The following is a 57,671-nucleotide window of genomic DNA, read 5'->3' as shown; positions in this document are numbered from 1 at the left end:
TAACTGAATGATTTTATTGAAAATGGCGGAGAGAGGGGGATTTGAACCCCCGGTAGAGTTGCCCCTACTCCAGTTTTCGAGACTGGTCCGTTCAGCCGCTCCGGCATCTCTCCGTAAAAACGGCCACCATGATGCCCTGTTTTATGGCATGTTAACAAGCCTAAACCGACGCCTTTGAGTTCAAGTGATGACTTAGCGAGCAACACCATGATGAAGTGGCAATGGAAATCCTCCCCCCATGACAGTGAATCCAACTGGCAGCCTGCGCTGTCAATACCTCTGTTTGCTCCATTAACGGTCGCAGACCAGCAACGGCTTACTGTACTGGCTCAACAGTTTCTGCGCCAGAAGCGGCTCATTCCACTGCAAGATCTGAAACTTACCGAGTTAATGGCACAACGAATTGCGTTGCTATTTAGCTTACCGATACTGGAATTCGGTATTGAGTGGCTCGATGGGTTTCATGATGTGCTGATTTATCCAGCGCCATTCGTGGTCGAGGACGAATGGATCGATGAATTCGGTTTAGTACACAGCGGCCCTGTTACGCAATCAGGACAGCACTGGGATCAAGGGCCAGTCGTGCTCAACTGGTTGGAAATCCAGGATTCATTTGATTTATCAGGGTTCAATTTAGTGATTCACGAAGTGGCGCATACACTTGATAAACGAGGAAATGAGCGTCCCTCCGGCGTGCCGGCTATGCCATTACGTGACGTGGCAAACTGGGAACGAGCGCTCCATGCAGCAATGGCGGAACTGCTTGAGGAAATTGAGCTGGTTGGCGAAGAGGCCACCAGTATGGATGCTTATGCAGTAACCAGCCCGGCAGAGTGTTTTGCGGTACTCTCCGAGTATTTCTTTAGTGCTCCTGAGTTACTGGCCGAGCGCTTTCCTGTGGTATACCAAAATTTTTGTAGATTCTATCGCCAGAAACCGCTGGAACGGTTACAGGATTGGCAGCACAGGCAAACGGCAAAGTCAGTGAAGTGAATAGCTGAAAAATGCGGCCATACGCCTGTTTTTGTATATAAGGCAAGCAATCGGGATGAAATAACCATATTCCCCGTTGACACCTAACAACACCGCAGATAATATTCGCCCCGTTCCAACAATTCCTCTGTAGTTCAGTCGGTAGAACGGCGGACTGTTAATCCGTATGTCACTGGTTCGAGTCCAGTCAGAGGAGCCAATTTAAAGAAAGCAGACGTTCACCGACGTCTGCTTTTTTGCTTTTAATCAATTGGTTATCCCCTTCTTTAGCTTCACCCTCGTTCACCAAAAAACGCTACTGCCCACCACTTTTGTTGGTAGAATCGTTGGTATCTCTGGTTCGATTTTGCTTATACCAACAACTCAAGGGGGCAAATCATGTCACTAACTGATTCCAAAGTAAAAAATGCCAAATCTCTTGAGAAGGAATATAAGCTTACTGATAGCTTTGGTATGCACCTGTTAGTGCATCCTAATGGATCTAAATACTGGCGCTTGTCTTATCGTTTCGAAAAGAAGCAAAGATTACTCGCTTTAGGCGTCTACCCGGCTGTTTCACTGGCGAATGCCAGACAACGACGCGATGATGCCAAAAAGCTGTTAGCGGCGGGAATTGATCCGAGCGCTAAAAAACAGGCTGACAACAAAATCGTTCAGGAAAAGCGTAACAACACTTGCGCTTTCAAAACGGTAGCCAGAAACTGGTTTGCCACCAAAACCACATGGTCGGAAGATTATCAGCGTTCTGTCTGGACCCGTCTTGAAACCTACCTGTTCCCTGATATTGGCAACAGAGATATTGCTGAACTGGATACAGGCGATCTGCTGGTTCCCATCAAAAAGATAGAGAAGCTGGGTTATCTGGAAATCGCTATGCGGGTGAAGCAATATGCCACTGCCATTATGCGTTATGCCGTCCAGCAAAAGATGATCCGCTTTAACCCTGCCTATGATTTGGAAGGCGCGGTTCAGAAACCACAGACAGAGCACCGCCCCGCTATCGAGCTGGAAGAGATACCTGCCCTACTGGAACGCATTGAAGGCTATCAGGGACGTAGCAGGCTGACCCTGCTGGCGATAAAACTCACTCTGCTGATATTTATTCGCTCCAGTGAACTCCGCTTTGCCCGATGGTCAGAGATCGATTTTAACAGTGCCTTATGGGTTATCCCTGAACAGCGTGAAACGATTGCAGGGATCAAACATTCAGGCCGTGGGGCTAAAATGCGCAGAAAGCACTATGTTCCCCTATGCGAACAAGCAGTGGCAATTTTAGAAGAGCTTAAAGACCTCACCTATGACGTTAACGGCGATGACGGCTTTATCCTGACGGGCTGTTATGATGCGATGAAGCCGATGAGTGAGAACACCATCAACAAGGCGCTACGAAAAATGGGCTATGACACCAAAACCGATCTGTGCGGTCACGGCTTTCGAACGCTGTCGTGTAGTGCGTTAATAGAATCATGATCCTACCCACGTAATGTGGACACAGCCCTAAGCGAGGTTTTCGTTTTCAAACTGTTCCGGGCTGAGACCGCCACAGGCACTGTGACGACGCCAGCGATTGTCATCACACTCGATATAATTAAATACCGTCGTCCGCATAATTTCACGGTCGGTAAAGCGCTCTCCGTGGATGCATTCCACTTTCAGTGAATGAAAGAAGCTTTCTGCGCACGCATTATCGTAGCAACAACCTGTTGCGCTCATGCTGCCGCGCAGGCTGTGCCGCTTCAGCAATGCCTGATAATCCGCTGAACAGTACTGCCCGCCGCGATCCGTGTGAACGATAACGTTTTTCGGGCGTTTACGCCGCCAGAGTGCCATCTGTAACGCATCGCAGACCAGTTTCGCCGTCATTCGTGAGGACATCGACCAGCCAATAACGGCACGAGACCACAGGTCGAGCACCAGATACAACCCGCCTTCATCTGTACGTAAGTAAGTGATGTCACCCGCCCATTTCTGGTTCGGGCCACTGGCGATAAAGTCCTGCTTCAGCAGGTTTTCCGATACCGGCAGACCCTGTTCACGGTAGCTGACCGGGCTGAATTTACAGCTGGCTTTCGCCCATAATCCCTGACGACGCAGGCTGGCAGCGATGGTTTTGATGTTGTACTCCGGCAACTCATCAGCGATGCTGAACTCGGCCTGATGCTTTTCGATGAAGACAACCTTCATTTCAGGCGCTTCGCGAAGTATTTCGCGGCCTTTTGGAGAATGGCCAGTTCTTCATCCCGTTCAGCCAGTTGCCGCTTAAGGCGGGCGATTTCAACAGACATTTCCTGCTCACGTTCGTAAGAAGAATGGGCATTCTTTAGCTTGCTGCGCCAGGCATAGAGCTGTGATTCATACAGGCTGAGTTCACGAGCAGCAGCAGCGACGCCAATACGCTCTGCCAGTTTCAGGGCCTCATTGCGGAATTCAGGTGTGTACTATTTACGGGCTGTTTTGCTGGTTGATGCTGGTTTTGTCATGAGTAATCACCTCTTACTTGAGAGTTTACTCACTTAGTTGCGTGTCCACTAATGGTGGGTAGGATCAAACACCCCATCAAAGGCTACGGGAGCAGATTATCAATCAGACTTTCGAGAGCAATCACGGCAGAGAAAATTTTGATTTCGTAGTCGTTTATACTATACTGCAATTTGTCATATTTTTTAAGCATGTAGAATGTTTTGCTTTTAGTCACGTTTTTTTTATTAACTGAAAGCGAGAGATGATGTGCTGACACCCTATTCATGGTTCATGTATAAGGTCAAAGCTTAGTATTCATCCCAATATATTAAAAGCCTTAAAATAATTAGCTTATTAGGTATTTTCTCTACAAAATATTCCACATTATTAACTATTTCCCAAAAAATTTAAATTAAACATTTTCAATTCAACTACATATCTCACTTACGTTCTCACAATAGGTAGATTAATCATGAATACGACAAAGAAAATAAACTCAACTTTTCATCTTGAAACCATAGATTATGATGATTTTATTCACCCATCCCCATTAGTGAAAGTACAATTATCAGTTGGCGATTCAGCATCTAATGGCATAACAATCAACACATATGGCCAAGGTCAATGCTCAGGCGTAACCTACACAGTCCCTCCTCACGCTGTAATTGATGTAGATTTCGAAATAAAACTGCAATGCATAACACCGGCTGGTATACAAACGATGAACGAATTGATTAAAAGTCTCTTGGATGCATCAAAACGACACGAATACGAAGAGAATTCTAAGAAAACCGCTAGCGGTGGAATTAGTTTCTTACCTTTCTTTGGATCAGCCAAAGCCTCATATGAAGAAACAAAACATACAATGGAAAAATGGGGTTTAACAGAAAAATCTCAAGATTTAATTGTCGAAAAAATGCTAGAACTCTCCAATCAACTGAATGTTTTAAAATATAAAGGGACTATTTTCAATAAGGATTACGACTACGCCGTCACTGGAAATATATTTGCCGTTGTAATGGATTGCACAATAAAGAAAGACGAGCAATCATCTCAGCAGAGATATATTGGCCCCACCATTCACATGTCTGGCGAAGGTGGCGAAGTACTTCCAACCACAGAAAAGCTATACTAACAAGCCAGTTAAAGTAAGCAGGAACGTTACAGCTATTTAAAGCTGGCCAATGTTAAACATCCATATCATATGGTCGGCATTTAATCCTACTATTAAAATAGAATATTCATTTTCTATACCGCTTTTCTTGAACAAGAACAAAGGATAGATATAATGGGAAAATCACATATTGTAAATATTGATATTACAAACATAAGCGGAAGAGACTTAAATTACTCAAGACACTGGTTTGATTCGGGCCGACTATCTGATAATTATGAATGGCCAAAATTAATTGCAAATGACACTGAAGCAATTATTCAATGCTGCGAAAAAGATTATTCACCAGTGGGTTGCTCGGGATATGTTGTTTACAAAGCAGAAAATGAAGAGATAACAATAGCCTTTTCAAATCCATCAGTCGGGAATAACAAAGTAGGTATCGGTAGCAATGGGGATAAAACGTGGGCCGATATGGGCGATCATGATTACAAAATTTTCTTTGCTAAAATATCAGATACATATTCGGCTATTGCCCAATGCACAGAATCCTCAACGAATAACGCAAAAATCATTCTGACCTCTTGTATTAACTTTCAAAAGACGAGTAAGTCTCATGCAGTTAATCTAACTATTCTCAACTACTCCGGCCTAGAGCTAACTTATTTTGATGATTGGTTTGATACAGGTGGAGTTGGCGATGGCCAGTGCTGGCCAAAAAGTATTCCAAACAGGCATATTGGAACGGTTCAATGCTATGAAAAAAATTATGCCGTAACCGGATGTTCCGGGTATGCCACATATAAAACAATCACAAAAAATATTGCCTTCTCATTCTCCAATCCTCTAGCTGGCGAGAATAAAATTGGGGTAGGTACGCTCGGCCCGATCATCTGGGACGCCATGACCGCGCATTATGACAATTTATTTCAAGTTTATATTTCAAATGATATAAAAGCATTTATATGTTGCACAAATTCATCGCCAAACTATGGCTTCGTATTTCTAAGCCGCAATTTGGAATCATGGATGAGTAATCTGTGCGATGAGAAATATTTATACGAATTATGCATCCCAGGTACACATGATAGTTGCGCACTTTACGCTCAAAACACATTCTCCAAATGTCAAAATTATGGGATTACCTCCCAGCTAAACCTAGGGGTCAGATTCCTTGATATTAGATGTGCCGTTAGCCCCACTGGCGAGCTACTTGTTTACCACGGGCCTATATATCAGCACATTTCTATGGATGAGGTACTTGATGAAGTGGCTCAATTTATCGAGAGGAACCCATCTGAAACAATCATAATGAGCCTAAAGGAAGAAGGTGATAAAAATCCAAATTTCTGCACCATTTTTTTAAATAGCTATTATATAAACAACAAATATTGCGAACTTTTCTACCAAGAAACAACAGTTCCTAAACTAAAAGACGCTCGAAAAAAAATTGTCCTCATTAGACGATTCGACTCAGGAACGAGGGAGTTAGGAATAAATGCGTACTCTGGCTGGAAAGACAATTCGGCATTTTTTTTAATTAATGGCGAATGCACGCTAGCCGTCCAAGACCTATACAATCCAACTGAATTAGAACAAAAAAAAGAAGCAATAAAAAAACTCCTTTCACATGATGAAAAATATAATAAAAACCTTATTATGAATTTTTCCAGCGGATATGAGGGAACTCCCACACCAAACGGACCGGAGAATTTTTCAAATAAAATCAATCCATGGTTGTATGATTTTTTACGAAAAAACGAGAATCAGTGGAAAGGAATTATTGCTATGGATTTCCCAATACTTAACAATGATTCAATATCAAACCACATTTCATCGCTAATATTGACAATTATAAATAACAATTGGAATTCTTCGCATGTCGAGTTGGTGGATCTTGATGCGATCAATTGAGAATTTGCCGACTACATAATTTACTAGTGGAGGGGCATACGCGCCAACATAAGATGCCTCTCCTTGTTCTATCGTGACTAAACTATTTCTATTTATGTAAACATAGTTGCAGCGGTTCGCAATCGAAACTCCCCGTGCTTGCAATCAGCGCCGGTTTTTACCAAGATTAATTGCGACTAATCAAACGCTCGTGCTCACATTAGCTATGAGCTGCACTCGCTTACACGATCAACCACCAATTGCTGTCCACTAAATAGCTTCGCAAAAAAATAGTAGATCACTTGAAGGGAACTCAGTCCGAGTTGAGCGAGTCTTTTCAATCGCCAAACATCACAAATCACCAACCGGACTGAGCGATGCCGATCATAGCAGCAATCCCTGATGAAGAACGACAACTGATGTGCAAAGAAGCCCAACAAACCCGCGATAAAAATTATTCCAGACGACTCTCATTGCCATGTTGATGTTGCATCGGGAATAACCGTCACCGAAGTTGCCAGACTGCTCTGTGCTGCGCGTTCATCCGTCGGAAGATGGATAAACGGGTTTACTTTGCAGGGTGTTGAAGGACTAAAGAGCCTCAGGCCCGGTCGTGCGCCTTGCTGGCCGGTCACCGATATCCAGCGAGTGCTTCCCTTGCTGGTTCAACGGTCGCCGAAGGATTTCGGCTGGCTGCGCTCCCGTTGGAGTACGGAGTTACTAACCCGTATCGTCAACCGGCTTTTTGACGTGACGCTTCACCGTTCCACCCTGCACCGATACCTCAAACAGGCCGGTATGGTCTGGCGCAGGGCCGCACCGACGCTGAAAATCAGGGACCCGTATTATGATGAAAAGCGGCTTGCCATCGAGCAGGCGCTGGCTCAGTGCTCAGCGGCTAATCCTGTGTTTTATCAGGATGAAGTCGATATCGACCTGAACCCGAAAATCGGTGCCGACTGGATGCCCAAAGGGCAGCAGAAGCGTATCGCCACGCCGGGACAGAACCAGAAACATTATCTGGCTGGCGCACTGCATTCGGGGACGGGCCGAGTCTCCTACGTTAGTGGCAACATCAAGAGTTCTGATTTATTTATCAAACTGTTAGAGGCATTACAACGCACATACCGGCGGGCGAAAACCATTACGTTGGTGGTTGATAACGACATCATCCATAAAAGCCACAAAGTGGAGCGCTGGCTGGCGGAGAACAGCAAGTTCCAGCTGTTGTTTCTGCCGACCTATTCGCCGTGGCTGAATCCGATAGAGCGGCTGTGGTTGTCGTTACACGAAACAATAACGCGGAACCATCAGTGCCGGTACCTGTGGCAGTCACTGAAACAGGTAACGCAATTTATGAATGCAGCTTCACCGTTTCCCGGCAATCAACCTGGCCTGGCTAAAGTGGAGCGGTAATATGAGAAGCTATTTAGGCTTCAATGAAAGATGGTCATTCTAGTTGTCTTGACGGACAAGACCTCCTAGCTTAGATTATTTATTAGCCAGTTACTGGCAAAGGCGATCCCAGTCAGAGGAACCAATTTAAAGAAACCAGATGTCTACTGACGTCTGGTTTTTTGCTTTTTGTCAATGGGTTATCCCCTTCTCCATGTCTACACACGTCTATTAAAAAACACTCGAAGCTACACCCCTTTGCGGGTAAAAATACGGGTAAAGCGGGTTCGATTGCGTTTTTCCCCGCAATCAGAGGGAACCGTCATGTCACCACCTCACCAGTGCGAGGGCGCAACGATTCCTCTTTCAAACAGCCGGGTTCATGCTGCTGGCCACGTTTGGTTTCCTCCGCATCGGGAGAATGTAGTGGCCATATTTGGGGTCAGTTTGGTGCGAGAATAAAATATCCGCGCAATCAGCCAGAAGGCCGCACCCGGCCTGGAAACACTTATTTTAGCTGAACAACGACCTTGCCTTTGGCGCGTCCCTGAGCAAGGTAGTCCAGCGCGTCCTTGGCCTGGTCGAACGGAAAGACCTTATCGATAACGGGATGAATCTGTTCAGACTGAAGTAAGCTGCCAATGTCCGATAATTGACGCCCATCGGGGCGCACAAACAGAAATGAGTAGGAAACGTCACGCTTACCCGCAAGACGCATGATTTTGCGGCTCATCAGGCCGAAGACGAATTTTAGCACGACATTCAGCCGACGAGAGCTGGCGAACGCCGCATCCAGCGGCCCAATCAGAGAAACAATTTTGCCTCCCGGTTTAAGGATGTTGATGGATTTTTTGAGCTCATCGCCCCTGAGAGTCCCCAGCACCACATCATACCCATGTAGCACGTTCTCGAACGCCTGCGTCTTATAGTCAATTACCTCATCGGCCCCCAGGCTGCTGACCCATTGCACATTCCCTGTGCTGGTCGTCGTTGCGACTCTGGCACCCAGGTGTTTTGCCAGTTGGATCGCGAACGTGCCGATACCGCCAGCCCCGGCGGGGATGAATACCTTTTGCCCTTTCCGAAGGTTTGCCCGCTCTTTTAGGGCTTGCCAGGAGGTCAGCCCGACCATCGGAATCGAGGCGGCTTGCACGAAGTTCAGATTGGTCGGTTTGGGGGCTGCAACATTCTCTGGCACGACGGCGAATTCAGCGAGTGAACCTAAGCCGAGATCGAACAGGCTGGCAAAAATAGCATCACCCGGTTTGAAACGGGTCACGCGGCTACCCACCTCTTTCACCACGCCGGCCACATCGCTGCCCATCGTGGCCGGGAGTGGGAACTTGAGGATAGGTTTGAACATGCCTGTTGGAATCATGTTATCGATAGGATTCAGCCCCACCGCGTAAACCTCAACGAGCAGTTCGTCAGGCTTTAGCGTGGGATGGGGAACCTCGGCGAAGCCAATCTCGGGCGATTTGCCATAGCGTTTGAATGTAAGTGCTTTCATGTGATTCGAATTCCTGTATTGATGAATTGATGTGGCGTAGCGAAGGCCCGAGAAAATCCCACCTGAATCTTCACGCTATTGCATCAGGCATTGACGTCCACGACGGTGCGCCCACGCACCTGCCCGTGAAGCATAGGCTCAACAAGGCCCACCACATCGCTCAAACCGATGACCTGCGTGGCCTGTGCCAGTTTATCCAGCTCCAGATCGGTCGCCAGACGCGCCCATGCCTGCAACCGTGCGTCCTGCGGCGCATTGACTGAGTCGATACCAGCCAGAGTGACGTTACGCAGAATAAACGGCAGCACGGAGCCTGGCAGGTCAACCCCCTGTGCGAGCCCGAACGCCGCCACCGCGCCGCGATAACGCGTTTGCGCCAGCACATTGGCGAGCGTGTGGCTCCCCACAGAGTCGATAGCACCGGCCCAGCGCTCTTTACCGATGGGTGCGCCAGGTTCAGACAGCGTGCGACGGTCGATGACCTCGGCTGCGCCCAATTCGCGTAAGTACCCGGCCTCTTCGAGACGCCCGGTATGAGGCCACAACCCGATAACCCAGTTTGGACAACAGGATGACGGCCACCGACCCCGCACCGCCACCGGCCCCCGTCACCAACACGTCCCCCTTGTCCGGCGTCACGCCCGCATGCTCCAGCGCAAGCACAGACAGCATTGCGGTGTATCCAGCGGTGCCGATCGCCATGGCATCACGCGTCGAAAAAACGTCGGGCAATTTAACCAGCCAGTCGCCCTTGACGCGCGCCTTCTGCGCCAGGCCGCCGTGATGGGTCTGGCTCAGGCCCCAACCGTTGGCGACAACGCGATCACCGACGTTGAACCCCGGGTGCGACGAGGACTCGACAACCCCGGAAAAATCAATGCCAGGAATCAATGGAAACTGACGGATTATCGGCGCTCGACCGCTGATGGCCATCGCATCCTTGTAGTTCACCGTTGAATAGTCGATAGCGACACTGACGTCACCCGGCATGAGGTCGGCTGCATCAAAATCGACGCGCGTTGTTGAAATTGTGTCGCCGGTTTTGGTGGTCAACAGCGCGTTGAACGTTATGCTCATTTTTACTCCGTGGTGATAAATTTTGTAGATAAGTCAGCATATTGAGGGGAACCGTGCGCTGGGTACTCAATTTCTCGTACAGGCAAAAAGCCCCTGCACTGCCCTCTACATCATGCCGGGCGCTGCGCTGCCACCGACTAGCGGTGTTCATCGCATGGCCATTGACTGGCAGGCGTTAGCCCAGACCAAATTGCTTGTGCAGCATCTTGTCGAAGAAAGCACGCGGAAGAAATCGCCGGGCAAAAGCGCCCTGACGCGCGACTTTTCCCGAGGGATAGCGTAGACGCGGCGTGTCATCGTTTGCCGCCAGTACGATGGTTTCAGCCACGCTATCGGCGCTATCCGCTACGGACATGGCGCTCTCGTAGGCGACCAGATATTTCTGGCGGCTCACATCATAGGCTGGCAGAGGCTTATCGCAGGGGGTGGTACTGGAGTCAAATAACGTCCGCGTAACGCCCGGTTGGATAACCGCGACGCGTACCCCAAACTCGCGCACTTCGTGGTCAAGAGATTCGGAATACCCTTCAATCGCATGTTTAGTCGCCGAGTAGTGCGCGTTATAAGGTGCCGGAATAATCCCCAGCCCCGACCCGACATTCAAGATGCGGCCACTGCCTTGCTTGCGCATAGTGGGTAAAACAGCATGGGTCACTCTGACGACGCCAAGCACGTTGGTGTCAAACAGCGCACGAACCTGTGCAATCGAGCTCTCCTCCGCTGCCGCCGGGCTAAGGCCGGAGCCAGCATTATTGACCAGCAGATCGATGCGCCCTTCCAGGCGCAGCAGTTCACCGACGGCGGCGGCGACAGAGTCATCATCCGTCACATCCATCGCCAGCAGAGGGAATGCGTACAACCCCGCCTGAGCCCCCCGTCTGCTCGTGCCGTAGACCCGATAACCGGCCGCGACAAGTTTGTCGGCAGTGGCTCTCCCGATACCCGATGAGGCCCCGGTAACGAGCGCTACGCGTCTCTCTCTTTTCATTCAATACTCCTGATTATTATTGCAAATGACTGCCCGACCTCTGGGTGGCGGAGTGTGCCGCGCGACGCAACAGACGTGTGAGGCAAGTCAATACGTGACTGTCGATACTTATCGGGCCCGATAGCGTTCAGCGGCATGCGCCTGCCGCAAGTCCGACAGCAAAGCTTGACGCGCCCCATCCAAAGCATCCCAGCGTTCAGCGACATGCAGCGGTGGTATGGTGATCAGCTCACGGCGATCGAAGCCCACCAGTGCGGCATCGACCAGCTCATCCACGTCCATCACTTCAGGCAGCGTATTGATATCAATACCGGCGCGCTCCCAGATTTCCGTGCGGGTCGCGGCGGGCAGCACGGCTTGTACATAAACGCCATGGGGTGAAAGTTCGAGATGCAAGCCTTGCGACAGAAAGAGCACGAAGGCTGTAGCACCAATACCACTGGACGCCCCGGTGATGAGGACTGTTGCAGGCTTGGTCATCATTGTCTTCCTTTGCATGAATGAGGTGAGAGGTGAGTTGGCGCGTTTAGCCACTGCACTCGCCGAAAAACGTTTTCTCGGTCGTGCCATTTCAGCTTTCGGCGTTGTCATTGGATTTAATCATGACAACCATAATCTAAACTGTCAATATTTTGATTACGATCGTAATCAATGTATAGTGGCGCTATTGCTTACGGCATGAACTCATAATGGAACGGAATGGAACGGATATGAAAGTCACCAAGGCGCAGGCGCAGGCAAACCGGGCACACATTGTTGAAACGGCATCGACGCTGTTTCGTGAACGCGGTTACGATGGGATTGGTGTTGCCGATCTCATGGCGGAGGCAGGTTTCACCCACGGCGGTTTCTACAAACATTTCCGCTCTAAGGCTGACTTGATGGTGGAATCGGCCGCGTGCGGCCTCGCTCAAACAGCGGAGCTGTCGGCTGACCTGGACATATCGGCGCTCGTGCAAAGTTATCTCTCGCGCGAGCATCGCGACGCGCGCTCAACAGGCTGCACGATAGCGGCGCTCAGTGGCGATGCCGCGCGCCAGCCGCAGGCCGTTCGGGCAACGTTTGCAGCCGGTATCGAAAGTGTACTGGCCGCACTCAGTCAAGCCAACCCCGCGCCTGACGCAACCGATGCTGACGCTGCCCGCTCCCGATACCTTGATATACTGGCGCACGCTATCGGCGCCATCGTCATGTCACGCGCCTGCCCAGACGACTCGCCGCTGGCCGATGAAATCCTGACGGTTTGCCGCAACAAGATCCTCGCGTCACTGAACACGACCGCCCCTGAGGATAGGTCAGCGAACGACCACCGCAGTTGATGGCGGTTACAGCCGTCGGCCTCTCTCTGACGGGCGTTTTTATCAACCGCGCACATGGACACCATTTTTGGCAAGACCGGTCTTCGCGTCTCTCCGGTCGCATTGGCTACGGGCACAATTGACCTGCGCAATCCCCGTCATCGCGACAGCGTTTGGACACCGTCTGGTTGGGGGGTGTGACTGGCCGACTGGCTGGAAGAGACGTTGAGCTTTCCCACCCATTCTAAACAAAAATCCAGATACGCGCGCACCAGGGCGGATGGATGTTTATGCCGGGCATAGACAAGGTGTAGCGGGAGGTTTTGCATCGTTATCCCGGGTAAAAGCCGTATCAGTTCACCACTTTCCAGCCAGGGTCTGGCCGAAAAATCCAGCACCTGTGCGACCCCCATACCACTTAGCGCATAATGAATTAACCCCTGTGAGTTATTGCTGGAAAACGCAGGCTCGTACTTGACCTTTACCGATCCCATTCCCCATTCAAAAGAACCATGATTGAGGCTTTCCCACGCGGCAATTGGCAGTTTTGCCATGTCTTCCAGTGTCTGCGGCGTACCGTAACGTGCTAATAATGCGGGACTTGCCACAAAAAGCGCTTCCACGGCCATGACAGGTTTAGCAATCACATTATCGGTATTTAAATTTCCCATTCTGAGCGCTACGTCGATGCCATCTTCGAACAAATCAACAACTCTCTCGCTAGAATGACAAAATACGGTGATGTCAGGGTAACGCTGTTGAAAGGCTATCAATACATCCCACCAGGGAGAGATAATTTCCGATCTTATGCGGGATTTTTAACCCAGGTACACAGTATTGAATAAATCGCTTGCGGGGCTCGCTGCCTGAAGGCTATTGCGTCCGTTAATGTCCGCCATTGGCCCTGAAAGACCTTCTGCATCGTGCCCCGAATAAGACGGCCACGATAAACCTCACCTTAAGATTGACGAATACGTTAGGAGTCACGGTATGAACATTGGCATCATCGGGGCTGGCGCTATTGGTGCCGAGCTTGCCCGCAAACTATCTAGCGCGGGCCACGTAGTCAGGCTTGCCAACTCCCGCGATCCCGCAAGTTTGGCTGAAAGTATTCAAGGCACCAATATATTGGCTGTCACCGCCACTGAAGCCGCGCAAGGTGCGCAGGTCGTTATCCTCTCACTCCCTTTCAATGTGAATCGCGAGGCCGCAAGGTTGCTGGAATCAGCCCCGGCTGACGCCATTATCATTGATACATCTAATTACTACCCTTTCAGGGATGGCGACATTAGCGACGTACGCAATGGCAAGCCGGAGACGGTCTGGGTGAGCGAACAAGTGGGTAAACCGGTCATCAAAGCCTGGAACGCATTGGGGAGCGCGACGCTCAAAGCAGCATCCCGTGAACCCGGCGCACCGGGCCGTCTGGCCATTCCGATAAGTGGCGATAATGTCACTGCAAAGCAGATTGTCGCTGAACTTGTGAATGATACGGGGTTTGACGTCGTGGATGCCGGGCCGCTTGCGGAATCATGGCGTCAGCAGCCGGGTACACCGGCCTATTGCACTGAGCTCGCTATTGATGAGCTAAAACGTGCCTTAGCAGCCGCCAATGCAGCCAGCGCGCCTAAAAATCGGGATGCGTTGATTCAGGCTGTTATGGCCGGGCACGTTGCGACCGACCGAGGCTCACTCGTTGCGGCAAATCGGAGCACAAACCACGGATAAAATAGATAATTTTATCCGCGTTCAATGCCATCAGTGCTCAGTGTCATCAGTGCTCAATGTCAATAGTGTTAAACATAGGCTGGCGGGGGTCAGGAGACCGAATTCTCTGCTGCCAGCCTGTGCGTACATGTAAACCACGATATGACGATGAAGTGAGGCGGCGTTGTGCAACGAAGCGCGCGAGGTCGTTCACACGGCTCTTCGTGTACCCGGTCGATTACGCATTTAAAGACGAGGAAAGACCTTTGCGCGTTTAACCACGCCATAGGCAAAACTGGTCTCAATCGCAGCAATACCACCAATTTTCTGTAGCTTGTCTCGTACAAAGCGTTCGTAGTCGCGAAAGCTGCCAACCAACACACGCAGCAAATAGTCTGCATCACCCGCCATGACATAACAGTCCATGATTTCGTCAATGAAGCCCACCGATTGCTCGAATGTGCGTACCGATGATTCTGAATGATGTTCCAAACGGATTCGCACCAACGCGGTGATTGGCAGCCCATAGGCTTCCTCATTTACAACGGCTGTATAGCCACTTATAACGCCAGCTTTCTCCAACAGCCTCACTCGCCGCAGGCACGGAGTCGGGGAAAGATTGATTTTCTGAGACAACTCTTGAATGGTTAGTCGCCCCTCTTGCTGTAAGAGTGCAATGATTTGTCGATCTGTCGAATCTATCTTATCCATTATTGGAGGATCCCACTAAATCAAAACTTAAAAATAGATGAAATAGCATCAATTCACCATCAAAAACTGCGTAGCATGTTTAAAACAAACACTGTTACCGGGATGGAGCCAGATGCACGTCGAGAATGTGAAAAATGAGAGAAATATTCAACGTGGCGAGGTGAAGCAAAATCGAACCAAAGGAATGGTTTTTGGCTATATTGCGATGGCCATTGCAGTAATCGCGTGGTCACTGTTTGCAATATCCATCCGAGCTATCGGTGCCTCCCCGCTATCAGTGGCTGATGTTGCGCTGTTTCGTTTTGGCGTCCCCACACTACTCCTGTTGCCCTGGCTCCCTGCGCGTTTGAGACAACTCTCTACCCTGCGCCCAATTGAAGTCATAGCCATACTTGTTGGCGGCGGCATTCCCTATTTTTTTATCGCGTCGGCGGGAGGGCATCTTACATCTGCCGCTCATGTGGCGGCGCTGATTGCGGGTACATCGCCACTCGCCGTCATTCTGCTGGCTTTCCTGGTTTTCCGGCATCGTGCGAGTAAACAACAATTGCGCGCCATTCTGCTTATCCTGGCTGGCGTTGCATGGATGGTAATGCCCGGATTTAACAAAGACATGATCGGTGGCGGGACTCTGCTACTGTTGGCAAGTCTTCTATGGGGAGCCTACACGCTGGCAATTCGCCGCAGCGGATTGGATACGATTGGGTGTGTCTTGTTGCTTAGCATTCCATCCACTCTGATATTACTCAGTCTGATGATGGCAGGTCTGGTCGAGTCACATCTTAGCAACGCGGCATGGCATGACATGCTCCCCTTTCTGCTAATACAAGGGTTAGGTACCGGTATTGTTTCAAGTTTGAGTTATACCGTCGCCGTGCAACGATTGGGTCCTGGTCAAAGTGCGTTGATAGGTTCCCTGTGTCCTGCCCTCGCCTATTTGTTAGCGGTTCCACTGCTTGGTGAGCACTTCTCTTTACCCAATGTAATGGGCGTCGCCGTGATAACGCTTGGTGTCATCGTTGCCAATATTCCAGTAAGACCGTCTGCCAAAGCCTGAGCCCGTGACGGCCCACCGAACGTCTGCACCGCTGCCTTCATCAGGGAGCCATATTGCGCAAAATATTTTGGGCAGTCGTTTCCGTTAAATTGCATGAGAGCGAACATGGGTGGTGTCATGGGTATTTCCAGGTTAGACGTGCAGCAAAAGCCACTTTGCAGGCAACAAAGTGGCTATGTTTCTCAAAAATTCATTCATCCTTGAATTTATCGACACAGTGAGGGCAGAACAATTTCAACGCGGCGTCAGATAGACCGGCGCGGCGGCGGACAAACCGCTATGTACCTGCCGAGTGAGTTCGTCGGCTAACGCCTCTTCCGCACCGGCTTCCAGAGCATCAAGAGCATATTCAACAATCGCCTCTGGGGTTGATTTCTGGGCGTCAAGCCCCTTGGTGAGATCGGTGTCAACGAACCCCATGTGCAATGACATCACCTGCGTTCCCTGCTCGCGCAGTTCGTTACGCAAGCCATTACTCAAACTCCATACTGCGGCCTTCGACGTTGCATAGGTCGCAAGCATTGGAAAACTCAGCCAACTACCAATAGAGGCAACGTTTAACAGTGCACCGCCGCCGTTACGTGCAAGCACTGGCGCAAATGCACGGCTCACGCGTAACACCCCGAAAACATTCGTTTCGAAGTGACGACGAAGGAGCTCTTCTGCGTCATCGGAAAGAAATCCGCCGACGGCGGCTATACCCGCATTATTGACCACGATGTCTACGTCCCCCGCCACACGCATAGCAGACTCAACGTCGCCAGCCGAAGTGACGTCGAGTTTGAGTGGTTCGACACCCGGTAAGGTGATACCGGAAGGATCGCGCGCCCCCGCATAAACCTTGCGCGCGCCGCGAGCAAGAAAAGCCTTGGCGAAAGCCAGTCCGATACCTCTGTTAGCTCCGGTGATAAGAACCGTTGAATCAGCAATTTTCATGTAATACCTCTTTATGATGACCATCATATTTCTGGGCGATAACAAAGCTGCCTGGTTAACTTGACAGCCTCAGTGGTGGGAAATAGGTTCAAACTCGGTAATGAGCTGCCGACTGGTTTGCACCAGCAAGTCACGACCCGCCTTGCCACCAAGCACGCGGGCCAACTGCAATGCGCCAACCATTCTGGCTGCGGCACCTTCTGCACACGCTGGGTCAACACCCGCTGGCAGCGTTGAGCGCACCAACGCGATTAGTGCATTCACATTGCGGCGCGCTTCGTCACGTACAGCATCGACCATACGGGGCATTTCCGAAGCCAAAGCCGCCACAACACAACCACACTCGATTTGCTCCAGATGATTTTCGTGCAGATAAGAGTAGACCAGCGCTGCAAAGTCGCTTTCGCCGCACGCCACGCGAGATGCCATCGCCTCTTTGAGCGCGGTGGAACTATCAACCCAGGCGCGCCGTATGGCCTCGACCACAAGCGCATCCCGTGATTCGAAGTGGGCATAGAATCCACCATGCGTGAGGCCTGCCTCTTTCATCATATCGGCAACGCCGACACCGTTAATGCCCGCGCGCCGTATAGCACGGGCTGCGACAGCAACGATGCGCTCATGGGTGGCTTGTTTACGTGTAAGTTTATTTAACATGATGGTCGTCATATTATGTGCATCATAAAAATATGTCAAATACCAAATCGCTGCTGATGCTCACTATCTGGCGCTTACCGTTGTCATCCTTTTACGCAGTCAGCGGGTGAAAAAGGCGTGCTGTACGGCTATTGCCATAACCGCCGCCTTTTACACCCGCCTAGTGGTGTGATTCATCAGGAACTGGCGTCCTTAACGCCTTCCAGTCCCCTGCCAGACGCCGTTAAGAAAACGGGAGATGTCATCACTTATCATGCGATGTACCGCAGAGCGGTCAACCTTCGGGGAATCTTCACACAATGCAGGAATGGCCGCTCGCAGCTCCGTTGAACAAGGGGAGAGGAAGATAAAATGCCCGGCATCCGCGATGACCTTAAGCTGCGGTTTGGATGGCAGTGTTTTCGCTAGCGTTTCAGCATTCTCATGCCACGACAATTCCTCATCCTTATCGCCGGTAAAGATTAACGTTGGTTTAGCCAGCGTGTTAAGCGACGCAGGAGAAAAAGGCGCGCTCACCGGTGCCATCAATACCCAGGCTTTGATGCGAAAGTCAGGTTCAGGAGACAGTGCCGGACGGTCATTCTTGATCTGCCCCTTCGCCAAACATATCGCTTCTGCCTGATGATGTTTGCAGTAGCTGACATAACGTGACGCATCAATCTTGCCACCTGCCAGAAGTAACCCCGTTTCGCCACCCGCAGAGAAACCAATGAATGCGATGCGGTCAGCATCAATATATTGACCAATATCGGGATTCGTCAGTGCGGCAGTCACTGCCGCAGAGATTTGCAGGGGGCGACCATATATGGTGCTGGTCGCCCCTGCACCGGATTGATCTTTGTAATTGTCGCCGGGATGACTGAGGGTAATGACAATATTGCCCTGCCGGGCAAGCGTGGTCGCCAGAGAATGGTGGCTCCACAAGCTGCCGGCATTTCCATGCGAAATCACAATCAGCGGATACCTGCCGGGCTCCACTTTTGCGCCATTACGTGCCAAGACATGATAGGGCCCGAAGTGACTTTGCGCCGCTACCTCTGTATTGCCGGGATAGATGTCGCCAGGATAGAAATAGACCGCGTCCATTGGCTTTTTGGCGACAGGATCAATAACCGCTAATCGCCGAAAGCCCACCCCGTCAACGGGTTGGGCATACGCGCTAAACATCGCACCAAAGAAGAGAACTGCTAGCACAAGCTTGCCAATGTACTGACAGGCACTGCTGAATAACTTACCCATTAAAATCATCACCCGTTATTCCATTAAATTTACCCTGATTCAGACTAACACGTTAGCCGCACTTTTCTGGCGAAGAAACCCCTTTGGGCGGGCAGGCGCCACCTTTATGTTTCCGTCTATCTATGTCAATAATCGGCTTGACCACCGCTGGCGCACCGATGGCTATATCAACGGCATCAATGCCGTGGCGCAGGAGACACCGTGCCTGCTTATCGGCAGGCACGGCGATTTATCCGAGGGCGGGTTATCAGGGGCGAGGGTTACTCTGGCTCCAGGTGGCGAAGGTGTTCAACACGTTCTGCCCTGTAGAATTGTATTGGGCATACCCCGTCAGGCGCTCGGTGGAGACGGAGGTAATGGAGCTAAATACCAGACCGAATGCGCTGCTGTCATGCGGTTCCGGGCGGTCGCCGAATAGCACCTGAGCGCGTTTGGCAACGTTGCTGGCATCCGGCGTGTAGGCGGCGAGATCATAGAAGCGCGCCCACAGCACCCCATTCGGTGCGCTGGACAGCTTGCCATTTGACCAGGACTGGCCCTTTATCTGGGTGGCGTTAAAGAAATCCGCCGCCGCATACACCGCGCGTCGTACCTGAACGCTGGGCGACTGCAATGACATCAGGAATAGCGTTATCTGAGCGCTTTCCGAGCTACTGAGCGCAGCCATTTCAAACGCACGGGCCGCCGTGGGTAACTGCGTCAACATATCATGCTGCTGACCCCAGATAGTCAGCTTCCCGCTCACTTTCACCTGATTATTCAGCAACCAGTTAATCCCTTTTGTTGCCTGCTGCTGCGCGCTTACGCGCGTGGCATTATCGAGGAATTTAAAATCGCTGTTGCTGGCGCTGCCTATCTCATTGAGCAACTTCACCACCCGCAGCATCGCATCGTCGTTGAGGGTAATGGCATCGTTATACCAGCCCGCCAGCGGGTAAACCTGCGGCCAGCCGCCATTCGGATACTGAGCATTCAACAGGTATTTCACCCCACGCACGATGCTGTCCTGAATTTTGGCGACCTCTGCGCCGCTGGCGCGCGCGGCCTGCACTTTCGCCAAATAACGCAGTTCCGTAGTGGTCGCGCCATTATCTACGGTGCCGACATAGCGCCAGCTACCGGACTCGCTGGCATCCAGCTCATCAACGATGTAGGACTCGCCCTTGGCTCGCACCACGCCGGTACGCGCCATATTCTTGCCCCACCCGCCGGACGGTATCTGATAGCTCATGATCTCCTGAGCGATTTTCAGCGCGTCATCCGACTGGTAATACGCCGCAGATTGATTGAGCGGCATGGTGCTCAGGTTGCCTTTGGCCGAGCCGCGTGGGGCCGGGAAGCTGGTCATGCCTTTGCGCTCCGCTGCCAGCGCCGCTTTATCGGCACTGCGGGCGCTGGCAGAGGCATTGAGATACGTGGTGAATTGCGTGCGCAGGGACGCATCGCTGATAGAAGCAATCAACGCGGACGTTAATGGCCGGGCCTGCTCATTGTCGCGCAGGTAATCCACACAGCTTTTATTGCAGCCTGCGGTGGCCGCCAGCGCCGGGGTCGCCGTCACCATTGCGCCAGACAACCCGGCCAATAAACCAAGACTCAGTAAAGATAAACGCGAATAACGGTATGACATAAGACACATCCTCCATGAACATGATAAGAAAACCGCCCGGTTGACCGACGCGGGTGACAGCAATCAGGCCACCGTTTTTGCTATCACGGCAGTGCGCTATAGCGAAAATGAGAAAAACGTACCTGCCCTTCTCCCGCTGCGTATATCGCGGGCCTTAATGCCTGAAAGTCGTAACCGACGTTTTGGTTGTAACCGGACACGTCCATTTGCACGCCGTACTTAGTCCATTTTTCGCCATCCGGGCTGGTGTACAACGTCAGAATATTGCGCCGGTTGGTCAGCCGGATATAAACATGCGACGTGGTGATATCGGCGATCGCCGCGCCATTGCGCTCAAGCCCGTAGCGATGCAACACCGTGCCCTGTGCATTAAACGCCAGCCCGGCATACAGCCGGTTGCTGTAGAACAGTAACAACCCGGCTTGCGCTTGCGGCTCGAACGTCATCTCCATCTCAATCTGGTATGACAAATCACCGGCGTTCATCACCAGCGGCGGCGAGTCTTTCGGGCTATGTCCACGCGCGCGCAGAATCAGGCTGCCGTCATCAAAACGCAGGCGCGATGCCTCATCCGCCCCCGGCATATAGAAACTCCAGACCTTGTCGAACCGTTCAGGACGAAAACTGTCAGACAATGCCAGCCCGTGCGCCACCGCCGTCCCGCCCGGCGGCGCAGGGATAGGCTCGCCCACATCGTACCCTGCGGCTTTAAACCAGCCGTCGGATGTCCATTCGATAGGCTCCAGCAACGTTTGCCGCCCCAGCGTCATAAAGCCGTTTTCATAGCCGTGGTAAACCATATACCACTGGCCGTTTGGCCCTTCGACCAGGGTGGCATGGCCGCGTGACCACCATTTCTCACGCGCATCCTGAGTGCGAATAATCGGGTTGTAGGGCGAATTCTCCCACGGGCCGTTCACTGAACGGGAGCGAGCCACCACCACCATATGTCCGGTTGGCGGGCCTGCGGTGCCCCCTTCAGCCAGCACCATGTAGAAATATTCGCCATGCCGCAACATTTTCGGCCCCTCTTGCGAGAAGCTTTCCACGTCCCACTCCTGTGGATATTGCCAGCCGTTGTAGACCACGCGCGCAATACCGGCCTCGCCCTCGGCCACAGCGGTGCCGTCATCCTTCAGTTGCACCCGCACTCCGCCAGACATAAAAATGTAGCGCTTGCCGTCTTCGCCGACGATGTGGCCGGGGTCACTGGTAGCGCCGTTGCCGCCTTTGGCGTCTTTCACCACGATTTCATGAGGCAGGCTCCAGCCGCCGTGGCGAATGTCATCGGTCGTCGTGACGTAGAATTTCTTGGTTTTGGCACCGGAAACCGGGTCGGTTTTATTGGTAATAAAATAGAGATAATAACGCCCCTGATATTTTGTCAGTTCCGGGGCCCAAATAGCATCAACCGGCGTGGTTATCGCCGGGCCCAGCGGTTGCCAGTTGATCAGGTCTTGTGAATGCCAGATGACCAGGCCAGGAATGGCATCAAACGATGAGAAGGTCATGTAGTAATCACGGCCTTCTTTAAGGATAGTCGGGTCGGGGTGGTCGCCGGATAAGATAGGATTGAGGTAGCAGCCGTTGGCCAAATCCGCTTTACGCTGGTTCTCCACGCCACGGGCCCAGCTCACGGCAGGCGCGGGAGTCGCCGCAGACGGCGCGCTGGTGAGCCCTGCGCCACAGGCTGGTACGGCATTCGCCACCTGGCTGGCCGCGCTGACGCCGCCGCTACCGAGCGCCATCAAGCCAACCAGTACACACAGCCAGCCTGACCGTTTTACACCCTGCTTCATACCCGCTCCCTGGTTCGCGCACTCCAATACCGACTGTCTCTGCCGACTATTTCTGCCAAATGCCAGGCAGCCGAAAACCGCGTCATCGTGCAACAATTCCCGGCACATTTCTGTGAAGCCACACAGCGTCTGCGCGTTTTTTTAATACCGCGTGATGCCGCTAACGCCCCAGCCTGCATGCGACATCAGTCAAACACCTGCACCGCGTGCAGCAACCGTCTGGCCACCGGGTGTGACAGTGCGCCGAGGTGAGCGACATCGGCCTCTTCAATAATGGCGCCCTCATGCAAGAACAGGAACCGATTACACAGATACGCCGCCGCCTGCATGTCATGGGTTATCAATATACAGGTGAGCGTAATGCGCTGCCTGAGCTCTGCCAGCAGATCCAGAATCTGGACTTGCGAGCACACGTCCAGCGCGCTTATCGCTTCATCAAGAATCAATAATTGCGCTGCATCCGCTATTGCCCGGCCAATGCACACCCGCTGTATTTGCCCGCCGGAGAGCGCATGGGGGTAGCGCACCGCCAACTGAGGCGACAGCCCCACCATCATCAGTATCTCGGCCACCTGCCCGGCAAGCTGGCGCGGGCTTAATGCCGCCCGCAATCGCAAGGGTTCGGCGATGGCCTGCTGCACCGTCATGGTAGGGTTAATGGCACGGCGATAATCCTGAAAAACACCGCTGATGCGCACGCGGCCCGGCGGCGCGTTCCAGACAGGTTCGCCCGCCAGCCAGACACTGCCGCTATCGGGGCGCTCCAGTCCCGCTATCAGGCGGGCAAGGGTACTTTTCCCTGAACCGCTCGCCCCCACCAGCCCCAGACAGTCGCCACGCGCCAATGCAAACGACACGCCATTAATAACCCGGTGGCGCTCGCGGCTAAACAGACGATGCGGATGCGCCGGGTAGTGTTTCTCAAGCTGTCGCACATCAAGCCACATCGGTCACTCCGTGGCGCAGGCGCAAAAAAGGCTGGCTTAACCGCCGCCGCATCGCAACCAAATAGCGGGTGTACTCATGTTGCGGAGACGAGAACACCCGGGCGGTTTCCCCTTGCTCAACAATGCGCCCCTCTTTCATCACGATAACGCGCCGGGCCAGCGCCTGCACCAGCGCCAAATCGTGCGACACCAGCAGCAGCGCGCTGCGGCTGGCCTGCAATTGTTGCCTGAATTGCTGCACTATCTCGTATTGCGTCACGCTATCAAGCGAGGCGGTGGGCTCATCGGCAATCAGCAGCGCGGGCGCAGCGGCGAAGGCCAGCGCCATCATCACCCGCTGCAACATGCCGCCGGATAACTGATGCGGATAACAGCGCAAGACGGTGTGCGGGTCATCCACCCGCCAATCCGTCAACATCGCTATCGCGCGCTGGTGCCGCGCCGCGCGCGACAGCGTGGTTTGCCAGCGCAAGGTTTCATCCCATTGCTGCGCCAGAGTACACAGCGGGTCAAACGCGCCCATGGCATCTTGCATGATGAACGCCATCTGTCGCCCGCGCAGCGCGCGCCACGACGCTGGCGCAGACGGCAGTAATGTCCGGCCATTAAACTGCACGTCGCCATGGGCGTGCAGATTCGGCGGTAACAGGCCCATCAGACTGCGGCACAGCAGCGTTTTCCCACTGCCGCTCTCGCCGACGATACCGAGGCTGTCATGGGTGCCGAGCTGCCATTGCCGCGCATCGACTTTCACCACGCCGCTGTGACGGTCAAGCACCGACAGGGTGTTAACGCTCAGTAACGGTTGCATCCACACCTCGCTTCGTTGCCGCTCCGCCGTCGCCACTCGCCTCAACCTGTTGATGTAGCGAGGTCTGGCTGGCCGGGTCAAGCCCATCGCGCAACGCATCGCCAACGATATTGAACGCCGCCACCACCACGGCGATAGCCAGCCCGGCAGGTAACATCTGTTCAGGGTGAACCAGCATCACCTGTTTGGCCTCACTGAGCATGTTGCCCCACTCTGGCTGAGGCGGTTGCGCGCCCAAACCAAGAAACGACAGCCCGGAAATCAGCAACATCACACCGCCGACGTCCGCCGACGCCAGAATAGCCAGTTCAGCGGCCATCACGACCAACAGATGGCGGGTAATAATATGTCGCGAGGGTGCGCCAATCAGACGGGCGTAATCCACATAGTGGGTATGCCGCTGGCGCACGGCGATTGCTCTTATCAGGCGCGCATACCAGGCCCATTTGACCACGATAACCGCCAGCAAGAGGGTATCCAGCCCGGGGCCCAACAGACCGGCCAGCGCCAGAATCATCACCTCCGCCGGAAATGCCAGCATGACATCGCAGGCGCGCATCAGCCAGGCATCGATACGCCCGCCGCAATAACCCGCCGTCACTCCCGCCAACACGCCCAGCGACACGGTGCCAAACATCGCCAGCAGACTGTAGAAAACGGTGGTGCGCACCCCATACACCAGGCGCGAGAAGATGCAGCGGCCAAGGTTGTCGGTGCCCAGTGGATAATCCAGACTGATGCCCTGATATTTCTGCCTGACCGCCGTCAACAGCGGGTCGTGCCAGGTGATATAGGGCGCAAACAGCCCGGCCAGGATGACCACCGCCAACAGCAGGCCGCACAGCAGCAACAGGCGATCGCGCCTTATACGTAGCCACAGGCCCGCCATCATTGCGACAATCGCGGTGAAGGACGCTCTCTCCCTCATTGCGCCGCCCCTGTTGTCATGCGTGGGTCAAGCCAGGCGTGCGCGATGTCCACCAGAAAGTGGCTCACCAGAAACAGCATCGCCATAAAGAGAATGTACATGTGGATAACCGGATAATCGCGGTTGAAGATCGCCGAGACACACAGCCGGCCAATACCGGGCCGGGCAAAAATATGTTCTATCACCACCGTGCCCGCCATCAGTTTCGGCAGGCTCATGGCCATCGCACTCAACGCCGAGTGCAGTGAATTCCTCAGCACATGGCGCAGGATTATCACCCGCTCCGGTACTCCACGGGCTCGGGCATACCACACAAAAGGCTGGTTCAGGGCCGCCAGCATGTTCCCCCGGATAAGCCGCACGTAAGTGCCGAGATAGCCAGCGGCCAGCGTGATGGCAGGCAGCACCACCGCGCTGCGGCCCTCGCCCCCGACGACATCAAACCCGGCAAGCCCCACCGCCAGGCCCCATATCAACAGCAATCCCAGCCAATAGGATGGTATGGCCACCGTGATAAACAGCACGCAGCGCACCGTTTTATCAAACAGGCGATTCTCTCTGAGCGCACATCCGATGCCCAACGGCAGGGACAGCAGCACAATCAGCACAAACGCCGTGCCAGCCAACTCCAGCGTGGCGGGTAACGCTTGCGCAAACACCGCCAACACCGGGGCGCGGGTAATAAACGAGCGGCCAAAATCAAGCTGTAACACCTGCCAGAGCCACTGTAGATATCGTGACCAGAACGGTGCATCCAGCCCGAGCTCGTGCCGGGTCAGCGCTATCGCCTCCGGCGTGGGCGTAATGGCATTACTGCGTAACGCCACTTCAGCCGGGTCAGCGGGGAGCAGGTGCATGACGGCAAACACCAGCAAAGACACCGCCACCATAAACGGCAGCAACAGCAGGCTGCGTCTTAGCAGGTAACGGTTTAGCAGGTAACGGTGCATCAGGGCCTCCCGTCAAGCGCGAGGTTAAGGCCAGCGGCACCCGGTGCGGCGGCGCCGACGCCCCCTCGATCAGAAAGACATTTTCTCAAAGGGAATTTCATACTGCGACACATTGAACGTCACCCCTTTTAGCGCCGGAGAGTAAATGGCTTTGGTTCTGGAATAGGTTAGCGGGATGTAGACGGCTTCATCCGCCAGCAGAGTAAACAGCTGCGCATACCGTGACCGACGCGTTGCTTCATCGGGGGTCAGCAGGATTTGCGCAACCATGGCATCGATATCTCGCTTGCCAGGCAGCCCCTTCTGCGCCTGATAGTCGGCATGCGCCGGAATACGAAACGACGAGATATACGAGGCCGGGTCATACGGCGTTCCCCATGACAGTGCGTATTGCAGGTCAAAATCACCGGCTTTTTGACGATCGAGAAAGGCGTGCTTCTCCTCACCGAGCAGCTGTAAGCGCACGCCAATTTTCCTGAAATCATCCTGAATCAGTTCGGCTATCTCACCTTCTGCCGCGTTATCGCGGTTATAAGAGAGCACCAGCGTCAACGCCCGCCCCTGTTTTTCCCGCACCGAGCTGCCAGCCGTTAACCGCCAGCCAGCCTCATCAAGCATTTGGGCGGCTTTAGACAAATCAAAACGCGACACCGGCAGGTCGATGTCACAGTAAGGTACGCTGCGCGCCATCAGCGTGTGTGCCACGCTTTCGGTATGCGCCAGAATACCGCTGGCGATAGCCTCTTTATCCACCGCGTATTGCAACGCGCGGCGCACCGCCTGCTCGCCGGTGATCGGGCGGCTGCTATTAAGCACCAGCGAGCGCGAGGCCACCGGTTCGCTCATTAACGTTTGATAACGGCCGGACGCCTGTAGCGCGGCGAAACTCTCCATATCAATCATGTCGCCATCCGCGCCGAAGATTAACTGCACCTCGGATTTTTGCAGCGCCATCAGCATGGTTTGCCGGTCCGGGATGACCCGCCACAACACCGCAGGCATCGCGGGTTTGGCCCCCCAGTAATCAGGATTGGCGCGAAACAGCGCGAACCGGTCTTTTTGATAGTCAGACAACAGCCACGGCCCGGTTCCGGCATAATGGCTCACGCCCTCTCGGGTATGACCGGCGATAAACGCCTTGGGTGAGATAAAGCGAAATGGCCGGGTCAGCCCCAGCTCGACAAGCGTCGGGTAATAGGGTGACTTCAGCGTTATCTCTACCTGATAAGGCCCGGCCACGGTTACGCGCTCAATCTGGCGCACCAGCTCAAGCCAGGCATGGCGCGGATAATTTTCCAGCACCGCTTCGATATTTTGTTTAACGGCGTCGGCATTAAACGGCTCGCCATCGCTAAAGCGCACGTTCTGGCGTAAATAAAAACGGTATTGCCGACCATCGGGCGAAATCTCCCAGCGCTCGGCTAAAAACGGTTTGACGCCCTGCGGCGTATTGATAACCAGCGGCTCAAATACCATATTTTGCGCCGCCATTTCACCGGCATAAAGATGCGGATTAATATCACGAATATCTTTAGTGCTGGCATAAACGAGCGTTTGCGGCGGCTGTTGCGCATAAGAAGACAGCGCGCTGAATATCACCAGCAACGCCACCAATACACGCTGAAAATAATGTCGATGGCACATGTTGATGGCTCCCGTATTATTTTTCAGCCATGATCATGAACATCGGCGTCGAGGCATAATTAATACGTTCTTCGTCATCCCACACCCGCGCGGAAATATCATTCTCGGCTGCAACATGGTGAAAACCGCACGCGCGTAATGCCCGAATATCCCACTGTGGCCGTATTTCCCTGCCAAGCGGCAGCGTTCGGGCAATATTTTCCATCGCAACGGTGTCGGTATTAGCATAATGGTCGGCGATATTCATCGCGTGCGCCCGCTGCCGGTCACGCCAATACGCCTGCCGCGCCGTTTGACTAAACAGGTGCGCATACCAGTTCGCATCAAAATTCAGCAAACGTCCGCCGGGTTTCAACACCCGATGCCACGACTGATAGGCCGCCTGCGGCTGCGATAAATTCCAGGTTACGTTGCGACTGACCAGCAGGTCAAAACTGTTATCCGCAAAGGGTAACGCCTGTACGTCGGCGCAACAAAAACGCACCGTCACACCGTGGTGTGCAGCATTGTGCCGCGCCTGCGCCAGCATGGCGGGCGTGGCATCAACCGCAGTGACCACATGGCCGGCCAACGCCAGCATGACGGCAAAAAAGCCCGGCCCGGTGCCGATATCCAACACGCTCAACGGTGAATGATCCGGCGCATGTTGCAGTATCAATTGCTGCCAGATACGGCGTTTGTCGCTGTGTAATTCCGCAACATTCACCTGGTTATAACCGGCGGCGCGATGGTTCCAGTAGTGCGTCACCTCATCGAGTAGCGTGGCGGGCTGAACGTGCTCGGTTGCTGTCACCATGTTGCTGTCACCATAAAGCCATCCTGTATATGAATACGGCGGGAAATAAAGTCAGTCAGGGATGGCGACAGATATTACCGCGTTAGAAACGCGACAACAGCATGCGAGTGTGAAGTTTTTAAAAAACTTCACACTTCATTGAGGCAGATCATCATTAATACAGCGGGAGTGAACAGATAAGCGCGCCATAAATAGGCTATTTATGGCGCAGGGCGGCAGGCGTTTTTCAATCGAGGCTATTTTTTCAATCGAAATCATTGCGGTGCAAACGGAATATAATAATCCACGTCAAACAGATCCGTGGCGATTTTCCCTTGTGCGGTTTTACGGCAGCGAATAATTTCAACATCGCAGCCGTCAGTTCGAATATAACCTTGCCCCGGCAGAATATGGTTATAAATAGTTTGTAAAAAAGTGGTGTATTCCTGCTCGCCACCGGAAAATTTAAAACATAAATAGTGGGTATTATTATCGGACTGATAAGGTAAATCCTCCGGTGATACGGCCGCGACACTGTACCCCTTTTCCCGCATCCAGCGAAAATCATCGTCGCCGTGCGTCGCACCGAACATGCCCAAATGGTAATTCACCCGTACGCGGCGATGAATCCGGTTATCATCCGGGTAAAACGTGGAGAAGGCATACATCACAGCATCCGAACCCGGTTGCCGTTCGGCAAGGCTCTCCCATAGTTTCACGCGCGGCAGATTGCCGTTGCAGGCGGTAAAATCATCAACATTTTGCACATAGGTATACATCCGCGTGTCTGACGGCATTAGCGGTGGCAGCGCAACTTCAGGGATCGGTAGCCATTCGAGCGTATCCTCCAGCGAGGGTTGCAGGCTGGAGAAATCCCAGGAAGGCAACTTGCGGTAATGACCAGGCGCAATGCCAAAATGCTTTTTGAATGTGCGGGTAAATGACTGTTGAGAGTCAAAACAGTAGCGCAGCGCCACATCCTGAATGGTTTGGTTGGTCAGCTTGAGCTCAACCGCCGCTTTACTGAGCCGCCGGTTGCGAATGTAGGTGCCAAGCGACAGACCGGTTTCCTTTTTGAACAGGCGTTGCAGGTGCCATTTGCTGTAACCCGACTTACGGGTGACATCATTAATCATCAATGGGCTATCAAGATTCCCTTCTATCCAGCTTATCAATTCAGCAGTAAACCGCATCATGGACGGCATCACGGATAACATCATGTCAAACCTCCTTCGCGTTCATCAAAAACCGGTAAACCCACACCCCTCATCGCCGCGCTGCCCATCGCGTTTAGTGCCCGGCAGACGCGCTGGCCGCTTTGGTAAACGGCGGGCGAGCAAACCAGATAACCACAATCAACGCCATAAACCCCCAGCCGAGCAGGTGGAAGTAATCGATGGTTGAAGCCATCCACGCTTGCTGCTGCACGGTTCTATCAAGCTGTGCCAGCGTTGACTGGCTCACGCCGCCAAGCTGATTGAGGTAGTCCACCGCCGGGGGGTGGTAAACCGACACACTCTCACTGAGCACCGCATGGTGGTAAATCTCACGGTGTGACCACATCCAGGTGGTCAGCGAGGAGGCGAAACTGCCGCCAAGCACCCGCAAAAAGGTCGCCAGCCCCGAGCCATCGGCCAGCTCTTTGCCGTGTAAATTCGATAGCAAAATCGAGGTCAGCGGCACGAAGAAAAACGCCACACCGATGCCCATAAAAAGCTGCACACCGGCGATAGTGAAAAAATCAACATCGGCGGTGAAGCGGGCGCGCATCAGGCAAGAGAGCCCCATGACGACAAAAGACAGCGTCGCCAGCAGGCGTAAATCGATACGGTTGCCGTAACGACCAACGATCGGCGTCAAAATCATCGGCAACATGCCCATCGGCGCAGCCGCCATCCCCGCCCAGGTTGAGGTGTAGCCCATCCAGGTTTGCAACCACTGCGGCAAAATGACGTTAATGGCAAAAAAGGCGGCGTAACCGAGCATCAGCGACAGGGTGCCGACGGTAAAATTGCGATCGGCAAACAGCCGCAGATTGACGATAGGCTCCGCCTCGCCCAACTCCCAGATAACAAACGCCACCAGCGCCACCACACACACCACCGACAGCGCGATAATCTCCGATGAGGCAAACCAGTCGAGATCGTTACCTTTATCCAGTACGATTTGTAACGTTCCGACCCCGGCAATCAACAGTGCGATACCGATGTAATCAACCCGCGCACGCTGCGTGGTATCACGCCAGTCGCGCAATTGCATCGCCACCACCGTACAGGCCACTATGCCTATCGGGACATTGATATAGAAAATCCAGGGCCAGGCGTAGTTATCCGTGATCCAGCCGCCGGTGATTGGGCCGACAATTGGCCCGACTACCGTCACCATCGCCAACAGCGCCAGCGCCATGTTGCGTCGCGACGGCGGAAAGATGGTCAACAGCAGTGTCTGGCACATCGGGTACATCGGCCCGGCAAAAAAGCCCTGCATCGCCCGAAAGACAATCAGCTCCGTCATGCTGCGTGAAAAGCCGCACAGAAATGAGGCCAGACTAAACAGCATCACGGACACGATAAACAGCCGCCGTTGACCAATCAGGCGAGACAGCCAGCCGGTTAACGGCAGCGAAATGGCGTTGCACACCGCAAACGAGGTGATGACCCAGGTGCTTTGGTCAGAACTCACGCCAAGATTACCGGCAATGGTCGGCAGCGAAACGTTGGCTATCGTCGAGTCCAGCACCTGCATAAAGGTCGCCAGAGAGAGCGCCAGCGTCGCCAGGCCGAGGTTAGGCGGCGTAAACGCCGCTTTATCGTTCATGGCCGCTGCATTAGCCACGATGGTCTGCTACCGGCAGGCTGTTATCGTGCAGGATTTTAGCCACCATCGCATCAGCCTGCCGTAACGGGTCGTCATAGACATCGGTACGGTAACGCGGCTGCGCCAGCGGCGCGGGCGGTAATAACTTGCCCTGGGTATCATGCAAATCGACCTGCGCCAGCATCGACAAGCCAATGCGTAACGGGTGCGCGTCAAGGTTGTCGGGTTCAAGAGCGATGCGCACCGGCAGGCGTTGCACTATCTTTATCCAGTTACCGCTGGCATTTTGCGCCGGTAATAATGAGAACGCGCTGCCGGTGCCAATGCCGAGGCTCTGGATAGTGCCGTGGTACTCCACCTTATCGCCATAGAGGTCGGCGGTCAGCGTAACCGGCTGCCCCAGCCGCATCTGTTGCATCTGGCTCTCTTTAAAATTGGCATCCACCCACACCTGATCAAGCGGTACAATCGTCATCAAGGTTGCGCCCGCATTAACCCGCATCCCAACCTGCGCGGCGCGTTTCGCTACATAACCGCTGACTGGCGCCACCACCGCACTGCGTGCCCAGTCCAGATATTTGCTACGCACATCCGCAACCGCATTTTTAATATCAGGGTGTTCATCCATCACCGTGTTATCCACCAAGGCCTGATTGGTGCGCAATGCTTGCTCGGCGGCGTCCAGCGCGGTACGCGCCGTGTCTACCGCATCCTGATAATGCGCCAGATCTTCGCTTGAGAGCGCACCCTTGGCCACCAGACCTTTACGGCGGTTATAGTCGCCCACCGCTTGCTGCAACGCGACCTGCCTGGCGGCCACCTGAGCCTGATAGTTCTCTACCGTGCTGTATAACCCGCGCACCTGCCGCACGGTTTTGGCCAACTGCGCTTGCGATTGTTGCAGGGCAATCAGCGTGTCGCTCGGGCTAAGTTGCACCAGCAATTGCCCTTTTTGTACATAATCGCCCTCATCGACGCTGACTTGCGTCACGGTGCCGCCTACCTGCGGGGTGAGCGTAATCAGATTACCGTTAACATAAGCATCATCCGTCGATTCATAAAAACGCAGATAGCGCTGGTAATACACCGCGCTGGCAATGCCCGCCAGCAGTAACACCAGCAGCAGAATGGCAAAATGACGTTTGCGGCGACTACCGCGTGCAACAGAAGGCGCTGTTGTTTCCATAAATGGGGAACCTTTGCATAAGAATAAAAAAATCAGCCGGGGGATCAGCCGGGAAAATAGCGCGCGATAAGGTCATCTGGCAGCATTTTTGTTATCAGCTGTATGAGCGTTTTGGCTTCCTCTGGCGACAGGCGTTCCATCAGGCGGGTGGGTAACACCATCATGCCTTCTTGCTCAAAACGCTGACAGATAGCCTGCCCTTTCTCCGTCAGCGCCAGCAGAACCTGGCGCTTGTCGTCCGGGTGGCGTTGGCGCACGACCAGATCACGCTTCACCATGCGCTCAATCATGCGGCTTAATGCTCCGCCATCCATCATGACGTTTTTGCTCACCTCAACCGGGCTGCTGAATCCTTTAAATATAGAAATCAACACCTTGAATTGTGGTGCGGTAATATCACTGTCGGAAAAATATTCATTTAGCAGGTTATCTTTAAAGTGATTTGCCAGATGGATCAGTAAGCCAATGGGATAAAGGCTGTCATCGGCGTTATCGCTATGTGGAGAAACAGGAGCAGTCGGTGTTGAGCGGTTCATCTTTTTATTGACCAGGCATTAATTGCAAATGAAATTAATGCCTGGTCAATTCAATGTCAAGCCCGATTTTTCACCCGACGTTAACCATTGCGTTACATTTGACGTATCTTATTGAGCGAAAGATAAAAAAAAACCGGCTGGCGCAAGCCAACCGGTTGAGGAAGACATCAGAAAGCCGGAAATAACCGACCGGGTGTGTAGTGTAATCTGATAGACCGCCTAACGCAGGCCGCCCGAATTATCGTACTTTGACCTTATCAACCACGCTGTGAATCGCAGCCGAGAGCTCATTAATTTCAAATTTCGCCACATACGAATCGGCACCGACATTACGCACATGGTCTTCGTTCGCAGAACCCGACAGCGATGAATGGATGATGACCGGAATATGTTTGAGTGACTCATCGCGTTTGATATTGCGCGTCAGGGTAAAACCATCCATTTCCGGCATTTCCAGATCCGTCAGCACAAAGGAAATTTTGTCCGAAATCGGGCGTCCTTCCGCCTGCGCTTCCTGCTGAAGGGCTTTTATCTTGTTCCAGGCTTCCAGACCGGTGATGTGCATCAGGTAAGGGATGTTCATCACCTTGAGACCCGTTTCCAGCATAGAGCGCGCCACTTTCGAGTCTTCCGCCACAATCGCCATTGCACCCGGCTTGAGGTTGAAGGTTTTGGCTTCGACGTTCTCAAGCTTGATTTCGCGCTCTAGCGGAATAATGTCATGCAGAATTTGCTCCACATCCAGCACCAGCGCCAGACGGTTGCTTGCAGGGTCATTATCCAGACGGGCAATACTGGTGATATAGGTGTTGCTCACGCCCGCTTCAGCGGTATTAACCTGGCTCCATTCCAAACGCACGATGTCATCTACCGATTCCACCGCAAATGCCTGCGTGCTGCGTGCATATTCCGTGACCAGCAGGATATTGCGTTGCGTATGCTCACCGCATCCCACCACCGCCGGAAGGTCAATAACCGGAATAATTTGCCCGCGAATATTAATCATCCCAAGCATAGGCGGTTTCATCCCCGCCGCTTTGGTCAACGTCGGCATCGGAACGATTTCACGCAGCTTGAACACATTGATACCGAACAGCTCAGAGGGTTCATTGCCTGTTGGCGACCCCAAACGGAACAACAACAGTTCAAACTTGTTGGACGAGGTAAGATTGGTTCTTTCCTCAATCTCTCTTTGAAATTTATCCATTCTGTCCTCAATGCGAATAATTATGAATTGTACGCTAACAAGGCTACCTCAGTGACGCAGGTAAATCAGAGCCATACCTTGTCATCTCACTGTACGCGATCACAGGCTCGCTTCAAATAACTCTTACTTCTTATACTCGGTCGAAAATAAAAATATGTGCCCTATGTCATCTGTCGCATCGTTTTGTTTTAAAAAGCATAGACCAGCGATTATTTCCGCTCCATTTTTCCGCCGGAGTTTTTGAGCTGGCGCACCCTTATACTGTTACCCTGATACTGTTCCCCGGGTATACCGCTACTCGGGTATACCGTTACGCTGGCGACAAGATATCCCTGCGTTCATTCTGTCACTGCGTAACCATAGCCAGAGTGATAAATCACTGTTGTAACCATCACTTTACTGCCTCAATCACTTTACTGCCTTATTGTTAAAAACCGGTGTCAGGGCGAGAGATATCACATTGTTATCTCGCGCATCACGCATCACTGCACTAAGCGATTGTGATGCGCAAATAAACACCAGTCCGCCATAACATGTTGAAATACGACCGCCTGAAACTATCGCCTATAGAGATAAAAACAGACTGATACGAAAAGTCTACAGATATAGAAAATCACGGATTGAGCTTTATTATTTGATAAAAATGCGATCCAGATAAAAATAACAAAAGAAATCAATGTAAGAGTCGAAAAATAAGACAAACCCCATTTAAGAAATAAAACCCCTCAATACTATTAGCGAGGCATTTTATCAACAGCATTACACAGGAGTGTCAATGAAAAGAACGTTACCTGCTGCTACCCTGGCGTTACTCACACTGAGCAATACGGCGATGGCGAATTTCCCAGACACAGAATACGCCGTACACATTGTGAATTTTACCGGCGAGCTGGTGGATAAAAATGAAGAAAAATACGGCGATGGGTTTAATAAAATTATTTACCCTATGAATATTCTCTCAGGCCCTAAAAAAAGAAAAATCTATTATTCACAGGCCGGTTTTTTCCATCGTTCGCCGTCAAGCGAAGAGCTCTATTACACGGGGTTACAGCCACAGGATGACGGTTCCGTCAGGGCGCTGTTTTCCGTTTTTGGCAAGGGCGTGACGACGATAGATAAGCACTGCACTGACGATGCCGACGGCGATCCGGGCTCAAGCTGCGCCGTCATCATCCCTGATTTCCAGCTCAATAGAACCTATCAGTTGATTGCTGAACTGGATAAACAGTTACCGAACAAAAATATCTGGGTCGGTTTTGTTGTTGATACCAGTAATAATAAGAAAACCAAAATTGGTTCCTGGGGCACGCCAATTGAGTGGGGGAAATTATCAGGAAACTCAATCGGGTTCGTTGAAGATTTTACCGGCGTCGATAGTTGCGCCGATATTGTCGCCACACGCGTTGAGTTTAAACCGATTGAACACTACCGCAGCAATGGTCGTCTGGTGGACGGGAAAATGAATAAAGCGTATGGCGTCGGCGTCTGTGATGGCAAGGTGCCGTTTTCCAGTAAACCATATTACCCGGGCGGACTGTTTATCGATATTAATAATGGGCTCTCCTGGCCATAACCGATACCATTAACAGCGATTATCGTTCGGCAATACGTTGCCTGAAAAAATAGCCTGCCTGGAAATATCGTTAGCCTCACCGCCTCTTTTCTGCCATCAATGCCTGCAACCGAGGCGGTATTTTCCTTCATCAGTCAGACGTTCATTCACAGAGAACGAAGCCTGCGCGTTCTTTTCTGCCGCCTTCTGGCGCTGACAATCCGGTTTCCGGTTTCAGGTTTCCGGTTAAGGCAGCAACACCTGATGGCCTTGCGCCACCTGCCGGTAACGGCGTGGCAGCGGCGTAAAATCCACCGAACGTAGCGGATTGTGCAGTTCATCAGCCAGCAGTGAACGATGCTGGCGCTTTTCCGGGTCAGGCACCGGCACGGCGGCCAGCAGCTTTCGGGTGTATGGGTGCTGCGGATGATTAAACACCGACTGGCGCGGGCCTATCTCGACAATTTCGCCCTGATACATCACCGCCACACGATGGCTGATACGCTCGACGACCGCCATATCATGTGAAATAAACAGATAAGCCAGCCCGCGTTGCTGTTGTAACTCCAGCATCAGGTTGATGATTTGCGCTTTAACAGTCATGTCCAACGCCGAAACCGCCTCATCCGCGATGATAAGCCGTGGATTGAGCGCCAGCGCCCGGGCAATGCACACGCGCTGGCGCTGGCCGCCGGAGAGTTGATGCGGGTAGCGCTCGGCTATCTCGGCGTGCAGCCCGACCGACGCCAGTAATTGCGCCACCTCATCCGGGGCCTGCGTCGGCGCAACCAAGCGATGGGCGATCATCGGCTCGGCGATCGCCTGCCCGACCCGCAGCCGGGGGTTCAGGCTCTCGTATGGGTCTTGAAAAATCATCTGCGCGCGCATGCGCAATGCACCCAGCCGCGCGGTATTGGCGGCGCGCATGTTCTCACCACATAGCGACACCTCGCCAGAGGTCGGCTCAAGCAAGCGCAGTATTGCCCGCCCGGCGGTGGACTTGCCACACCCGGACTCCCCGACCAACGACAGCGTTTCCCCCGGTTGCAGGTTAAAAGAGAGCGACTCTACCGCATGTACCCGGCCACTCACCCGTTGCAGCCAGCCGCGCCTGACATCAAAACGCTTGACCAGATTACGCACCGCGAGCAGCGGTTCGCCGGGCGTCACGGTGTTTGCAAGCTCGGCCTCAGCGGGGGCGTCGGTCAGTGAAAAACGCCGGGGAAAGGGGCTGTCCGACATGTCGCCCAATCGTGATAACGCACGAAAGAGTGACTGGCTATAGGGGTGCTGCGGGGCATGAAACAATTGCCGTGTCGCTGCCAGCTCGACCCGCTCGCCTTGATGCATCACGAGCGTTCGGTCAGCCATTTCCGCCACCACCCCCATATCATGGGTGATAAACAGCATCGACATCCCCTCTTCTTGCTGTAATGTTTTCAGCAAGCCAAGAATTTGCGCCTGAATCGTCACATCCAGCGCCGTGGTCGGTTCATCCACAATCAACAGTTTGGGCTGGCAGGCAAGCGCAATCGCAATCACCACCCGCTGGCGCATGCCGCCGGAAAAGCTCATCGGGTATTCATCAAGGCGCTCGCGGGCCGCCGGGATACGCACCTTTTCCAGCAGCCGTATCGCCTGCGCCCGGGCGCTGCGCTTATCCATACCCCGGTGGCGTTGCAGCACTTCGGTAATTTGCTGACCAATCTTCATCACCGGGTTCAGGCTGGTCATCGGCTCCTGAAACACCATGCCGATGGTATGACCACGAATCTGTTGCATGGCCCGCGCAGGCAAACTGAGCAAATCAACCGCGTTAAAACAGACCCGCCCTCGGGTTTGCACGTCCGGCCCGGCCAACAAGCGCATGATAGATAACGCCGTGACGCTCTTGCCCGAGCCAGACTCGCCCACCAGCGCCAGCGTTTCACGCGCGCCGATAGCAAATGACAAATCCCGCACCACATCGCGCCACTGGCCCTTTATCCGAAAGGCGGTATGAAGATGTTCGACACTCAGAACCGGCTGGCTCACGCGCTACGTCTCCTGTCTGGTAGTAAGAAAATCCCGCAGGCCGTCGCCAATCAGGTTGATGGAAACAATCATCACCAACAGCATCGCGCCCGGAAACAGGCTTATCCAGTATTCACCGGATAACAGGTAGTCAAACCCATTGGCAATCAGCAGCCCCAGCGAGGGCTCGGTGACAGGCAGGCCGATGCCGAGAAATGACAGGGTTGCTTCCAGCATAATCGCATAAGCAATGCGCATGGCGGCCACCACAATCAGCGGCGGCAGGCAATTGGGCAGCAGATGATGAAAGACAATGCGGGTATCGGAAAACGCCATACTGCGCGCGGCGTCCACATAACTGCGCTGGCGCTCTTGCAACACACTCGCCCGCAGCGTGCGCGCGTAGTAGGCCCATTGCGTCATCACCAGTGCCAGAATAATCTTCTCCACACCCTGCCCCAGCACCGCCAATAAAATCAATGCAATCAGTATCGGCGGGAAACTTAGTTGGATATCGACAATACGCATCAATACCGTGTCAATTCGCCCGCCCCACCACGCGCTCGCCATACCGGCAATCATGCCAACAGCCAACGCTATCAGGGCGCTGCTGACAGCCACCATCAGGCTGGTACGCGTGCCGTAAAGAATCGCGCTGAACACATCACGGCCCTGGTCGTCGCTGCCCAGCCAGTAAGTAAAACCGCTGACGCCTGACGAACCGGGAGGCAAGCGATTATCGAGAATGGAGAGTTGCGCCAGATCATAGGGATTTTGCAGCGCAATCCAGGGGGCCAGCAGCGATAAAAGCACCACCGTTAATAGCAGCACGACGCCCAGGCCCGGCAACGGCTGGCAGACCAACATGCGCCAGGCTCTCGCGCTATCGAAAGCGGCACCGCTTTGCGGCGCTCGCGGTGTGCGCTTCATCGCCCGTCCCCCAGCCGAATACGCGGGTCAATCACGGCATAGAGCACATCCACCAGCAGATTGAGCAGGCTGAACATCACCACCGTCATCATCAGGTAGGCGAGGATAACCGGCCTATCCAGCACGGCTATCGAATCGATAATCAGCTTCCCCATCCCCGGCCAGGCGTAAATCGTTTCCGTGACCACGGCAAAAGCAATCAGTGTGCCGAGCTCCATGCCAATAACAGTGATAAGCGGGATCAGCGTATTTTTCAGCACATGCACAAACAGAATACGGCGCTCTGACAGCCCCTTGGCGCGCGCAAAGCGGACATAATCCTGTTGCAGGCACTCACGCACGCCCGCTCGCGTTAGCCGGATTATCAGCGAAATCTTGAACAAGGCGAGATTGATGGCCGGCAGGATAAGGTGCTGCCAGCCATCGAGACTCAACAGACTCAGCGGTATCCCAGCAATCGTCACCGTTTGCCCTCGCCCCGAGGCCGGCAACCATCCCAGTTTCACGCTGACCAGCATAATCATCATCATGCCGAGCCAAAAGCTGGGCAGACTGAACCCCAAAACCGACCCGACCATCACTGACCTGGCCGCCCAGCTCTGGGGGCGCAATCCGGCAAATACCCCCAACGGCAGCCCGATGAATAACGACAACCCAAAGGCCACCAGCGCCAGTTCCAGCGTGGCGGGCAGGCGCTGCATAATCAGCGGTAATGCCGGTTGATTAAAGACAAACGATTGCCCCAGATCGCCTTGCAAGGCGTGGAGAACAAATAGGCCATACTGCTGCCACCACGGTTTATCCAGCCCGAACGCGCGGATCACCGCAAGACGATCGACCTCTGTCGCGTGGCTGCCCAACAGCAAATCGACCGGATTACCAACCAGATACAGGCCACCAAAGACCAGCAACGACATCACCGCAAGCGTAATCAGCATTTGCACGAAACGGCTGAACAAAAAACGCGCCATGCACTCCCCCTGAAATTAACGCGTATCCGATGTGTGAGCGGCAGTGCCCTCGGTGTGCTGGTAATAGCGTAACACGCGCAGCAACAGAGATAAAAACCCTGCTTCATCAACGGATTGCATCACCTGTGCATTCGGCTGTTTATTGAGTTTGCCATAGAAATCCGCCCAGGTATGTCCGGCAGTTTCACCGCCGGTCGTCACGCCAATATGCGCCTGCCGACCTGAGAATAGCGAGGGTTGCAGCAACCAGGCAATCGTCGTGGCATCATGAATCGGCCCGCCATCGCGCCCGAGACGGGCTTTATCGCTCCGGTCAAACGTGCGCAGCAAACGCGCAATCGCCTGACCCGGCAGCCCGGCGCTGCACGCCAGTGTATCGATATCTGCCGTGGTGATAAGGGCCTGAAACGTCATGTCCAGCGGCATCACCACCAGCGGAATACCGCTGCTAAACACGCGTCTGGCGGCGTGCGGGTCGGCATAGACATTAAATTCCGCCCACGGCATGCGGTGCCCGAGCGCGCTAAAGGCACAGCTCATGGTGACGATTCGCCGGATACCGCGCGCCACATCAGGATGCTGAATCAACGCCAGCGCCAGATTGGTCATCGGCCCAATTGCGCAGAAAGTAATAGGATTGTGGGTTTGCGCCGCCTGTCGCGCGCTACGCACGATAAACTCCACCGCATGCTCTGTTGCCAGCGGGCACTCTGGCGCAGGCAGCAGTTGGTCATCAAACGCCCCAATATGGGCGTATTTGCCATAGCGTTGCGGGCCAATCAGCGGGCCTGACGCCCCGGCAAACACCGGCACATCTTGCCGCCCGGAAAGCGCCACCACCCGACGTGCGTTTGACAACGAATCGTTAAGCGCTACGTTACCGGCCACGACGGTCACTCCCAGCACCTCAAGCTCCGGCGAGGCGAGCGCCAGCCACAGCGCGATGGCATCATCCACGCCGGGATCGGTATCAATAATGATAGGCTGACGTGCCATCAGGGTACTCCATACGCACAAAGCAGTTGCTCAAATAAGCGCAACACCGCCTCAGTATCAACCGACGTGACCACATCGACATTGGCAGGCAGGCCGCCCGCATCATAAAGATCCATCAGCGTTTTCCCCATGCACAATTCGCTGTTATGTTCGACAAAAATGCGCGCTGACTCGGTGTGAAACAGCGAGGGACGCAGCAGCCAGGCAATCACTAACGGATCATGCAGCGGGCCGCCCCGTGAACCGTAACGACGCAGATCATGGCGATCCCACCCGGCCAATAATTGCTGCAACGGTGTGGCTAATCGCCCGGCCTGCGCGACAAAGCGCTCGGCGCGCGCAGGCGTTAAGATAACCTGATGCGTCACATCGAGCGGCAATAGCGTCATAGGCAGCCCTTGCGAGAAAACGATATCGGCGGCATGCGGGTCGGCCAGAATATTAAACTCCGCCGCGACGGTGCGGTTGCCGGGTACGCGACACGCGCCCCCCATCGAGACGATACGCGCAATCCCTTCACGCATCTGCGGCGCAATACACAAGGCGCTGGCAAGATTGGTCATCGGCCCGAGAGTACACAGCGTAAGCGGTTGTGCCTGCCTTGCCGCCTGCAAACAGCGTGTGATGAGAAAATCAACGGCGTGTTGTGGCTGTGCAGCCAAACGCGGTGCCGGAAAATCGGTGTCGCCCAGTCCGTTTCGGCCATGAAACAGGCCGTGGATAGGCTCGCGCACCATCGGTTGCCAGCAGCCGGAAAACACCGGAATATCGCAGCGTCCGGCCAATTCGAGAATCTGTAACGCATTGCGTAACGTCACGGGCAACGGTTGGTTGCCGTTCACCACGGTGATCCCTTCAATGGACAATTCTGGCGCAGCGCATGCGCAAAGTAGCGCCAGCGCATCATCAATACCGGGATCGCAATCAATAATAATAGGAATAGGTGTCACAGTGCCTCCCTCTACACCCGCGACTACATCCGCAACTACATTCGCAACTACACCCGCTACGGCGGTACACCCGCCGCCACCGGCCTAACCTGTCGCTGGCCTGCCCGCGCGTATCTTGCCTGCATTAGCACGACAGGCAGCGCGCATTTATTCTTTAGCCACTCACTCTTTGGCCATTCATGCTTTGGCGTTATTACACACAGCCCCAGCCGCTACTTCGATTGGGAAGCAGTAATAAAGACAGAAGGGGAACACCGCATTACACGACGACATTCACAGCGAATGCACGGTGTTCGCGCAACGAATGGCAGGCGAAGTGTTCCGCCGAAACCACCGACGGAACACAGCCTGATGAAAAACCCTGGTGTTAACGAAATAATCGCACTACTTCATTTTTTTCATTTTGCTTCGCCCCACATCACACCGTGGTGTTTATTGAGAGCGAACAAAATAGGGCAATGTGTAGCCGTCTGTGCGGCCCATGTAGCGATAGCTCTTTTTCATTGCCCAGGTATTGGAGAGAAACAGCAGCGGAATCACCCCCTGCTCTTTCATCGCCAATTCGCTTGCCTGCTGTAACAGCGCATCACGCTTGCTTTCATCAAGCGTCGCGCGCGCCTGCGCCAGCAGCTTGTCAAACTCGGCGTTGGTATAACGCCCTCGGTTCCCTTGCCCGGTCTGCGGGCCAAAGGTTTCCAGCAGCGGCCCCAACACGCCCGATGCTTCACCGGTTTCGATGGCAGCCCCCCCCATCACCAGACTAAATTCCCGCTGGGCGGCTTTGGCAAAGTAGACATTTCCGGGCATCGTAATGACCTCGGTTTTAATGCCAACCTGACTGAACATCTGCCCCAGCGCCTGTGCAATCTTGGCATCATTGGGGTAGCGATCGTTAGACGCATGAAACGTCAGCGTAAACCCGTTCGGATACCCGGCTTGCGTTAACGTCTGTCGGGCTTGTGCCGGATCGTAAACCGCTGCGGCAATACGCGCGGAATAGCCCGGATAGCCCTGCGGCACCAACTGCGAGGCGGATAACCCCTGGCCATCCAGCAAGCGCTGCACCAGCGCATCACGGTTGATGGCCTGCGACATCGCCTGGCGCACCGCCAGTTTCTTCAGCGGATTTTTACCGTCATCACCGCTGGCAAACGGCGAGGTATCGCGATCTTGATCCGGGTGCAGATACAAAATCCGATTGCCCGGCACCGACACCGTAGCGAACGCCGGTTGGCTGGCGATAGTCGCGCGATCGGTTGTCGGCACGCTTTCTATCATGTCCACGTCGCCTGCCAGCAAAGCGGCGATGCGGGCACCGCTGTTTTTAATCAAACGGAGCGTGACGCTGTCCCATTCCGCTTTGCCCGCCCAATAGCTGTCGTTACGGCTTAACACCACTTTGTCATCCGGGGTGTAGGAGACAAACTTAAACGGCCCGGTGCCGATTATCTCTTTACCGCTATTGAGCACCTCGCTTGGCTGGTCAACCAACCGGGCGGGCATAATGGCAATCCGGCTTAGGTTATTGAGCAACAACGCTGCCGGCCCTTTGGTTTTAATTTCAACCGTCAGCGGGTCAATCTCACGAATGTCGCTGATATCAGCAACATAAGGGGTGTATGCGCTGGGACTGTTCTTTGCTGCCAATGCAACACGTTTCACACTGGCAATCACATCACGGGCGTTAAAATCACTGCCGTCATGAAATTTTACGCCGGGGCGCAGTTTAAATTGCCAGGTGCTGTCATCTATCGCCTGCCATGACACCGCCAGCGCTGGCGTAATGTGCTGTGTTTCGTTTTGATTCACTAACCCGTCGAACACATTACGGGCCATGGCGCTATTCGCCCCTCCCACGTAAAACTGCGGGTCCATCGAGGTGGTGAATGAGGCTAATCCGACGGTGAGCCCGGCGGCGTGTATGCCCGGCGCCATTGCCATCAACCCAACGGCAAACAGGGTTCCTTTCATGGTGACTCCTTGGGTTCCATGTGTGTATACGGTTCCATTATCCATTAAGAGGTGAACGATCATGCCAATGCACCGGCGACATGATGTTTTACCGACATGATGTCTTATCGACGTAATGTCTTATCGACGTAATGTCTTATCGACGTGACGTTTTACGTCGATATCATGTTTTCTTCAAACTTATGACAAACTGTAACCCTCTAACCGCAGTCTACGGGTTGGTAAAATGAATTAAAAATCGTATTTTGTACCGAATTCATAAATAAATATTATGGTTGGTAACATCTATGAGCCGAATCAACTTAAGACAGGTTGAAGCATTCCATAAGGTGATTCTGACCGGCGGTATTACTCAGGCTGCAAACATCATGAATGTTACGCAACCCGCCGTCAGCCGTTTAATCAAAGACTTCGAGTTTGCCGTTAACCTGAAACTGTTTGACCGCGATGGCCGGGGGCTGGAACCTCGTGAAGAGGCGCTCAAACTGTTTCGGGAAATCGAGCGGCTCTATCTCGGGCTGGATCATATTCTGCGGGTGGCAGACGAGATTCGCCATGCCAAGGGCAGCGTGCTGCGCATTGGCGCGGTGTCGGCGCTGGCTAATCTGTGTACTGAGCGGATTTTCCCAACGCTACTGCGTCAGTATGACGATGTCTCGCTGTTTATGGATGTGGAGAGCACCCCGGCCATCACCGACCTGGTATTGAGCAATCAATATGACATTGGTTTTATTAACAGTACCCCCGCTATCAAAGGGTTACAGGCCGAAATGCTTGGCGTGGCGCATGCCGTTGCCGTTATCGCGCCGGGCCACCCGCTGGCTGACCGTGAGCGCATCACGCTGGATGACCTGAATCATCACCGCGCGATCCTGCCCGGGCGTAAAACGGTATTACGGGCGCAACTGGCGCAGGCCATCTCGCTTGCCGGTACTTTGTTGCAAAGCCCCATCGAAACGTCGCTGCGCCACTGTTGCGTTATGGCGTCAACCGGGCTTGGCATCGGAATTGTGGATGCGATTACCGCACGCAGCAGCCATTGCGGGTTACTGATAAAACCGTTCGAGCCGCGACTGGAAACCGCGTATCTGGCGATATTCCCGCCCCAACACGCCCGCAGTATGTTAATCGAGCAGGTTACACATGAAATGCGTCAATGGATTGCTGAAGAAAATGTGATTACCGAAGAAAATACCTCGCCCTGAGCGCCACGGCGCGTTGCTGCAAGGGCGGTCATCATGACGCCATCTTGCTGCGCCACACTACTGTATCAACGCGTATCAGCACTGTATCAACGCGGATTACCGCCCATGTTGCGGCGACAACGCCGCAACGTCTGTTCGTCATTAAGGTCAATACACCATGATGCGCCAACCCCGTCAGACCGCCTATTTGTCAGGTTTATTGATCTGCGTACTGTTAGTGGCGCTGATCCTCGCGCTCTGGCGGCCCTTTACCCGCCGGGGAAACAGCGACGCATTATGGATGATTGTCAGCCAGCAATGTGTGCCTCACCAGCAACAAAACGGCTCGCCCGCGCCTTGTCTCGCCGTTGACCTGAGCCAACATGTTGCCCTGCTGAAAGACCGGCGCGGCCCCTATCACAATTTACTTATCCCGACCGAGCGTGTAAGCGGAATGGAAAGCCCGCGCCTGCTGCAACCAGAAACGCCGAACTATTTTGCGGCAGCGTGGCGATATCGCCATGCGTTATCACAGCAACGCGGCGCGCCGATTCAGGATGAGCACATCGCGCTTGCCATTAACTCGTTATATGGCCGCACCCAGAACCAACTGCATATTCACACCGCCTGCCTCGCCCCTGCGGTTTATCAGACGCTGCGCGATGAGGCACCTGCTCTTGGTGCCGTCTGGCAGCCGCTCCCGGCCCCGCTGTCTGGGCACACCTATCTGGCGCTGAAACTGGCCGGGCAAACGCCAGACAGCGTTAAGCCGTTCATGCTGCTCGGGCGCTATGTGCAACAGCACCATGACTCGCTTGATAATTACGGTCTGGCTCTCAGCGTAAACGCACAGGGTGATACCCTTCTCCTGGCGGTGCGGCGCGACCTAACCGGCCTTATCCATCGCGGCTCGGCAGAAGAGCTGCTGGATGTTAACTGCGTGCTGGCGCAATAATTCACCGCACGCCGCGATGCGTGGCGGCAGCCCGCCTCATGGCTGGGGGGTGCCGCTGGCATCATACGGCGGCCAATACGCCGGCAGATCCTGTGCCGTCAGCGCCTGCTCAACAAAGCGGCTATCCTGCCAGTCATCAACGGCAAAAGCATCGCGCACCAGCCCGGCGACACGCGCTCGCTGTAAGCTGTCTTGCAGGCTGGCGCGCAAAAACGCATCAATACGCGGTGAGGTTTGTATATTCAGTGAATCCGGTCGGAACTGCTCTTCAAACAGCGCCGCCGGTATCTGGCTCTGCCCGGCCATTAACTGAATATACTCCGGCAAATGCGCCGGGTCGCTGGCCCAGCGCGCCTCACTTACTAACGCATTCACCAATTGCTGGGTAATGTCCGGGTAGCGGTCAATAAACGCCTGCGTCGCCAGCACCACCGCCTGCGTGGTGTTGGCCCAGCCCAGCTCGCGGCTGGACGTAATAATGCGAATACCCTGCGCACGTAGCGCCAGTAACGACACGCCGCCCCACACCGCATCAATCCGGCGCGCCGCCAGCGCCGCTTTCCCTGCCGTCCAGTCCAGATTGACCACGTGAATATCACGCGTATTTATTCCTGCGCTCTGCAACGCCCGTTCAAACGCTAACTGGTCGGCGGTGCCTTTATAGACCGCCACGCGCTTGCCGCGCAGGTCTTCTATCCGTTGAATACCCGACTCCGGCGTCACCGCCAGATAGGCGCTCGAACCGCGCGACCCCAGCAACACGCGCGTCGGTAAACCGCCAGAGCGACCAATAATCGCCGCCAGATCGCCCAGATAAGCAATATCCAGTTGCCGGTTCGCCAGCGCCTCGTTCACCGCAGGCCCGGCACCTTTGAAAAATTGCCAGCGTACCGTCACGCCCTGCGCCTCGAACAGCGGCTCCAGCGTGTGGCGAATATACGCAAGCCCCAGCGGGCCGCCAATAAAGGGCTTCGTACCGGCACTTTGATCCGGCAAGCCAATACGAATTTCCGTCGGTTTGTCAGCCTGCGCAGGCGAGCCGCCCAGCATGAACAGCGCCAACATCAGTGCGCCAAGGCCGCGCCACACCCTGCTGCTACGCCCGTTCACCCCCTGTTGTTGCATCACATTCTCCACTCGCGTCTCCACTCGCCTGCCTGCATGAGGCAGTAGGCAATCAGTGACACGAAACTAGCGAACCCAACGGGCGGTCAGTAAATAACATTTCCATGATTTATCAGCCAAAAAAAGCATAAGCCTGTCCCGGTGCTGCACCGCAAAGCTTATGCGTTTCTTGCACGCGCAATATCCGTTTATCGCATTGGCATCGACGCACGCTTCAGGGTTTTATGTCTTATTGATTAATTTCAACCGACATTAAAACAAAAAATGAATAAGCCCTGGCTGCTGCGCCCACCGCTATCTTGTCGTCTGTCCTGCCGCCTGCCACGCTGTGCGCCGTCTTGGGGCAGGCAAGCGGCGCTAGCGTGGCTGTTACCGCTACTGGTACTGGCGCTATGGCAAGTCAGCAGCCGACAGGGGTGGATGCCGCTGCAAATTCTGCCTGCTCCGTCGCGGGTGGCGACAACCGCCATGACCCTATGGCACGACGAGCTGCTCACCCAATGGGTCATCAGCCTGCGCCGACTCATCAGCGGGCTGGCCGCAGGCGTTGCCGTTGGCACATTGCTTGGCGGGCTTATGGGCGCGTCATCACGCGCGGAGCGACTGCTCTACCCCACAGTTTATGCACTGGCGCAAATTCCTACGCTTGGGTGGATTCCGCTGTTCATGGCGCTGTTTGGCATTGATGACGGCCTGAAGCTGGCGGTGTTGATAAAAGCGGTGCTGGTGCCGGTCACGCTGCACACCCAACGCGGTATCCGCGATATTCCGTTGCCGCTCATCGAGGTGGCCGACAGCCTGCGTCTGCCGCGTCGCTCTCGCCTTGTGCGGTTGATATTACCGGCCACCTTACCGGTGTGGTTTACCGGTTTACGGCTGGCGCTGTCGCAAGCCTGGGTCTCGTTGATTGTGGTGGAGCTGCTCGCCTCATCACAGGGGATTGGCTATTTGATGGTTTGGGGCCGTCAGCTCTTTCAGTTAGACATTGTGCTGGTATGCATTGTGGTCATTGGCCTGACCGGGCTACTGATGGAAACCGGCATCGCCCGGCTGGAGCAGCGTTTGATTCGCGGGCCCAGGCCCGCGATGAGCCGCCTGCAACCCACGCCAGATGGCCACGCGCTGGGCTGGCTTCTGCCATTACTGCTGATTGCGTTATGGCAGTTAAGCAGCCACCACGCGTGGTTGAACCCGCTGCTTCTCCCGCCGCCTGCCGAGGTGATTCACGCGATGTGGCAAGGCATACGCAACGGATTGTTGCCCGATGCCCTCTGGCACAGCCTGCGGCGCGCGCTGCAAGGCGGGGCGCTCGGCGCTTGCGCCGGTTTACTGGTCGGGCTGCTGTTGGGGGTAAACCGGCTGGCCGATGCCCTGTTCACACCAACCCTGACACTGCTTCGGCAAATCGCGTTATTTGCCTGGCTACCACTTATCACCGCCTGGGTGGGCAATGATGAACCCGGCAAAGTGACGTTTATCGCGCTGGTGGCCTTCTTCCCGATGCTGGTCGCCTGTCATCAGGGCGTACGCCAACGCTCACAAGATCTGCACGATGTCGCCCGCGTATTGCAATTGCCATGGCACGACCGCCTGCGCGTACTCACGCTGCCGGATACCGCGCCTGCGCTGTTCACCGGCCTGCGGCTGGCGATGATTTATGCCTGGCTTGGCACCATCGGCGCGGAGTATTTCATGTCATCCGGCAGCGGTATCGGTAGCCTGATGATAACCGCCCAGCAATTGCTGGATATGCCCATCATTCTCAGCGGTATGGTGCTGACAGGCGTTACCGGCGCTTTACTTGACCATTTTGGCCAGCGCCTTGAACGCCGCTTTACCCGCTGGCGTCACACAGGAGTCACGCGATGACATACCCCATAGCCAATAACCACACCGACCCGGTAGTGGTGTTTGAGCACGTCACGAAACACTTTCGCGTCAACGGCAACGCCTTGACCGCAATCGATGATCTGAGTGTGTCCATTTACCCCGGTGAGCTGGTCGCGATTGTCGGCAGCAGCGGCTGCGGTAAATCGACCCTACTGCGCCTGTTGGTCGGGCTCGATAGCCACTATCAAGGCCGCATCCGGGTCGATGGCCGGTTAATTTCCGGCATTGGCCGCGAGCGCGGCATTGTGTTTCAGGAACCGCGCCTTTTTCCGTGGCTCACGGTGCGTCAAAACATTGCGCTGGGTCTGGCCAGCGAAACGCTCAGTCAGGCGGAGAAAGCACAGCGCGTCAGCCACTTCCTGCAACTGGTACATCTGCAAGAGTTTGCTGATGCCCTGCCCGCCGAGCTTTCCGGCGGCATGGCGCAGCGGGTGGCGATTGCGCGAGGTTTGGTCGCTAACCCGCGAATTTTGATGCTGGACGAGCCCTTCGGCGCACTCGATGCCCTCACGCGCCAGCAAATGCAACAAGAGCTGCGGCGCATTCATCAGCAAGAAGGCACCACCACGCTACTGGTGACGCACGATGTGGAAGAGGCGGTCTATCTGGCAGACCGTATCGTGGTACTGGCCGCGCGTCCCGGCCGATTAAAGCGCCTCACCACCGTGGCGCTGCCTCACCCGCGTCGGCGCGATAGCGACGCCTTTCACCAGCAATGCAGCGAGATTCTGGCGCTGTTGACGCAACCGGACGCCGCCCGCGCCACGACCGACTATTCTGTTGCCACTGACTAACCGGAGCACACACATGGGACATCCTTCCGTTTACCCGACCGGCACCACGCTCTATCAGCCAGAAAAAGCCTGGGGAGGCTATACCGTTTTTCAGGCGCTGGAGACCGGCGCGGTATTAATTGATATGAACGGGCAGACATTACGCCTCTGGGAAGGGCTGCACGGTTTTCCCAACAAGCTGTTGCCCGGCGGCTATATTCTCGGTCACAGCGGCCAACGCGATGCCCGTTATGGAATGCAGGATATGCTCGATGTGGTTCAGCTTGACTGGGACGGCAACCGCGTCTGGCAGTTTAACCGCTATGAATATATTCAAGACCCCGACCAGCCGCCGGAGTGGATGGCACGCGCCCACCACGACTACCAGCGCAGCGGCAACCCGGTCGGCTATTATGCGCCGGGGCTCGAACCACAAGCGTTAGGCGGTAACACCTTGATTCTGGCGCACCAGAATCTGCACAACCCGCACATCAGCGACAAGCCGCTACTTGACGACACCATCATCGAGGTGGACTGGCAGGGCAATATTCTGTGGGAGTGGCGGTGCAGCGATCATTTTGACGAGCTGGGCTTTGATGATGCGGCAAAAACCGCGCTGTATCACAACCCGAATATGCGCAGCAGCGGCGGCGGCATGGGCGACTGGATGCACATCAACAGCATGTCCACGCTCGGGCCAAACCGCTGGTTTGATGGCGGCGACGCTCGCTTTCACCCGGACAACATCATCTGGGATGCCAGAGAAGCCAACATCATCGCCATTATCGACAAGCAGAGCGGCAAAATCGTCTGGCAGCTCGGGCCGGATTATCGCACCCCGGAATTGAAACACATTGGCTGGATAATCGGCCAGCACCACGCGCACATGATCCCGGCCGGTTTACCGGGCGCGGGCAATATTCTGGTGTTTGATAACGGCGGCTGGGCCGGTTACGGCGCGCCTAACCCCGCCTCGCCGGATGGCGTGAAAAATGCCTGGCGCGATTATTCACGCATACTGGAAATCAACCCGGTGACGCTGGATATCGTCTGGCGTTACTCGCCGTATGAAGCCGGGTTGCCGCACCCCACCGACGCATTTCGGTTCTACAGCCCGTACATCAGCAATATTCAGCGCCTGCCCAATGGCAATACGCTGATTAACGAAGGGGCGAATGGCCGCCTGTTCGAAGTCACGGTCGATCACGACATCGTCTGGGAGTACATCTCGCCGTTCTGGGGGAAAACCGTCAACACCAATATGGTATACCGCGCCTATCGCGTGCCCTATGACTGGGTGCCACAGCTTGACCGTCCATCAGAAATCGCCGTCGTCGCACCGGATAACACCCGCTTTCGCCAGCCCGGTGCCGCACAACCCGACATTGCCAGCGTGGTGGCCGTTGACGATACCCGGCCCTATACACGCGCTGGCGATGCGTTATGCGTGGCGACAGACAACGACGCGCTCGCGCGCAGCCCGAAGCTGTTTAGCGTGAGCCGCCAGCGCTTTCACGCCTTATCTCTGAGCGCCGACGATCCCCTGCCACTGGCGGCTCACGGCGCTTCGCTGCTGCTGGTCGGTGCGGAACGCTGCATACACTGCAAAAGCCTGTATCGCCAACTGGAAACGGTGCTCAGTGATGACGCACTGCGTGAACTGCCCTGCTACTACCTTGACGCCGACCACCATCTGGCGCAGACCACGGCGCTGGGTATACGCTCACTCCCTACCCTGATTCGGCTGCAAGATGGCAAAGAGCGTGCCAGGCTCACCGGCGCGCAGAGCGCCGCACAATTACGCCAGTGGCTACGGTAAGCAAGCGCAGTGGGTGTGTTAATCGCCGTTTGCCGGTGCGCATCCAGCGTCATGATTGCGCGCCCCGTGCGCGATGCTAGCCGCGCGTGAGCGATATCAGCGTCTGGTTGGTACAGTTCAAGAAAGCGTAACGGCCTGATGGTAAACCATCAGGCCGTTATTAGGCGCGGGTGATTGATATGATGTTATTGCGTTTTTTGCTCAGTTTTGGGCTCTGATGCAGTAGGTGGCACCACAGATTTTTGATCAGCCTTTTTCTCAGCATGCCCCTTTTCTTTCTCCACCACCGCGTTAGCGTGTTGGCTATCCGCTTTTCCTTTTACGTTGGCTTTGTCTGCTGCCCCCGCTTTTTCCGTATGAGTGGTTTTCGCGCTATCGCCGCGCTTCTCGGTTGAAGCCGCCTTGTGGCCTTTTTCTGACGTTACCGCTTTTTTATGCGCGTCTGATTTTTTATCCGCTGGCGTTTTCGTCGCTACCGGCTCAGTATTTTTTACCGGTACCGCGCCAGAAGGTTGTGACGCTGCTGGCTGACCTTTCCCCTCCTGACTTGCGGCAGCATTCGACGTGACAACCGCCGTGGCCGGTGTATTGGCTTCGGATTTAGCACTGACTTCAGATGATGCAGCATGTGCGTAAGAGGTTGCCAGAATAACGCCTAAAAACAGAGGTTTCATATTCATCATGAACGTCCTTTAACAAGTCATTTGATTAACCAGGCAATCATTTCGGTTAATAACTGAAGCTTATTCAGCATCGCTTCGGGAGTAATTAAAACAAAAGTAAAAATAAAAAGAAGCGGGAATATTCCTAGAAATAGAGAATTTATATTTTTAGATCTTCCCTGCTAAAATTATTTAGCAAAAAACACGCCCGGGAAAATATTATTCTCAGGCGAAAAATAAACACCTCAATCATATCGTGGCATATTACTGGCACGGCACGCATTACCACGTATCAGGCGACAATAAACTGGCCATTTAGCGTGCTATTGTATTGGGCGGGTGTATTGGGCGGGCAGGAATAATACAAAATAAAAACCGACTGGCCATCTATCTGTCCTCTGCGTCAGGCAAAGAACAAATGATGATCAGCCGGATAATCAGGTGTCTCGTTCTGGCCTCACCGAGGCCAGAACCGCGTAACCGGTGGGTTACTGCTGCGTTTTCTGTTCAGTTTTTACCTCTGGCGAGGCGTTCTTTTCTACCGGAACCGCCGTCTTTCCCGCTACTGGCACCGCTTTTTCGACGGCTGTTTTTTCAACGGCCGATTTTTCCGTACCCGTTGTGTTTTTCTCGGCTGCTACCGTTTTGGCCGGGCTCTCTTTTTTCAGTGCTTTTATTGCTGCTTTATTTTCTTTTTCCGCCTTGAGCGCTTTTTCTACAACGGCTGATTTATCAGCCTCTTTTTTCACCGGCGCAACTGGCTGACTCTTCACCGCCTCATTTGCTGTATTTTTTGACGTCACAACCGCGCTGGCAGCACTTTCTACAGCCGGTTTTGCATTCACTTCCGTAGAAGCAGCATGAGCATAAGAAGTTGCCAGAATAACGCCTAACAAAAGAGGTTTCATATTCATTATGAATGTCCTTTAAAAAGTCATTTGCAATTAACCGAAAATAAACTTTATTTTTTGGTTAATAACTGAAGCCGTCATATCGTCGCTTCGTGGGCTATTAAATCAAAACCCAAAAATAAAAGAAGATGGAATATTCCTAGAAATTACCACAGGCACTCGAACAGGTTATTTAATGTTCTCTCGGTAAATATTACGCCGAAATTATGATGGTATTTTTAGGTCGTTATTTTCATTAGCCATGAATATTATCTTCATCATTGGGGGATAAACCGCCTCACTTATCATTGTTGTACACAGCCAATTGGTCAGGCGACGGGACAATTGGGGATAACAGAGGATGGCTGCGCCATCCTCAACGGCGGCCTTAACGCCGATAGGCCAGCGAGCGCACCAGCCGGTCGCCCAGCGACTGCACCAGTTGCACCAGCACCACCAGGACAACCACGGTGCCTACCATCACCTGCTGGTTAAAACGCTGATAGCCATAACGAATAGCCAAATCACCCAAACCACCGCCGCCAATCACGCCCGCCATGGATGAAAAACCGATCAGCATCACCACCGTCAGCGTGATGCCCGCGACAATTGACGGCAACGCCTCCGGTAGCAGCGCTTTGCTGACCACATGCCAGACATTGCCGCCCATCGAGACAATCGCCTCCACCCGGCCCCCCTCCACCTCAGCCAGCGCATTTTCCACAATGCGGGCAAAAAACGGGAACGCGCCAAGCGTAATCGGCACCACCGCAGCGGTACTGCCAAGCGTAGTGCCGACTATCAGGCGGGTCAGCGGAATCAACGCAATCAATAACACCACAAATGGCAGCGAGCGCCCGATATTAATCACCCCGCCCAGCACAGCATTTAACCGGGGCAACGGCAAGATGCCTTGACGACGGCTGATAAACAGTAACACCCCCACCGGTAGACCGAGCAACAGCGTAAACAGCGTCGCCAGCCCCACCATGTACAGCGTTTCCAGCGTGGCATTGAGCATAATCGACACCAGTTCATCCCAACTCAGGCGACTTTGCATAATCCCGCTCCCTTAGAGACAGCGCTGGATACGGCAGTGACCGTGCCGGTTGCCGTCAAACGCGTCGCCGCATCCGCCTGCGTGAATGCCGACAATGCCAGCTCGGCCTGCGCCAGCCCTGCCACCTCGACGCCGTGGCGCAGCAAAAACGCTCGCTCGGCCGCCAGGTCAGGCAGCAATGCCTGACGCAAACGCGACGCCGGGTTCGCCAGCAACACGCGCAGCTCACCGCTTTCGACCACTCGCCCGGCCTCTAACAACGCCGCATGGTCACACAGGGTTTTCACCACCTCCAGCTCATGGGTAATCAGCACCACTGTCAGGCCAAGCTGTTGATTAATCTGTTTTAACAAAGCGAGAATCGATGCCGTGGTTTGCGGGTCAAGCGCGCTGGTGGCTTCATCACACAACAGATAGCGTGGCCGGGCGGCCAGCGCGCGCGCAATACCGACGCGCTGTTTTTGACCGCCCGAAAGCTGGGAAGGATAAGCCTGTGCCTTCTCGCTTAACCCTACCAGCGCCAGTAACTCCGCCACCCGCGCGTCTCGCTCATGCCGGGCAACCCCGGCAATCTCCAGCGGCACGGCGACATTGTCTTGCACCGTGCGGGCATGTAACAAATTGAAGTGCTGGAAAATCATCCCGGTTTGCTGCCGATGCTGGCGCAGCGCCGACGCTGAGAGCGTGGTGATATCACATCCATCCATCACAATGCGGCCCGAGGTGGGCCGCTCCAGCAAATTCAGGCAGCGGATCAGCGTGCTTTTCCCCGCGCCGCTGCGCCCGAGAATGCCATAGATAGCGCCGGTAGGAATGGTGAGTGACACCTCTTCCAGTGCTGCGCTGGCACTCTCGGCGTAGCGTTTTGCCAGCCGTTCAATCTGGATCATGATTACTGCCCTGCAACGGCGATGACTGAGCCTTTATAGCGCTGGCTAATAAAATCGGCTGTCGCCTTCGACTCCAAATCCTTCGCCAGTTGCACAATGCGCGGGTCTTTGGCCAGCGCCGGGGTCGTCACCAAAATGTTGGCATACGGGTTATGGCTGGCGCTCTCAAGGCCGAGAGCATCGCGCGCCGGTTCAAGGCCCGCTTCCAGCGCGTAATTACCGTTAATCACCGCCAAATCGACATCCTCCAGCGAGCGGGGGATCTGCGCGGCTTCAATCTCGGTTATCTTTAATTTTTTCGGGTTTTCGGCGATGTCTTTTGGCGTGGCCTGATCTTTGGCCGGGTCGTTATACCCGGCTTTCAGTTTGATAAGCCCTTTGTCTTGCAGCAGATACAGCGCCCGGCTCAGGTTGGTGACGTTGTTTGGCACGGCAACCGTGGCGTTCTCTTTTACCTCATTGAGCGACTTGTATTTTTTGGAATAAACACCCAGCGGCTCAATATGTACCGTGGCGGCGACGACAAACTTTTTACCCAATGCTTTTTCCTGATCGCGTAAATAGGGCACATGCTGGAAATAGTTGGCATCCACATCGCCGCTGGCGAGCAGTTCGTTGGCGTTAACGTTACCGCTCAGTTCCACCACCTTGAGTTTCAGCGTCGGGTCGGATTTTTGTATCTGCGCCAGAATTTCTGCGTGCGGCACCGGGTCTGCCGCCACGCGCAATACGTCAGCCGCCTGAGCGGATACCGATAACCCCATGGCCAGCGCCATTGCTGTCAGAGCAAAAAAAGCGTTCTTCTTCATATTATTATCCTTAGATGATGACTTTTTATCGTAAAAAATTCTCAGGCGCTGACGGCCTGTGGCGTGACGTTCAGCACATCGCCGTAATAGCGTTTGGCCACCTCCGGGTGAGAACGCAAACGCCCCTTCAGATAGTTCCAGCCGACCTCGCGCAGCAGCGGATTGGCCGGGTCGCTGGCCGGGCCGCGCGCGTGTTGCGCCAGCTCTGGTGACAGCGGGAATACCGGCACCACGGCATCCAGCCGCGCCCCCAGAAAGAAGGCCACTGACAGCCGCTCCTGATGCACCGCCGGAGACACCACCCGGTGTACGGTGGCGCGCAAATACCCATTGGTAGCCAGTTCCAGCAACTCGCCGATATTCACCACAAATGATCCGGCCAGCGGAGGGGCATCCACCCAGTGCTCAGGCTCCACTTCAACCTGTAACCCGGACTGTTCATCTTGTAATAACAGCGTCAGGAAGCCGGAGTCTTTATGCGCCCCCACGCCTTGCTGGTGGTCTGCCACGCTGCGCCCGGGGTAGCGAATAAGCTTGATGTGCTCGTTAGGTTTATCGCCATACAGTGCATCAAAGGCGGTGTGCGGCAGCCCGAGCGATTGCGCAAAGGCGCGCAACAGCCGTAACGACAGCTGCGCCAGCGTGTGCTGCCAGCTCAATAACGCCTCTTTGAGTTCGGGCAAGGCCGCCGGCCAGAGATTCGGCCCCTGCAAGCGTCGCCACGCCGGGTCGCCGGATAACAAGCGCAGCGGCGCGCGCTCGGCGCCGATATCAAACTGCTCACGCCAGTCTGGTTGATTGCGGGTGCGCTCGGCACCGGCTCGGTTGTAGCCGCGAAAATGAGGAGAGTGAATCATGGCAACCCGTTGCTTTTCATCCTCCGGCAACGCAAAGAATGCGCGCGACAGGTGTTGAACGCGCTGCTGTAACGCCGGGTCTACACCGTGGTTGATAAGGTAGAAAAAACCGGTTTCACGGGCGGCAATATTCAATTGGCGCAGAAAATCGGTACGCTGGGCAGCGCTGCCATCAAGCAGGGAAAAATCGAGAATAGGTAACGTAGCGGTTTGACTCATCGCGAACTCCATTAGTGCCAGGTATCAGTATCGGGAGATGCAACACAGCGCAACCGCAACAGCACACGTCAGACATGGTCGTTCCTCTTTTTCATAATGGGTTTTTCACAGTAGATTTTTCACCATTCGTTTCTCACCGTTCGTTTCTCACTATTTGTTTCTCACAACAGGGAAAAACTATCCGGGCGTAACGCCCCAGCGTCACGGGAATGCGCGCTTGCCCTTCAACGTCTTACGGTCATCATGAGCAAGGCGTGGCGTGTTTTGACATTAATCCCCATTTTGGCTGGCAGGTGAAATATCAATAACAGCAAAGGTAAGACAAAAAAGTGCAACTACCTGACCAACATAGCGCGCCATAATTAGTAACACACTTACAAACAGCTTTACTTGACGGCGATGTATTCCCCCAGATGAACACAGTAGGATGGCGGCGAAGGATGTCATAAAACATCCACAACTTTTTATTTCTTGAGGTAATCCTATGCAATCCGAAGAGCAACGCCTTATCGATGGTCTGTTTCAACGCCTGAAAACAACCGAGACCAGCACAGGCCCACGGGATCTCAAGGCTGAACAACAGATTAACGAGTACCTCCGCCAGCAGCCCGCCGCGCCCTATTACATGGCGCAATCCATCATTATTCAGGAGGCGGCGCTTAAACAGATGGATCAACGCCTCAAAGAGCTGGAAATGGAGATAAACCGCCTGAAACAGGAAGCCGCTGCGCGGCCAGCGCAGAGCAGCGGCGGCTTTCTGTCTGGTTTGTTTGGCGGCGGGCGTCAGAATACTGCCCAGCCTGCGCAACCGACCGGCGGTTACGGTCAGCCGTCAGGTTTCAGCCAGCCCGGCTATAATAATCAGCCCATGGGTTACACCCCGCCGCCAG

Annotated in this window: 45 protein-coding genes, 2 tRNA genes and 6 pseudogenes (1 of these 53 running past the window's edge); 16 read left to right on the top strand and 37 right to left on the bottom strand. The window is 54.3% G+C overall.

Translation table 11 applies throughout. The features are described 5' to 3' along the window. Positions 1–23: 23 nt before the first annotated feature. A tRNA-Ser gene (locus O1Q98_RS19555) sits at positions 24–113 on the bottom strand. 94 nt (positions 114–207) lie between these two features. Between O1Q98_RS19555 and mtfA the strand changes: the two genes are divergently transcribed. The 3 genes and pseudogenes from mtfA to O1Q98_RS19540 form a co-directional block, all read left to right on the top strand. Continuing rightward, complete coding sequence (mtfA, locus tag O1Q98_RS19550; RefSeq protein ID WP_125259891.1) at positions 208–993, top strand: DgsA anti-repressor MtfA; 786 nt, start codon at positions 208–210, stop codon at positions 991–993. A 123-nt stretch (positions 994–1,116) separates the two neighbouring features. Then, positions 1,117–1,192 (top strand) — tRNA-Asn (locus tag O1Q98_RS19545). A 179-nt stretch (positions 1,193–1,371) separates the two neighbouring features. After that, positions 1,372–2,460 (top strand): annotated as a pseudogene (locus O1Q98_RS19540) (tyrosine-type recombinase/integrase); the annotation flags it as partial. Between the two features lie 30 nt (positions 2,461–2,490). Here the strand turns inward: O1Q98_RS19540 and O1Q98_RS19535 are convergent. Then, a pseudogene (locus O1Q98_RS19535) lies at positions 2,491–3,404 on the bottom strand (IS3 family transposase). 521 nt (positions 3,405–3,925) lie between these two features. Here O1Q98_RS19535 and O1Q98_RS19530 point away from each other — a divergent pair. From O1Q98_RS19530 to O1Q98_RS19520, 3 genes and pseudogenes are all read left to right on the top strand, one after another. Next, entirely contained in the window at positions 3,926–4,588 is a 663-nt protein-coding gene (locus O1Q98_RS19530; protein WP_125259892.1) for a hypothetical protein, read from the top strand. Between the two features lie 153 nt (positions 4,589–4,741). Then, the gene (locus O1Q98_RS19525; RefSeq protein ID WP_125259893.1) at positions 4,742–6,481 is read left to right on the top strand and encodes a phosphatidylinositol-specific phospholipase C; all 1,740 of its coding nucleotides are present in this window, start codon (positions 4,742–4,744) and stop codon (positions 6,479–6,481) included. Positions 6,482–6,837: 356 nt separating this feature from the next. Continuing rightward, positions 6,838–7,876 (top strand): annotated as a pseudogene (locus tag O1Q98_RS19520) (IS630 family transposase). A 487-nt stretch (positions 7,877–8,363) separates the two neighbouring features. Here the strand turns inward: O1Q98_RS19520 and O1Q98_RS19515 are convergent. The 4 genes and pseudogenes from O1Q98_RS19515 to O1Q98_RS19495 all read right to left on the bottom strand — a co-directional run. Further along, complete coding sequence (locus O1Q98_RS19515) at positions 8,364–9,365, bottom strand: NADP-dependent oxidoreductase (RefSeq protein ID WP_125259894.1); 1,002 nt, start codon at positions 9,363–9,365, stop codon at positions 8,364–8,366. Between the two features lie 83 nt (positions 9,366–9,448). Continuing rightward, positions 9,449–10,442: pseudogene (gene acuI / locus O1Q98_RS19835) on the bottom strand (acrylyl-CoA reductase (NADPH)). 175 nt (positions 10,443–10,617) lie between these two features. Further along, positions 10,618–11,430 (bottom strand): oxidoreductase, encoded by an 813-nt coding sequence (locus O1Q98_RS19500; protein ID WP_125259895.1) that lies wholly within the window; start codon positions 11,428–11,430, stop codon positions 10,618–10,620. 108 nt (positions 11,431–11,538) lie between these two features. Beyond that, positions 11,539–11,862 (bottom strand): annotated as a pseudogene (locus tag O1Q98_RS19495) (SDR family NAD(P)-dependent oxidoreductase); the annotation flags it as partial. Between the two features lie 278 nt (positions 11,863–12,140). Here O1Q98_RS19495 and O1Q98_RS19490 point away from each other — a divergent pair. Next, positions 12,141–12,749 (top strand): TetR/AcrR family transcriptional regulator, encoded by a 609-nt coding sequence (locus tag O1Q98_RS19490; protein WP_125259896.1) that lies wholly within the window; start codon positions 12,141–12,143, stop codon positions 12,747–12,749. Between the two features lie 137 nt (positions 12,750–12,886). Here the strand turns inward: O1Q98_RS19490 and O1Q98_RS19485 are convergent, their stop codons facing one another. Continuing rightward, entirely contained in the window at positions 12,887–13,501 is a 615-nt protein-coding gene (locus O1Q98_RS19485; RefSeq protein WP_240632773.1) for a substrate binding domain-containing protein, read from the bottom strand. Positions 13,502–13,718: 217 nt separating this feature from the next. On the opposite strand from O1Q98_RS19485, the gene O1Q98_RS19480 reads away from it, so the two are divergent. After that, positions 13,719–14,456 (top strand): NADPH-dependent F420 reductase, encoded by a 738-nt coding sequence (locus O1Q98_RS19480; protein ID WP_125259897.1) that lies wholly within the window; start codon positions 13,719–13,721, stop codon positions 14,454–14,456. Positions 14,457–14,681: 225 nt separating this feature from the next. Here the strand turns inward: O1Q98_RS19480 and O1Q98_RS19475 are convergent, their stop codons facing one another. Next, on the bottom strand, positions 14,682–15,146 hold the full coding sequence (locus O1Q98_RS19475; protein ID WP_205744269.1) for an Lrp/AsnC family transcriptional regulator: 465 nt from the start codon (positions 15,144–15,146) through the stop codon (positions 14,682–14,684). 112 nt (positions 15,147–15,258) lie between these two features. Here O1Q98_RS19475 and O1Q98_RS19470 point away from each other — a divergent pair, with 112 nt between their 5' ends. Then, entirely contained in the window at positions 15,259–16,203 is a 945-nt protein-coding gene (locus O1Q98_RS19470) for a DMT family transporter (protein ID WP_125259898.1), read from the top strand. Positions 16,204–16,437: 234 nt separating this feature from the next. Here O1Q98_RS19470 and O1Q98_RS19465 read toward each other — a convergent pair whose 3' ends face one another. From O1Q98_RS19465 to O1Q98_RS19390, 16 genes are all read right to left on the bottom strand, one after another. Next, positions 16,438–17,139, bottom strand: coding sequence for an SDR family oxidoreductase (locus O1Q98_RS19465; RefSeq protein WP_125259899.1), 702 nt, complete (start codon positions 17,137–17,139; stop codon positions 16,438–16,440). Between the two features lie 69 nt (positions 17,140–17,208). After that, positions 17,209–17,796, bottom strand: a complete 588-nt coding sequence (locus O1Q98_RS19460) for a TetR/AcrR family transcriptional regulator (protein ID WP_240632774.1) — start codon at positions 17,794–17,796, stop codon at positions 17,209–17,211. 192 nt (positions 17,797–17,988) lie between these two features. Beyond that, positions 17,989–19,035 carry an alpha/beta hydrolase family protein gene (locus O1Q98_RS19455; protein ID WP_125259901.1) on the bottom strand — a complete coding sequence of 349 codons (1,047 nt, stop codon included), beginning with the start codon at positions 19,033–19,035 and terminating at the stop codon, positions 17,989–17,991. Positions 19,036–19,282: 247 nt separating this feature from the next. After that, positions 19,283–20,665, bottom strand: a complete 1,383-nt coding sequence (gene pelA / locus O1Q98_RS19450) for a pectate lyase (RefSeq protein ID WP_164513008.1) — start codon at positions 20,663–20,665, stop codon at positions 19,283–19,285. A gap of 83 nt (positions 20,666–20,748) precedes the next feature. Continuing rightward, positions 20,749–22,464 carry a family 43 glycosylhydrolase gene (locus O1Q98_RS19445; protein ID WP_240632775.1) on the bottom strand — a complete coding sequence of 572 codons (1,716 nt, stop codon included), beginning with the start codon at positions 22,462–22,464 and terminating at the stop codon, positions 20,749–20,751. Positions 22,465–22,649: 185 nt separating this feature from the next. Continuing rightward, positions 22,650–23,411: an ABC transporter ATP-binding protein gene (locus O1Q98_RS19440; protein WP_125259903.1), complete on the bottom strand. Its 762-nt coding sequence runs from the start codon at positions 23,409–23,411 to the stop codon at positions 22,650–22,652. Beyond that, positions 23,401–24,222, bottom strand: a complete 822-nt coding sequence (locus tag O1Q98_RS19435) for an ATP-binding cassette domain-containing protein (RefSeq protein WP_125259904.1) — start codon at positions 24,220–24,222, stop codon at positions 23,401–23,403. Before O1Q98_RS19435 ends, O1Q98_RS19440 begins: the two co-directional genes overlap by 11 nt. Beyond that, complete coding sequence (gene opp1C, locus O1Q98_RS19430; protein ID WP_240632776.1) at positions 24,200–25,150, bottom strand: nickel/cobalt ABC transporter permease; 951 nt, start codon at positions 25,148–25,150, stop codon at positions 24,200–24,202. The genes O1Q98_RS19435 and opp1C overlap by 23 nt, the downstream gene beginning before the upstream one ends. After that, positions 25,147–26,100: a nickel/cobalt ABC transporter permease gene (gene opp1B, locus O1Q98_RS19425; RefSeq protein WP_125259905.1), complete on the bottom strand. Its 954-nt coding sequence runs from the start codon at positions 26,098–26,100 to the stop codon at positions 25,147–25,149. The genes opp1C and opp1B overlap by 4 nt, the downstream gene beginning before the upstream one ends. A 69-nt stretch (positions 26,101–26,169) precedes the next feature. Next, entirely contained in the window at positions 26,170–27,744 is a 1,575-nt protein-coding gene (gene nikA, locus O1Q98_RS19420; RefSeq protein ID WP_125259906.1) for a nickel ABC transporter substrate-binding protein, read from the bottom strand. Positions 27,745–27,760: 16 nt separating this feature from the next. Beyond that, entirely contained in the window at positions 27,761–28,540 is a 780-nt protein-coding gene (locus O1Q98_RS19415) for a class I SAM-dependent methyltransferase (RefSeq protein ID WP_125259907.1), read from the bottom strand. 254 nt (positions 28,541–28,794) lie between these two features. Further along, positions 28,795–29,739 (bottom strand): helix-turn-helix domain-containing protein, encoded by a 945-nt coding sequence (locus O1Q98_RS19410; RefSeq protein WP_125259908.1) that lies wholly within the window; start codon positions 29,737–29,739, stop codon positions 28,795–28,797. 70 nt (positions 29,740–29,809) lie between these two features. Continuing rightward, positions 29,810–31,336 carry a DHA2 family efflux MFS transporter permease subunit gene (locus tag O1Q98_RS19405; protein WP_125259941.1) on the bottom strand — a complete coding sequence of 509 codons (1,527 nt, stop codon included), beginning with the start codon at positions 31,334–31,336 and terminating at the stop codon, positions 29,810–29,812. Positions 31,337–31,346: 10 nt separating this feature from the next. Next, on the bottom strand, positions 31,347–32,522 hold the full coding sequence (locus O1Q98_RS19400; RefSeq protein ID WP_125259909.1) for an HlyD/EmrA/EmrK family protein: 1,176 nt from the start codon (positions 32,520–32,522) through the stop codon (positions 31,347–31,349). 44 nt (positions 32,523–32,566) lie between these two features. Next, on the bottom strand, positions 32,567–33,058 hold the full coding sequence (locus O1Q98_RS19395; protein ID WP_125259910.1) for a transcriptional regulator, SarA/Rot family: 492 nt from the start codon (positions 33,056–33,058) through the stop codon (positions 32,567–32,569). Positions 33,059–33,296: 238 nt separating this feature from the next. Beyond that, entirely contained in the window at positions 33,297–34,265 is a 969-nt protein-coding gene (locus O1Q98_RS19390) for a chemotaxis protein (RefSeq protein ID WP_125259911.1), read from the bottom strand. Between the two features lie 775 nt (positions 34,266–35,040). Between O1Q98_RS19390 and O1Q98_RS19385 the strand changes: the two genes are divergently transcribed. Next, complete coding sequence (locus O1Q98_RS19385) at positions 35,041–35,838, top strand: DUF3472 domain-containing protein (protein ID WP_125259912.1); 798 nt, start codon at positions 35,041–35,043, stop codon at positions 35,836–35,838. Between the two features lie 225 nt (positions 35,839–36,063). Here O1Q98_RS19385 and O1Q98_RS19380 read toward each other — a convergent pair whose 3' ends face one another. The 6 genes from O1Q98_RS19380 to O1Q98_RS19355 all read right to left on the bottom strand — a co-directional run bounded on the left by O1Q98_RS19380 (position 36,064) and on the right by O1Q98_RS19355 (position 43,648). Then, the gene (locus tag O1Q98_RS19380; protein ID WP_125259913.1) at positions 36,064–37,851 is read right to left on the bottom strand and encodes an ABC transporter ATP-binding protein; all 1,788 of its coding nucleotides are present in this window, start codon (positions 37,849–37,851) and stop codon (positions 36,064–36,066) included. A gap of 3 nt (positions 37,852–37,854) precedes the next feature. Further along, positions 37,855–38,760, bottom strand: a complete 906-nt coding sequence (locus O1Q98_RS19375; RefSeq protein ID WP_125259914.1) for an ABC transporter permease — start codon at positions 38,758–38,760, stop codon at positions 37,855–37,857. Further along, a complete protein-coding gene (locus O1Q98_RS19370) occupies positions 38,757–39,731 on the bottom strand; it encodes an ABC transporter permease (RefSeq protein WP_125259915.1) in 975 nt (324 codons plus the stop codon). Before O1Q98_RS19370 ends, O1Q98_RS19375 begins: the two co-directional genes overlap by 4 nt. A 15-nt stretch (positions 39,732–39,746) precedes the next feature. Then, the gene (locus tag O1Q98_RS19365; RefSeq protein ID WP_125259916.1) at positions 39,747–40,727 is read right to left on the bottom strand and encodes a nucleoside hydrolase; all 981 of its coding nucleotides are present in this window, start codon (positions 40,725–40,727) and stop codon (positions 39,747–39,749) included. Beyond that, entirely contained in the window at positions 40,727–41,677 is a 951-nt protein-coding gene (locus O1Q98_RS19360) for a nucleoside hydrolase (protein ID WP_125259917.1), read from the bottom strand. The genes O1Q98_RS19365 and O1Q98_RS19360 overlap by 1 nt, the downstream gene beginning before the upstream one ends. Positions 41,678–42,109: 432 nt before the next feature. After that, positions 42,110–43,648, bottom strand: a complete 1,539-nt coding sequence (locus O1Q98_RS19355) for an ABC transporter substrate-binding protein (RefSeq protein ID WP_125259918.1) — start codon at positions 43,646–43,648, stop codon at positions 42,110–42,112. A gap of 287 nt (positions 43,649–43,935) precedes the next feature. Here O1Q98_RS19355 and O1Q98_RS19350 point away from each other — a divergent pair, with 287 nt between their 5' ends. Both O1Q98_RS19350 and O1Q98_RS19345 read left to right on the top strand, forming a co-directional pair. Next, a complete protein-coding gene (locus O1Q98_RS19350) occupies positions 43,936–44,853 on the top strand; it encodes a LysR family transcriptional regulator (protein ID WP_125259919.1) in 918 nt (305 codons plus the stop codon). 157 nt (positions 44,854–45,010) lie between these two features. Next, positions 45,011–45,787 carry a CDP-diacylglycerol diphosphatase gene (locus tag O1Q98_RS19345; protein WP_125259920.1) on the top strand — a complete coding sequence of 259 codons (777 nt, stop codon included), beginning with the start codon at positions 45,011–45,013 and terminating at the stop codon, positions 45,785–45,787. 36 nt (positions 45,788–45,823) lie between these two features. Here the strand turns inward: O1Q98_RS19345 and O1Q98_RS19340 are convergent, their stop codons facing one another. Further along, entirely contained in the window at positions 45,824–46,912 is a 1,089-nt protein-coding gene (locus O1Q98_RS19340; protein WP_125259942.1) for an ABC transporter substrate-binding protein, read from the bottom strand. Positions 46,913–47,176: 264 nt separating this feature from the next. Here O1Q98_RS19340 and O1Q98_RS19335 point away from each other — a divergent pair, with 264 nt between their 5' ends. Genes O1Q98_RS19335 through O1Q98_RS19325 form a run of 3 tightly spaced genes read left to right on the top strand, consistent with a single transcriptional unit; the run spans position 47,177 to position 51,394 of the window. Further along, positions 47,177–48,781 carry an ABC transporter permease gene (locus tag O1Q98_RS19335; protein ID WP_125259921.1) on the top strand — a complete coding sequence of 535 codons (1,605 nt, stop codon included), beginning with the start codon at positions 47,177–47,179 and terminating at the stop codon, positions 48,779–48,781. After that, a complete protein-coding gene (locus tag O1Q98_RS19330) occupies positions 48,778–49,596 on the top strand; it encodes an ABC transporter ATP-binding protein (RefSeq protein ID WP_125259922.1) in 819 nt (272 codons plus the stop codon). The genes O1Q98_RS19335 and O1Q98_RS19330 overlap by 4 nt, the downstream gene beginning before the upstream one ends. Before the next feature lie 13 nt (positions 49,597–49,609). Beyond that, positions 49,610–51,394 (top strand): aryl-sulfate sulfotransferase, encoded by a 1,785-nt coding sequence (locus O1Q98_RS19325; RefSeq protein ID WP_125259923.1) that lies wholly within the window; start codon positions 49,610–49,612, stop codon positions 51,392–51,394. A gap of 185 nt (positions 51,395–51,579) precedes the next feature. Here O1Q98_RS19325 and O1Q98_RS19320 read toward each other — a convergent pair whose 3' ends face one another. The 6 genes and pseudogenes from O1Q98_RS19320 to O1Q98_RS19295 form a co-directional block, all read right to left on the bottom strand. After that, a complete protein-coding gene (locus O1Q98_RS19320; RefSeq protein ID WP_125259924.1) occupies positions 51,580–52,074 on the bottom strand; it encodes a hypothetical protein in 495 nt (164 codons plus the stop codon). 470 nt (positions 52,075–52,544) lie between these two features. Beyond that, positions 52,545–52,970: a hypothetical protein gene (locus O1Q98_RS19315; RefSeq protein ID WP_125259925.1), complete on the bottom strand. Its 426-nt coding sequence runs from the start codon at positions 52,968–52,970 to the stop codon at positions 52,545–52,547. A gap of 364 nt (positions 52,971–53,334) precedes the next feature. Continuing rightward, a complete protein-coding gene (locus O1Q98_RS19310) occupies positions 53,335–54,006 on the bottom strand; it encodes a methionine ABC transporter permease (RefSeq protein WP_125259926.1) in 672 nt (223 codons plus the stop codon). A 125-nt stretch (positions 54,007–54,131) separates the two neighbouring features. Continuing rightward, a pseudogene (locus O1Q98_RS19305) lies at positions 54,132–54,896 on the bottom strand (methionine ABC transporter ATP-binding protein); the annotation flags it as partial. 2 nt (positions 54,897–54,898) lie between these two features. Then, entirely contained in the window at positions 54,899–55,705 is an 807-nt protein-coding gene (locus tag O1Q98_RS19300) for a MetQ/NlpA family ABC transporter substrate-binding protein (RefSeq protein WP_125259928.1), read from the bottom strand. A 41-nt stretch (positions 55,706–55,746) separates the two neighbouring features. After that, complete coding sequence (locus tag O1Q98_RS19295) at positions 55,747–56,781, bottom strand: isopenicillin N synthase family dioxygenase (protein ID WP_125259929.1); 1,035 nt, start codon at positions 56,779–56,781, stop codon at positions 55,747–55,749. 484 nt (positions 56,782–57,265) lie between these two features. Here O1Q98_RS19295 and O1Q98_RS19290 point away from each other — a divergent pair, with 484 nt between their 5' ends. Further along, on the top strand, positions 57,266–57,671 hold the 5' portion of the coding sequence (locus O1Q98_RS19290; RefSeq protein ID WP_125259930.1) for a DUF2076 domain-containing protein. It continues 392 nt past the right edge of the window; the window shows 406 of its 798 coding nt (coding positions 1–406); its start codon is at positions 57,266–57,268; its stop codon lies beyond the right edge, outside the window.

The organism is Dickeya lacustris, from assembly GCF_029635795.1.
GTDB lineage: Bacteria > Pseudomonadota > Gammaproteobacteria > Enterobacterales > Enterobacteriaceae > Dickeya > Dickeya lacustris.
The sequence above is the reverse complement of the archived record's forward strand: the minus strand, read 5'-3'. Positions and strand labels throughout refer to the sequence as shown.

Excerpts from the sequence above, each read along its gene's own strand:
- O1Q98_RS19515 (WP_125259894.1), bottom strand. The coding sequence starts at position 9,365 with ATGAAAGCACTTACATTCAAACGCTATGGCAAATCGCCCGAGATTGGC.
- O1Q98_RS19400 (WP_125259909.1), bottom strand. The coding sequence starts at position 32,522 with ATGGAAACAACAGCGCCTTCTGTTGCACGCGGTAGTCGCCGCAAACGT.
- O1Q98_RS19385 (WP_125259912.1), top strand. The coding sequence starts at position 35,041 with ATGAAAAGAACGTTACCTGCTGCTACCCTGGCGTTACTCACACTGAGC.
- O1Q98_RS19370 (WP_125259915.1), bottom strand. The coding sequence starts at position 39,731 with ATGGCGCGTTTTTTGTTCAGCCGTTTCGTGCAAATGCTGATTACGCTT.
- O1Q98_RS19490 (WP_125259896.1), top strand. The coding sequence starts at position 12,141 with ATGAAAGTCACCAAGGCGCAGGCGCAGGCAAACCGGGCACACATTGTT.
- opp1C (WP_240632776.1), bottom strand. The coding sequence starts at position 25,150 with ATGAGGGAGAGAGCGTCCTTCACCGCGATTGTCGCAATGATGGCGGGC.
- O1Q98_RS19530 (WP_125259892.1), top strand. The coding sequence starts at position 3,926 with ATGAATACGACAAAGAAAATAAACTCAACTTTTCATCTTGAAACCATA.
- O1Q98_RS19460 (WP_240632774.1), bottom strand. The coding sequence starts at position 17,796 with ATGTTAAATAAACTTACACGTAAACAAGCCACCCATGAGCGCATCGTT.
- O1Q98_RS19415 (WP_125259907.1), bottom strand. The coding sequence starts at position 28,540 with ATGGTGACAGCAACCGAGCACGTTCAGCCCGCCACGCTACTCGATGAG.
- O1Q98_RS19465 (WP_125259899.1), bottom strand. The coding sequence starts at position 17,139 with ATGAAAATTGCTGATTCAACGGTTCTTATCACCGGAGCTAACAGAGGT.
- opp1B (WP_125259905.1), bottom strand. The coding sequence starts at position 26,100 with ATGCACCGTTACCTGCTAAACCGTTACCTGCTAAGACGCAGCCTGCTG.
- O1Q98_RS19435 (WP_125259904.1), bottom strand. The coding sequence starts at position 24,222 with ATGCAACCGTTACTGAGCGTTAACACCCTGTCGGTGCTTGACCGTCAC.
- O1Q98_RS19345 (WP_125259920.1), top strand. The coding sequence starts at position 45,011 with ATGATGCGCCAACCCCGTCAGACCGCCTATTTGTCAGGTTTATTGATC.
- O1Q98_RS19315 (WP_125259925.1), bottom strand. The coding sequence starts at position 52,970 with ATGAATATGAAACCTCTTTTGTTAGGCGTTATTCTGGCAACTTCTTAT.
- O1Q98_RS19475 (WP_205744269.1), bottom strand. The coding sequence starts at position 15,146 with ATGGATAAGATAGATTCGACAGATCGACAAATCATTGCACTCTTACAG.
- O1Q98_RS19410 (WP_125259908.1), bottom strand. The coding sequence starts at position 29,739 with ATGATGTTATCCGTGATGCCGTCCATGATGCGGTTTACTGCTGAATTG.
- O1Q98_RS19445 (WP_240632775.1), bottom strand. The coding sequence starts at position 22,464 with ATGAAGCAGGGTGTAAAACGGTCAGGCTGGCTGTGTGTACTGGTTGGC.
- O1Q98_RS19330 (WP_125259922.1), top strand. The coding sequence starts at position 48,778 with ATGACATACCCCATAGCCAATAACCACACCGACCCGGTAGTGGTGTTT.
- O1Q98_RS19335 (WP_125259921.1), top strand. The coding sequence starts at position 47,177 with ATGAATAAGCCCTGGCTGCTGCGCCCACCGCTATCTTGTCGTCTGTCC.
- O1Q98_RS19320 (WP_125259924.1), bottom strand. The coding sequence starts at position 52,074 with ATGAATATGAAACCTCTGTTTTTAGGCGTTATTCTGGCAACCTCTTAC.
- O1Q98_RS19390 (WP_125259911.1), bottom strand. The coding sequence starts at position 34,265 with ATGGATAAATTTCAAAGAGAGATTGAGGAAAGAACCAATCTTACCTCG.
- O1Q98_RS19300 (WP_125259928.1), bottom strand. The coding sequence starts at position 55,705 with ATGAAGAAGAACGCTTTTTTTGCTCTGACAGCAATGGCGCTGGCCATG.
- O1Q98_RS19405 (WP_125259941.1), bottom strand. The coding sequence starts at position 31,336 with ATGAACGATAAAGCGGCGTTTACGCCGCCTAACCTCGGCCTGGCGACG.
- mtfA (WP_125259891.1), top strand. The coding sequence starts at position 208 with ATGATGAAGTGGCAATGGAAATCCTCCCCCCATGACAGTGAATCCAAC.
- O1Q98_RS19310 (WP_125259926.1), bottom strand. The coding sequence starts at position 54,006 with ATGCAAAGTCGCCTGAGTTGGGATGAACTGGTGTCGATTATGCTCAAT.
- O1Q98_RS19480 (WP_125259897.1), top strand. The coding sequence starts at position 13,719 with ATGAACATTGGCATCATCGGGGCTGGCGCTATTGGTGCCGAGCTTGCC.
- O1Q98_RS19440 (WP_125259903.1), bottom strand. The coding sequence starts at position 23,411 with ATGTGGCTTGATGTGCGACAGCTTGAGAAACACTACCCGGCGCATCCG.
- O1Q98_RS19350 (WP_125259919.1), top strand. The coding sequence starts at position 43,936 with ATGAGCCGAATCAACTTAAGACAGGTTGAAGCATTCCATAAGGTGATT.
- nikA (WP_125259906.1), bottom strand. The coding sequence starts at position 27,744 with ATGTGCCATCGACATTATTTTCAGCGTGTATTGGTGGCGTTGCTGGTG.
- O1Q98_RS19455 (WP_125259901.1), bottom strand. The coding sequence starts at position 19,035 with ATGGGTAAGTTATTCAGCAGTGCCTGTCAGTACATTGGCAAGCTTGTG.
- O1Q98_RS19500 (WP_125259895.1), bottom strand. The coding sequence starts at position 11,430 with ATGAAAAGAGAGAGACGCGTAGCGCTCGTTACCGGGGCCTCATCGGGT.
- O1Q98_RS19295 (WP_125259929.1), bottom strand. The coding sequence starts at position 56,781 with ATGAGTCAAACCGCTACGTTACCTATTCTCGATTTTTCCCTGCTTGAT.
- O1Q98_RS19365 (WP_125259916.1), bottom strand. The coding sequence starts at position 40,727 with ATGGCACGTCAGCCTATCATTATTGATACCGATCCCGGCGTGGATGAT.
- O1Q98_RS19470 (WP_125259898.1), top strand. The coding sequence starts at position 15,259 with ATGCACGTCGAGAATGTGAAAAATGAGAGAAATATTCAACGTGGCGAG.
- O1Q98_RS19525 (WP_125259893.1), top strand. The coding sequence starts at position 4,742 with ATGGGAAAATCACATATTGTAAATATTGATATTACAAACATAAGCGGA.
- O1Q98_RS19325 (WP_125259923.1), top strand. The coding sequence starts at position 49,610 with ATGGGACATCCTTCCGTTTACCCGACCGGCACCACGCTCTATCAGCCA.
- pelA (WP_164513008.1), bottom strand. The coding sequence starts at position 20,665 with ATGTCATACCGTTATTCGCGTTTATCTTTACTGAGTCTTGGTTTATTG.
- O1Q98_RS19375 (WP_125259914.1), bottom strand. The coding sequence starts at position 38,760 with ATGAAGCGCACACCGCGAGCGCCGCAAAGCGGTGCCGCTTTCGATAGC.
- O1Q98_RS19355 (WP_125259918.1), bottom strand. The coding sequence starts at position 43,648 with ATGAAAGGAACCCTGTTTGCCGTTGGGTTGATGGCAATGGCGCCGGGC.
- O1Q98_RS19395 (WP_125259910.1), bottom strand. The coding sequence starts at position 33,058 with ATGAACCGCTCAACACCGACTGCTCCTGTTTCTCCACATAGCGATAAC.
- O1Q98_RS19340 (WP_125259942.1), bottom strand. The coding sequence starts at position 46,912 with ATGCAACAACAGGGGGTGAACGGGCGTAGCAGCAGGGTGTGGCGCGGC.